Consider the following 57,671-nt stretch of genomic DNA (forward strand, 5'->3'; position numbering starts at 1 on the left):
TGTCGTTCCCGTCGAATAGGACAGATAATAGAGGCCGTTGTGCTTATGAACCCACGGGCCTTCGAAGTATCTTCTGTCCTCGTCGCCGGCTTGCAGCGGATGGCCCTCATCGTCGAGGATGGCGACTTCCCGAGCAGCTTCTTTGAACGTCAGCAGATCCTCGCTCAGCTCGGCAACCCGCGGTCCGAGAGCGGGTTCCGAACCGGATGGCCCTGCAGCGTCGGGCTGGAACGCGCCGGTCTGCCACTTCTCCAGCTGTCCTCCCCATAACCCTCCGAAGAAGACGTACGCCCGGTCGTCCTCGTCGACGAACACGGCAGGGTCGATGCTGAAGCTGCCCGGAATAGGCTGTTGCTCCGCCTTGAACGGCCCGTACGGCGTCTTCGAGGTCGCTGCTCCGATTCTAAAAATATCGTTCTGGTCCCTCGCCGGGAAAAACAAATAATACATTCCGTTCCGGTAAGCGGCGTCCGGAGCCCAGAGCTGCTTCTGCGCCCACGGGATATCCCGCAGATGAAGCGCTTCCCCATGGTCGGTGCAGGAAGACAGCTCCTCGTCCAGCGACAGGACGCGGTAATCCTCCATATCGTATTGGTCCCCGTTGTCGTTCGATTCGTTCGCGTGATCGAGATCGTGGGACGGATAAACGTAAATTTTGCCTTCAAAAACGTGAGCGGAAGGATCGGCGGTGTACATGTGCGTGACCAGCGGCTCGTGGGGCTTTGTCATCTCTCGTTCTCCTCCTGTGCGGATTTCCCTAATGGGCGTTATGCTCCCCATTTTATCAGATGGCGCTTCCGCCGAAACTTAAGAAAGCTTAGAGCTTTGCCGAGAAAATAAAGAGGTTTCGACGCGAAGGTTCGGCGCATTAAAGCTTGTCAGATGGCGTGCATTCGTGGTATGATCTTAATCGTGTCTAAGACACGATTGTCAATAGTGTGGAGCCGTGGTGTAGAGGCCTAACATGCCTGCCTGTCACGCAGGAGACCGCGGGTTCGAATCCCGTCGGCTCCGCCATGATTTTTCTACATAAGCAACGTGCATCGAGCAGAGCGTACTCTGCTCTTTTTTGTATCTATCGAGGAGGTGCGGCTATGATCCGTCGCGGAAGATTTGCGCCTACGCCCTCTGGACTGCTGCATATCGGCAACGCGTTCGCCGCTTTGGCCGCATGGCTGCAGATGAGGCAGTGCGGCGGGACGATCGCGCTGAGGATGGAGGATATCGACAAAGCTCGTTCCCGGGCCTCATTCGCCGAGCAGATTCTGGACGACCTGCGGTGGCTCGGCCTCGACTGGGACGAAGGTCCGCGGGAAGGCGGATCGTACGCCCCGTACGTGCAGAGCGCTCGCGAGCCGATATACGAAGAGGCGTTGGAGAAGCTTAGGGAAGCAGGGCATCTCTACCCGTGCTACTGCAGCAGAAGCGATCTGGCGACGCTGGCCAGCGCGCCTCACGGCTTGGCGAGCGAGGGTGCCGCTTATCCGGGTTTTTGCCGAGCGTTGACCGATGAAGAGCGGATAGCTAAAGGCGCGCTGAAGTCGCCTTCGCAGCGCTTCGTGATGCCCGCGCGCGCTATCGCTTTTCGCGACGGTTGGAGGGGAACGCAGTCGTTCGAGGGTTCCGCCCTCGGAGATTTCGTCGTCAAACGCGCGGACGGCATGTTCAGCTACCAGCTGGCTGTCGTCGTCGACGATGCCGCCATGGGGATTACGGACGTGCTGCGCGGGGCGGATTTGCTCGACTCGACGCCCAGACAGCTCGCGCTGTACGACGCGCTGGGCTTGCAGGCGCCGGAGTTCTCGCACATTCCCTTGCTGGCCGACGAGACCGGCGCACGCCTGTCCAAGCGCGACAAGTCGCTGACGCTGGCGTCGCTAAGGGAGAACGGCGTTGCGCCCGAGCGTCTGCTCGGTCTTCTGGCCGCTATGGCGGGGTGGATCGACCGCCCGGAACCGGTCGGCGTTCGGGAGCTGATGCCGCTGTTCAAGCCGGTCAGCGAAGAACGGCTCGTCTTCGGGGGCGACTTGCGGACGTGGCTGCTGCAATAATAAAGTTAAGGGATGTCCCATAAATAGAGAAAGTCGACGAAAGATGATCGATTGAGAATTTTGTCATTCATGTATCTCCCGTGCAGGCTAAACTTAATATGCGCTGTTTGGTGGATCAGGTGTTTCCAAGTTATTCAGGTGTATTCAAGGATCTATTTTCTAAAACATCATTGAATTTGTTAGAGTTATATCTTTCATCCGAAGGGATTGCTCAGCAGAGTGATGAGTCGTGGGGAAAAGTGATTCGAGAGTCCACAAAAGCCTCCAGATCAGCGATATGGATGCAGAAGAAAGTCGAACTGTTGAACACAGCTGTATCACTCAATCCCGTAGAGAGAGTCGCTTACGGCATAGAGACTGCGTTACGCAGCATGCTGGCAACGATTCGAGAGCTTCAATCACAAGTATCAGCCCTTGAAAAGCTTATTCTGGAACTCACAGAAACCATTCCAGAAGTAAAGCTCATTGAATCGATTCCAGGCGCTGGAACAAAGCTAGCAGCAGCGATTGTTGCTGAAATTGGAGACGCATCGCAGTTCAATCATCCAAAGCAAGTTGTGGCATTCGCAGGACTAGATCCAAGCGTGTTCAGCTCAGGGAAATTCACGGCGAGTGAAAACCGAATGACCAAACGGGGATCCAAACGTTTGAGGCGCGCCTCGTATTTGGCTGTAACTTGCGGTTTGCGCGGCGATCTTAACTTGCGAATGAGAGAGTATTATGACAAGAAAAAAAGTGAGGGCAAGCCCCATAAAGTAGCCGTGATCGCTTGCGCCAACAAGTTGCTCCATCACGTCTACGCTATGCTTAAAAGAGGGCAGCCCTACACTTTATAGATCCCGCATTACCACAAACCTCCACCTAATGGAGGTTTATTTGTTATGCACAAAACAGTATAGCCATTATTTTTCAACCTGACCAATCCAACTGTTGACAAGCATTAGCTGGTTTTGCGTTAGCGCATAAACCGGGAATGTAGGAATGTGGACAAACTTATCCACATCACATGTGTATAATGTGGGTAAACTCGCAAAAGCGTTGGGGGACAAGAGGTTGCTCGCCGCTGAAAATGGGATTAGTTTTTCACAGTTTTTTGTGGACAATGTGGATAAAGGGGATAAAATTACAGGGGAATGCTCCCAAAGCGCCGACTCCGGACAGAAAGGCTTGCGTCCCAACCGATTGAAAGTTATCAGAATATTAACAACCCTCTGAAAGGTGTCCGCAGCCTGTGTATAACCATGTGCATAACGTGGACGACGACCGATCGCCCGATGCGGTATCCGCTGCACGACCGAAAGAGGCGCGAATCTTCTCGAACGTACCAAGAAAATTCGCGCCCCTTGTTCTAATCTTCCATTAAAGCTTCCCAAACCTGATAAACCTCGTCCAGCTCCGCTCGCTTTTTCTCGGCTTCGGCCTGCGTCTCTCTGAGCAGTACGTAATCGATCGCCATCCCGGGAGAAGCCATCTGCTCCTCAAGCTCGGCGATCTCGCCTTCCAGCCGGGCAATGTCGGCTTCCGCCTGCTCGCGCTTGCGGGCGCGCGCCCGATCTTCCCGCTTGGCCTGCTTCTCGGCCTCGTAGCTCGTAACGGCAGGCTCGGACGGCGCGGCGGCGCTGTCGCGATTTGTCGCCGCCCACTCCTCCATTTGTTGTTTCTTGGCGACCATATCGTCATAATTTCCCAGGAAATGCTCTGCTCCGTCCGCGGACATCTCCACGACCCGGTCGGCGATCCGATTCAGGAAATAACGGTCGTGGGAGACGAAGACGAGCGTGCCGTCGTATTCTTCCAGCGCGGCCTCCAACACTTCTCGACTCATCAGGTCGAGGTGGTTGGTCGGCTCGTCGAGCAGCATGACGTTCGCCTTCAGCAGCATCAGCTTCGACAGCGCCACGCGGGCTTTCTCCCCTCCGCTGAGCGAACTGACCTTCTTGCGCACGTCCTCGCCGCTGAACAGGAAGTTGCCGAGCACGGTGCGAATTTCCGCTTCCGGAAGATGCGGGTAAGCGCTCCACACTTCCTCCAGCACGGTGTTGGCGGGGTTCAAATTGCGCTGCTCCTGATCGTAATAGCCGAGCGAGATGCCGACGCCCCATTCGATCGCTCCATCCCGCAGCGGCAACTGATCCATCAGCGCGCGGAGCAGAGTCGTTTTGCCGACTCCGTTGGGGCCGAGCAGAGCGACGCGCTCGCCCCGCTTTACCTCGAACGAGACGTTGCGGAACAGCGGCGTCATCTCTTGCTTGGGCGCGGCGGAGCAGCGGATGACCCGCAGCACTTCCTTGCCGCTGCGCCGCTCGGTCATGAACGAGAAGCTCGCCTGCCTGAGCGTGCCCGGCTTCTCCAGCCGTTCGATCCGCTCGAGCGCGTTGCGCCGGCTCTGGGCGCGCCTTGTCGTCGAAGCCCTCACGATGTTCCGCTGAATGAAATCCTCCATCCGGGAAATTTCCTTGCGCTGCTGCTCGTACAGCTTCAACTGCTGGGAGAACGCCGCCGCTTTCAAATCCATGAACCGGCTGTAGTTGCCCGTGTATCTCGTCGCCTGGTGCCGCTCGATCTCGACGACGGACGTTACCGTCGCATCTAGAAAATAGCGGTCGTGAGAGACGATGACCATCGCGCCGGCATAGGACCTTAAGTATTGCTCCAGCCAGGTCAGCGTCTGAATGTCGAGATGGTTGGTCGGCTCGTCGAGCAGCAGCAGCTCGGGCTGGACGAGCAGCAGCCGCGCCAGCGCCAGCCGGGTTCGCTGGCCGCCGCTGAGCGAGGCGACTTCGGTATCCGGCGGGAAGTCTCCGAAGCCCATCCCGTGCAAAATGCTGCGAATACGGTTGTTCATCTCGTATCCGCCGTTCTCGCGGAACTTCTCGCTGACGTCCGCATACTGGGCGAGCAGAGCTTCGTAGCGCTGCTCGTTGTCCAGCTCCCGCGGATCGGCGATGCGCGTTTCCAGCTCCTGCAGCGCTTTCTCCTGATCGAGCAAGGGACCGAAGGCGGAGTTCATTTCTTCCTGAATCGTGCGGTGCCCCTGCAAACCGCCGTTTTGCGCCAAGTATCCGATTTTAAGCTCCCGCGGCTTCGATACCGAACCGGTGTCGGGAACGATCTCGCCCGCCAGGACGCGGAGAAAAGTCGATTTGCCCGCGCCGTTCACGCCGACCAGGCCGATGCGGTCGCGCTCGTTGATCTGCAGCGAGATGCCTTCCAATACGGGAGTCGCGCCATAATGTTTCGAAATGCCAGATGCTTGAAGAAGCAAGAGGAATCCCTCCGACAAGTTCTTTTCGGTGCTACTTTCCAAGTGTACCGTAAAGTTGCGGGAAAAGTCCAAGCGTTATCCTTTGGCGAAAATAGACATTCAGTGCTAAAATGAAAATAAAGTTTTCATGGATCATCGAAGGCAGGGTTCCGTTCATGAAAAATAGAGAGGCCGAAGCGCTCAAAGCGCAGTGGCGCAGGCGGATGACGGACGTTCGGGACGGCCTGCCCGCGGACGAGCGGGAACGCTTGTCCCGGAAGCTGTGCGCCTTGCTGGAGCGAGAAGGGCTGTCCCCGCTAAGACGGGAGCTCGGCCGTCCGCTCGGCCTGTGCGCTTACGCTCCGTTTCGCTCGGAAGCATCCGCGCTGCCGCTTGTCTCCGATTGCCTGGATCAAGGCGATCGGATATACGCGCCGCGAATGAGGCCGGACAGGGGCGGGCTGGAGCTGCGCGAGATTCGCGGCCCTTCGGACTGGATTCCCGGCAAGTGGGGAGTGCCGGAGCCCGATCCGGCGCGCGCTTCTTTAATAGAAGCAACCGATCCTCTGGACGTCGTGCTCGTTCCCGGAATGGCGTTTAACGGAGCGGGAGGAAGGCTCGGATACGGCGGAGGCTACTACGACCGCCTGTACGCGGAGAGACGGCGCGAGGCGCGGGGCAGGACGCTATGGATCGGATTCGCGTTCTCCGCGCAAGTCGTCGAGGCCGACCTGCCGTCGGAAGCTCACGATCTCAAGCTGGACGGGCTGGCGACGGACGAAAGCATGACATGGTTCGATAAGGGGGATTCGGAATGGAGCGCGCGGATGAGCCGCTGACGCATTTTAACGATCAGGGCAGAGCCCGAATGGTGGACGTCTCCGGCAAAGCCGACACCGTCCGAGTCGCGGTGGCGGAAGGACATGTGAAGATGGCGCCCGAGACGCTGCGCAGAATTCGCGAGCGTTCGGTCGCCAAGGGAGACGTGCTCGCCGTCGCGCAGATCGCGGGCATCCAGGCGGCCAAGCGGACGTCGGACTGGATTCCGATGTGCCATCCGCTTCCTCTGACGGGAGTGGATATCCGCTTCGCGGATGACGGAGCGGAGACGCTGACGATTACGGCGGAAGTGAAAACAACCGGCAAAACCGGCGTGGAGATGGAAGCTTTGACCGCCGTCTCCGCCGCCGCGTTGACCGTGTACGATATGTGTAAAGCGCTGCAAAAGGATATGGTCATCGGTTCCGTGGCGCTTCGCAGCAAGACGGGCGGCAAAAGCGGCGACTACGTTCGTTCGGCGGAATAAACAGACGAGATTCGTACTCATGGGACGGAGGGATGGAGCCATGCGTTGGAAGGTGGCTTTGCTAACGGCTAGCGACAAAGGCGCGAGAGGGGAACGGGAGGACACGAGCGCCCAAGTCATTCGCGAGTTGATCGAGGAAGAGCTGATCGGAGATATCGTCGACTACCGGATCGTTCCGGACGAGCAGGACGAAATTCGCGCGGCGCTGATCGAGATGGCCGATTATTTTCAGGCGGATTTGATTTTGACGACGGGAGGCACCGGGTTGGCCTACCGCGACGTTACGCCGGAAGCGACGCTACGGGTGGCCGAGCGTCTCGTGCCCGGCATTCCGGAGGCCATGCGCGCTTTCGTATCCCAGCGCTCGCGCCACGGCGTTCTGTTCCGCGGCGTGTGCGCGATTCGCGGCCGCACGCTGATCTTGAACCTCCCGGGCGATCCGAAAGGCGTCCACGAGCATTTGATGGCCGTGATGGATCTGCTGCCGGAGGCGCTTGACCAGGTCAAGGGAATGCGGGGAGGGCAGGAGCAATGACGCCATCGGAAAGCCGCCGAGACGGGACGACGCTTATCGGCTCGTCGAGGCTGAGGGAAGTTAAAATCGAGGACGCCGTCGGAACGGTGCTGGCCCACGACTTGACGCAGATCGTTCCCGGGCAGTTCAAAGGCAGGCTCTTCCGCAAAGGGCACGTCGTGACGCCGGAAGACTTGCCGCGGCTGAAAGATATCGGCAAGGAGCATCTGTATACGATCGAGCTCGCCGATGCGGATTTGCACGAGGACGATGCGGCGCTGCGAATGGCGCAGGCGCTGAGCGGCGACAACGTCGAATTCGGGGAGCCCGCGGAAGGCAAAGTCAGCCTGAAATCGACCGTCGGCGGATTGGTCTCCGTGACGCGCGAAGTCGTGGACGAGATCAACCGGCTGGGCGACATCGCGCTGGCGACCGTCGTCGACCGCCGCGCAGTACGGGCGGGAGAGGCGTTGGCGGCGACGAGGGCGATTCCGCTCATCGTTCCGAAAGCCAAAGTCGAAGAGGTCGAGAGAATCGCCCGGAACTATCGCGCCGAACGCGGAGCGGCTCCGATTAGCGTGCGCCCTTTCCGCCGGATGACGGCGGGACTGCTGACGACGGGCGGCGAGGTGTATTCCGGCCGCATTCAAGACAAGTTCGGCCCCGCGGTCTCGGCCAAGCTTGCGGAATTCGGCTCGGAAGTCGCGGAGCAGAGGTTCGCGCCGGACGACCGTCATACAATTGTCAATGAAATTCACTATTTAAGGAAACAAGGGTATGATATGATACTGGTAACTGGCGGCATGTCGGTGGATCCCGACGACCGCACGCCGGGAGCGATTGCCGAAGCCGGAGCCGACATCGTCAGCTACGGAACGCCGATGCTTCCGGGCTCGATGCTGCTGTTCGGCTATTTGCAAGGCGTGCCGATCTTCGGATTGCCCGGCTGCGTCATGCACGACCCTTACACTTCATTCGACGTTTTATTATCCAGAGTATTGGCTGGAGATACGATAGTAAGAGATGATATCGCCAGCATGGGATACGGCGGTCTTCACCGCTGCTGAGTATTCCGTACGCCGCATATCCAAGAGGAGGTTAAAGACATGTCAGGCATTGGTGCTTCGGGCGTTATTTTGCTCGTTCTGATCGCGCTGCTGCTGTTCGGCCCGAACAAGCTGCCGGAGCTGGGCCGCGCATTCGGCCGCACGCTTCGCGAGTTCAAGAAGGGCGCGAACGATTTGATGGACGATCCCAAGGATCGGGGAACGCAGAGGGTGGACGTTTCCGCCGAAGAGGCGGACAAGCCTAAGGCGGATCGTCGTCTCCCGGAATAATCGGGACGGGCAAGGAACATGGACAGGGCTGTCCCTCGGCGCAGATGAGCGATTTGCGAAGGGGCGGTCCTGTTGCTGTATGGAGGCGATAACAAGCAATGAAAGATACGGCCGCTGCGAAGCGGGACTCGGAATGGATGCCGCTGACGGAACATCTCGGCGAGCTTCGCAAAAGGATTATCTACTGCCTGATCGTATTCGTGATCGGGCTGGTCGGGGGCCTCTTCGGCTCTCAGCCGCTATTCGACTATTTGGTGGCAGCCGCCCCGATAGACCATTTGGATCTCCATGCTTTCTCCCCGTGGGATGCGATAGGCCTCTACATGAAATTCGCGATTCTGATCTCCTTCGTCGCCGCGATTCCTTTTGCGATGTACCAGCTCTGGGCTTTCGTCCGTCCGGCTTTGGGACTCAAGGAGCAGAGGGCGACGCTGCAATTCGTGCCCGGCGCGCTGTTGATGTTCCTGGTCGGTCTCGCTTTTTCTTATTTCGTCGTGTTTCCGATGGCATTCTTGTTCACCGAGAAGGTGACGAGCAATCTCGGATTGGAACAGACTTACGGAGTGACGCAGTATTTCTCGTTTCTGTTCAACATCTTGCTGCCGATCTCGCTGCTGTTCGAATTACCGCTGCTCATTCTGTTCCTGACCCGGATCGGCATCCTGAACCCGGCGATGCTGAGGAAGATGCGCAAGCTGGCCTGGTTTATCCTGATTTTCGTCGGCGTGCTGGTCACTCCGCCGGACGTCGTGTCGGATCTGCTGGTCGCCGTTCCGCTGATTCTGCTGTACGAATTCAGCGTTCTTCTGTCCTCTATGGCTTACGGCAAGCGTCTTAAGGCGCAGCGGCAGAGGGAACTGGAGCTGGAGCTGGAGTCGGACGAATAGGGAGCCAAGGTAGTCCCGCGGTCATTCCCGAATTGCAACGATCTGCCCAAAAAGAAAACAAAAAGTGTCATTTTTCGATATTCCAAATGGTAAAATTATGATACACTTGTTTCGAGTAAGGGCTTTCAGGTTGGGTTAAAATCTCGGGAGGGACTAGAATGCGGGATATGACTTTGGGACGCAAATTAACGATTGGCTATTCTGCAATGGTGTTGCTGCTGGCGGCCGCTTTCGTGCTGCTGCTGTCGGGAACCGATCTGGCGAGCAATTCGGGCACGCTCGTCATGGTTATCGTCATTTTCGCGCTGCTGATCGTCGGGGGCGGCTTCGGCCTCAAGTGGCTGTCCGGCAATCTTACCGCAGCGATCGGCAACGTCACGGCTACGCTTAGGAACATTGCCTCCTCCGGGGGAGATCTAACAAGACGCATACATATTTCATCAACGGACGAGATGGGCGATCTCGCGAACGCGGCGAACCAGATGCTGGACGGCCTTCAGAAAATGATGAAGGAACTGAAGGACAGCACGGCGGAGCTGGCGGCTTCGGCGATTTTGCTGAAGCAGGGCACCGAGGAGAACGCCCGGGTCAGCAGCGAGGTGTCCAGAGCGGTGGAGAAGGTTGCCGCCGGCTCCGAGACGCAGGTGGCGCAATCGCAGGAAATCTCCGCGACGATGCAGGAGACGTTGGACGCCCTGACCCAAGTGGCGGGCACGACGACAGGCGTATCGGACGCCGCGCAGACGACCGTAGGCCGCGCCGCTGCCGGCTCCGAGCTGCTGCAGTCGACTTCCGCCGAGATCGACCAGGTGGGTAAGGCGTTCCGGTCTTTGCAAGAGGTTGTCAGAGGACTCAATCATAAATCCGAACAAGTGCGCGAAGTTATCGGATACATTTCCGAAGTCGCCAACCAGACGAACCTTCTGGCGCTCAACGCCGCGATCGAAGCGGCGCGGGCCGGCGAGCACGGACGGGGCTTCGCCGTCGTCGCGGGAGAGATCCGCAAACTAGCGGACCAGACGCAGCAATCCGCCGTGCAGATCGGCGATACGATCGGAACGATGTCGGGAGACATCGGACAAGTGGCCACGATGTTCGAGCAGAGCGCGGGGCAAGTATTCGCGGCGGTGGAAGGCATGCAGAACGCCGAGGAGACGTTCCGCGACATCGTCGACAAGGTCGGACTTCTCAGCACCAACATCGTGGAAGTGGCCGCTTCCGTCGAGCAGATGACGGCCGGCAGCGCGAGCGTCGTTCAATCGATCCACGACATCTCCCGGATCACGGAAGAGACGGCGTCCTTTACGGAGCAGGTGTCTGCCATGACCGAAGAGCAGCTTTCCTCCACGGAGGAGATGGCGCGCACCGCCGACAACTTAAGCTCGATGGCTTCCCGCTTGAAGGGCCTAGTCGGCAACTTCAAAGCTTGACTTGAATACCCGGCTTGCGCTTCGGGAATAATGGTAATTCCAATAGTTCGATGCGGATTCGCGGCGATTGCGGATCCGTATTTTTTTTGTGCAGGTTTAACGCAAAAGGACTTGAAAACCGTCTTCAAATTCCGTATCATAGAAAATGGTTATTAGCACTTGAGACAATTGAGTGCTAACAAAATGGCTTCAAATCCAAAAAGTAAAATTTAGAAGGAGGCTACTTACATGATTAAACCTCTAGGGGACCGCGTTCTCGTGGAACCGAACGCCAAGGAAGAAAAAACGATTAGCGGCATCGTATTGCCGGATACGGCTAAAGAGAAGCCGCAAGAAGGAACTGTCGTTGCGATAGGCATCGGATCGTTGACCAAGGATGGCGAGCGGGTCGCGCTGGAAGTGAAAGCGGGCGATCGTGTATTGTTCTCTAAATATGCGGGCACGGAAATCAAATACGAAGGCAAAGAGTATTTGATCATGAAAGAAAGCGACATCCACGCGATCGTCGGCTAATACTTAGAATATTCAAGGAGGCTCTTTAAAGATGGCTAAAGAAATCCGTTTCAGTGAAGACGCTCGCCGCGCCATGCTTCGCGGCGTGGATACATTGGCGAACGTAGTTAAAGTCACGCTCGGACCGAAAGGCCGCAACGTCGTTCTGGAGAAGAAATTCGGATCTCCGCTGATCACGAACGACGGCGTTACGATCGCCAAAGAGATCGAGCTGGAAGACGCCTTCGAAAACATGGGCGCTCAGCTCGTTAAAGAAGTCGCTACGAAAACGAACGATATCGCGGGCGACGGTACGACGACGGCTACGGTTCTGGCTCAAGCGATGATTCGCGAAGGCTTGAAAAACGTAACGGCAGGCGCTAACCCGATGGTCATCCGCAAAGGCATCGACAAAGCGGTTAAAGCCGCCGTTGAAAGACTGAAAGAAATCTCCAAGCCGGTCGAAGGCCGCAGCAACATCTCCCAAGTCGCGGCGATCTCCGCGGCGGACGAAGAAGTCGGCGAACTGATCGCGGACGCGATGGAGAAAGTCGGCAAAGACGGCGTTATTACGGTCGAGGAGTCCAAAGGCTTCAACACGGATCTGGAAGTGGTTGAAGGGATGCAATTCGACCGCGGCTACATCACTCCGTACATGATCACCGATACGGACAAAATGGAAGCCGTACTCGAAAACCCGCTGATCCTGATCACCGACAAGAAAATCTCCAACATCCAAGAAGTCTTGCCTGTTCTGGAGAAAGTCGTGCAATCCGGCAAGCAATTGCTGATCATCGCGGAAGATATCGAAGGCGAAGCGTTGTCCACGCTCGTCGTGAACCGTCTGCGCGGCACGTTCACTTGCGTCGGCGTTAAAGCTCCGGGCTTCGGCGATCGCCGCAAAGCGATGCTGCAAGACATCGCGGCTCTTACGGGCGGTCAAGTCATCACGGAAGAACTCGGCCTCGAGCTGAAGTCCACTTCCCTGCAGCAATTGGGTACGGCGCGTCAAGTGCGCGTAAACAAAGAAAATACGATCATCGTCGACGGCGCAGGCGACAAAGCCGACATCGATGCTCGCGTGAACCAAATCAAAGCGCAAATCGAAGAAACGACTTCCGATTTCGATCGCGAGAAGCTGCAAGAGCGTCTGGCTAAACTGGCCGGCGGCGTTGCGGTCATCAAAGTCGGTGCGGCTACCGAGACCGAGCTGAAAGAGCGCAAGCTTCGCATCGAAGACGCTCTGAACGCGACTCGCGCGGCTGTCGAAGAAGGCATCGTATCCGGCGGCGGCACGGCGCTGGTTAACGTATACGAAGCGGTTGCGGGCGTTCAAGCCGACGGCGACGAGAAGACGGGCGTCAACATCATCCTGCGCGCTCTGGAAGAGCCGATCCGCACGATCGCCGCTAACGCCGGCCAAGAAGGCTCCGTTATCGTCGAGCGCCTGAAGAAAGAGTCGGTAGGCACAGGGTACAACGCAGCTAACGGCGAGTGGGTGAACATGTTCGAAGCCGGCATCATCGATCCGGTGAAAGTAACGCGTTCCGCTCTGCAAAACGCCGCTTCCGTAGCATCCGTCTTCCTGACGACCGAAGCGGTTATCGCCGACAAGCCTGAGAAAGACAAAGCTCCTGCCGGCGGCGGCATGCCGGACATGGGCGGCATGGGCGGCATGATGTAAACTGAGGGCTGAGCCCTTGCGCAGCAAGGGATTCTCCTCGGGGCAACGCTGATTGCCCACATTTTGCCCACATTGTGTAATAATGAAGACACCTTAGAGTGATGGAAATCGCTCTAAGGTGTCTTGTTGTATTAGAAAACAAATAATGAGGGAGATGACAGGGAAAGTGATTTCCAAGTTTATATTCTTTCTAGAGAAAATATCGTATTCTTCAAAGACTCCCTATACACTTATGTTTATTGGTGAATGTAGCAATTCAAATGGGAGGGTATTAAAATTAAAGTATACTGGGGCTGACTTATCAAATGAAACTGGAATAAGCATACCTAGTACAGTGTTAGAAAGCCTAAAAGAACAATTAAATGAGAAATTTGGTTATGGCCCCTTTGATTCGAAGAGTGCAAGATCAATTCTAAAACAATGTAATGAGTTTGTTTGCAGATATTAAGGTCAAATAATATCTACAAATCATCCATTAATTTACTGAACTTTTGTGCGGCTTCTTTCTTCATCGTTTTAGTGACGTGGAGATAAACTCGCTTTGTAATCTCATCGTCCTGATGCCCCAATCTTTCCATAATCTCATGAATGCCGACTCCAGCCTCAGCAAGCAGCGATGTATGCGTGTGACGCAATGAATGAGGGGTTAATGTCTCGTTCAAGCCAGAGAGCCGCAGAAGCCTTCTCATACGGTTCTGAATCGTTTTAATGGAACTCAGGATAGCCCATATCCTTCTCTGTTTTGGCAAATACAAAATCTTGATCGTAATAAACATCTCGATGGAGCATCTTAAGCTCATTTTGACGAGCTTTCAGCTTTTCTAGCTCTTTAAATACCAGTGGATCTAACTCGATGGTTCGTTTCGATGTGCTTGTCTTAGGAGTCAGCAAATGATATTCCGTTGCTCGATTAATTGGATTATAATAAGTCTTCGTTACCGACAGCATAAGTTCCTTAAAATCGAAATCCTTCCATTTCTATGCACAGAGCTCTCCGACACGAAGTCCACTATAAGCAAGGGGCAGGAAGATTATATAGTCGTTCGTTAACCCCCTCTCTTTCGCTGTTTGGAGGAGCTTAGTTAGCTCATGCTTTTAAGATACTTCACTTCATTTTCTTCCGCTTCAATTTCCTCAACTGTCTTCTGTGGGCGAGGCAACTTTGCATACTGCGTTGGATCGTTTTTGATGATTTCTAATTCTACTGCTTTTGTAAAAAGCATTCGTCCTGTAGAATGGATGCCAGCAATCGTATTTAACGCAAATCCGCGCTCGTACAAGTCTAGCAGGGCATTTTGATAAGCTTTCCGGGTAATGGCCTTCACCTGATGATTTTGAAAATAATCGAGCAATCGGGATGCTTCATGCTTTCGAACACGTACAGTACTAATTTTCACCGTGGTTTCATAGAGCTTCAGCCATTCTTCAATTAAAGCGGAGAATAGCATCTCCTTTTCCGCTATATAGGTTCCTTCCATAAGTTCCGTCTGCATCGCCGCACATGCGGCCTGAGCCTCTTCTTAGTCTTAAATCCGCTCACTTGTCGTTGGTGTAGCTTCGATTAAATCTTCAGTTCTTGGGAACTCAGAAAATAACTGCTCCATAATATAGCTGCCGGGTTTTTCGCAAAGCGAGTCTGCCAGCAGTCGTCTGAATTCGTATGGTATTTGTTCCGACATTCTCAACCTCCACATTAGGCCGAAGCCAAGATCAGTTCATGAGCTTTATCAATCAGCGGATTACCTTCCATCGTCCGGAGGAACAAGTTTTCCTTGAAGGAAGCTGTATCTCGCAGCGGCTTGGCATGTGTGGCAAAATCCGACACGGCATTGATAAAACGATACCCGTTTTTCCCGACCTCCTTCAGATCAGGAGCATCGAAATATCTGGATTGAAAATCGTCCCGCAACTGCTGGACATTCCTTTCTTGCACTTTTGTTGCGTTTTCCGGCAAATGCAATAGAAGTTCCATGTATTCCCGAACTTTGTTGTCGGAAATTTTGATGCGGTTCAACCGATCGACTTCCGATCCGAGCCTGTCCATGTACAATTCGGCATAAAGTAACGTCTTCCGTGCTTCATCTAGCTTCGCTTGAATATTACCAGTATGAATGGTTGTCCAAATTCGTTTGGCATTTTGAAGAGCCAGATTCAAGGTGTTCTGACAAACAACTCGGATAGGCGTCATCGCCACCTTGATGCTTCCGCTGCCGTCATGACTGTTGGAGAACACCAAGTAAGGGCTGACACGATCTCCAGCAATGATGTAGTTTTCAGGCAATTGGGCAAGAAGCCATACTTTCCTGCCATTTTGCAAACTCCCGGCGGTCTCAAAGCGTACTCCTTCGCCAAGCAATTCATCGGTGAAAGCAAACGCTTCATGGTTCTGAACGATCTTGTACCTGTCCGAAACAACACCGAGCAACCGCTGGTCGGTTGCTCGGATGTTTGCCTTGTATCCGGGGATTTCGGCGTAATCCTCGGTTTGGATCGATTTCTGGATAACTTCCCAATCCAGTTCGGCAGCTTGCAGAGCTTCTTCCGAACTGAGTGCGTGTTCGACTCGATTTCCAAGCCCGTGCCACGGGGCTTGTCTTACGTAGAACATAGTTTCGATGTTGGCTGGCATTTGAATCATCTCCTAATAATGTTTGTTACAGCCGGAAAATCTGAAGAGAGCAACAACTCAGGCTTGACGAATTTTCTCAATTATTCGGCTGTTTCAAGGTAATAATATAGAATTGACTTATGGAGTTATACGGTTTAGGCGAGTGTTAACTCTGATGTTGCTTGAAGCTGAGAAAATGGTATCATTTTAGTAAGCTGGTGTATCTATTGCTTTAAGTTTTGTGACAAAATTTTATAGCTTAGGAGTTATTGAGCCCTTGATGTAAAAGGGATTAAAGACTTTCGATCTTGCCCTTATCTCTTGAATTAAAATTAATAAGAGCAGTGTGACAATGCGTAGATTTGGAGGTATTGTATGAACCAGTACAGCAGTTGGATAAAGCAGTATTTTTATAAACGGCAAAAGATCATGCTGGGACAACAATTAAATATTCGGCTTCAAGAGGAATTTGACGTAACTCCGGTTTATGCTAGAAAAATTATTCAACGAGCCATTGATGACCATGTAATAAAGTCCAGTGCTCCGGTGACATTTGGAAAAGGACAATATATTTACTACTATCACAATAGTACTTTGCATAAAAGCGACATATTAGCAATTGCTGAGAAGGAACGCCCTCCCATATACCGCTTATTAACCGCAATTGATAAATGCAATGGTGTGATATCTTATTACGAAGCTTTGAAAATAACTGCTAGTCCTTTGGACGGTTCTAAAACAAAAATGGATACTCTTTCAAGAATTTTAGCCGATCTTTACAAACTAAGGCTTGTCAAAGAAATAATGTATGAAGGAATCAAATTCATCGTTGAAGATTATTTTTCAGAAGAGCACGCTATTCAGGCTATTAAATTGCACAAGTCGAATATGGTATTGGATTGTGCATTTCTGCCGGATATGTTGAGGTGGCTTGCATTACATAATCTTGTAGATAATCAGGGCCATATATATCGTAACAAGATTTTTCCATCAAAGGGGGCAGAACAAAATAACTTCGTATGGGACGCTTTTGCATACACCAAGACAACGGGGTACAACACGGTTGTCGCTAGTAATCGAACTACCACCGACAAGCAAATGTTGGTTGTGTTAGACATGGTTATTCATCGTGAATATGATTCTGTGGATGTTCAAGGACTATACAACAGAATTCAAGGAGTGTTGCAAAGCTCCAAAAACACGAGGAAGGTTCTCCCAATAGTGGTGACCAAAGATCTTACAATAGCAGCCGCCAAACAACTTCGTAGTTTGGGATTTCTTCATTTTAGCGTGTCAACTATATATGGTGAAAGAGTATTCGAGATTATCTCTAATTTGAAGAAGATTCAGCAGGTCCAACTATTACAATATTCAGAATCGGATGATCAATTGACAGGGTATGTTGAGAATGTACTTCATACAATGCAAGAAGGTGGGCAAGAAGAGAATTTGCAAAATATTAAAGGGGATTTGTTTGAAGTACTTTTACATCCCTTAATAAAGGTTCTATATCCCAATGGATCATTTGAAGCCAATAAAATATACAGAGATACGACGCAAGAAGGTAATAAATTTCCACATGAATTTGATGTAATTGTAATTGATCGCAATTTGAAAGAAGCTGTTGTATTCGAACTGAAGGGATATAAATCGAGTACATTTATTAATGCAGGTCCGTATACTAAACGGGATACAGTTAAGTGGTTTTTTAATAATACCTTTCTCTGGGCAAAAAAGCATTTAGAGAGTGAAAGTCCAGATTATAAGGTTTCAGCGTGTTATATTACAAGTGCTCAATTTACGAATGAATCATTAGAGTTATTGCGCGGTTACAATAAGGGGAATTTAAAACCCCAGCTAGCTGAAGTATATTACGATGGATATGGTCTCTTGCAATTAGCCCAATCTCGGGGATTTAATCATATAAATAAAATTATAAAAAAGTACTATATTGAAATGTCAGATTTTCAATTAATTCAATAATTCAAAGTGTATAGATGGATGAATAAATTTGTTTTGCAATAAAGTATTTATATGAATAATATTGCAGCTTTACTGGGGGGATTGAGACTTTGGATGAAGAAAAAGATTTATTATATCTTATTGATAAGATAGTAACTTCCGATTTATTTCGAGAAGCAAATTATTATTTTAGATGCATGAAAAAGCAGCCACATGGTGGAGTGGCACATATTTTTTATCCAAATGTATATTTAAAACATTATGCTGCTGACACTTATCGACTATTTATTCAAGATCCTGAAAAAATTCCATATTTCTTAACAGCCTTAGTTGAAGAATCCTATCAGGAATATCTTAGAAGTGGCATTGATGTTGAAGAAATATGTAGTTTGTGCTTTGATGATAATAATTTTTGGTATGCTGGATTTCGATTGTTGAAACCCAAAAGTGAATATAAAGCTGCAAATAAAGAGGTGCCAATTCTTTGGTCTGTAATTGATTCAAAGTTAAAATTTCAAGACTACTTCGACATAGAGCCTAAAATGCTAGTATATGCACTCGTCTGTTACTTAATCAAAGATAATATGGTTGAAATACAAGGTATAGCGGAAATACGTGCTTACGAGCAGCTAAAAATGCCACATAATAAATACGGGTTATGTTTGGTGAATGAGTCCAAATTTATGAGACAAGGGTTTATCATTGAGGATCGTTATTATCTTTACAGTATCTTTTTTGATACAACCATAGGTGCCGCTACAGATGAAGTACCATATACGATCAAGATCATTAATGAAGAAATATCTGAAAAAAATTTATTCTTCAGATGTGATGAGAAAATCGCTGTACCAGTTGATGAGATGATTAGTACTGCAACAATGGATTCTCAAAAGTATCGTGGAATAACAGTTAACTTTGTAGACATAGAAAAACTGGTGCATAAGAAGGAAGTCATTGTACATTATAGTCCTGAGCATCAAAATAAAGTTATAATGAAAATTAAGCCGGATACTGATCAGAAGGGCGATAAATTTTATCACATTGAAGTAGAAGAGCTGTGGAATCCAGAAAGAATTAAAGATTCGTTCGTAATTACAAATTACATTCATGCACAATATTATCCTGGTAAAAGGAATTTCAATCATATTGATTTTTCTGTGAATCAATACTCTATTTCTGTTTTTATTGAAAAGTTCAGGGATGCTGTAACGGATACCGAAGTTCCTATAGATAAATATGGAGATGAGCACTATAAAATCTGGTGTGTTGAAAGCGAAGCGATTGAAATCAGTACCTGGAGTAAACTTGTGTGTGCCACACTTGATGAGCCATTTAGAGACTTATTTATAGAGATGTTTTCTGGTTGATAAATTATATTACTGAGTCATTACTTGGAGATAATGAAAGTATCTCACCTGGTGTTAGAACTCAAGCGCGATGGCTGCTTGAGTTCTTTATTTTTCGCTTGTCTTTTGATGTAGCAGTAGTAGGTTCACGTTACTGCTTCTAAAGAAGGATATGTGTCATATTTTGGCGAATATTTACATGTAGAAAATGATGTATATCACTGAGCTAGCCTTCTTGATAAAATGAGCACTTGTCTGGAGGCCGGAGCCCACCCTCAGAGTAAGCAAGTCAAGAACACGTAGTCGTTCATTTTAGCTTTGATCTGAGCCGCTCCAAATCCCGTGAAGGGGGCAGGGGAGATAGCTCCCTCCGCTTCCTTTTTGGGGACGGAAGCGGAAGGGTTCATTCCGCCGAAGACCTTGCTCTCAATCACAGGAAATACTAAGGGAGGAAACTTTAGGTGAAAATCAAAAAAGTGAAAATTCAAAACTTTAAATGCTACTGTGGCGAGTTTGTCTTAGAACTTAGTGATGGAATTAACATCTTGGTAGGTAACAACGAAGCAGGGAAAAGCACTATACTGGAAGCAATTCATTTGACTTTGACTGGGTTATTGAATGGTAGACAACTTAGGAATGAGTTAACTCAATACTTGTTTAATAATACTGTCGTAGCCGAATACTTGGCTAACTTAGAGCAAGGAAGAAATCCAGAACTGCCATATATATTAATTGAAATCTATTTAAGTGGTAGTAATATAGCAATATTTGAAGGCAATGGTAATAGCGAACGTATCCAGGAATGCGGTATATCATTAAAAATTGCATTTGATGAGAGATTTCAAGAGGAATACGAGCAACTTGTAAGAAAGGGAGACGTCAAGACTCTACCAATTGAATATTATGATCTTGTGTGGTCTAGTTTTGCTAGAGAAACTATAACGCCAAGAAGTATCCCACTCAAGTCAGCCATGATTGATTCATCAAGTAATCGATATCAGAATGGGTCTGATATATACATATCTCGTATAGTACGAGAAAATTTAGAGCCGGAAGATATAGTGGACATTTCTCAAGAGCATAGAAAAATGCGGGACAATTTCATGAGTTCTGAGTCAATAAAATCCATTAATAAAAAAATCCAAAAAAGTGCAGTATTGACAGGTAAGAAAGTTGAGCTCTCTGTTGAACTACTTTCGAAAAACGCTTGGGAAAACAGTCTTGTAACCTATCTTGATGCAGTACCATTTCATTTTGTAGGAAAAGGAGAGCAATGTATTATAAAAACTGAACTGGCGTTAAGCCATAAGAAGACGAAGGAAGCAGCGGTAATTCTCTTAGAGGAACCTGAAAACCACTTGTCGCATACCAAACTAAGTCAGTTCATTAGTAACATTTCTGAGAAGCAACAAGATAAACAGATTATAATTTCTACACATAGTAGCTTTGTAGCAAATAAGCTGGGGTTGAGCAACCTGATATTGCTAAATGATAAGAAGGCAGTAAGGCTTAATAATCTTAAAGATGATACAAAAAGCTTTTTCCAAAAGATAGCGGGGTACGACACTTTACGACTAATTTTATGTAAGAAAGCAATATTAGTCGAAGGAGATTCTGATGAGCTAGTAGTTCAGAAAGCATATATGTGTGCAAATGAAGGCAAACTTCCAATACAAAACGAAATTGATGTTATTTCAATTGGAACTTCTTTTTTAAGATTTCTTGAAATTGCTAAATTACTTAATAAGCCTGTCACTGTAGTAACTGATAATGATGGAGATATAGACGCGCTTAAAAAGAAGTATAAAAACTATTTGGGAGATAACGCTAAAGAGAATATAAAAATTTGCTTTGATGACGAAGTGGATGAGGGGAATTTAGTAATTGGCAAAAATCCATTTAACTACAATACACTTGAACCCAAATTGCTTAAAGTTAATAACCTTGATAAGTTAAACACGATCTTTGAAACCGATTATACCCACCATGATGATATGCATAAGTACATGAAGTCAAAAAAAACAGAATGTGCACTTAAGGTTTTTGAAACGGAAGAACTCATTGTCTTCCCAGAATATATTTTAGAGGCGATTAGGTGAGGAATATGAAGACCAACAAGCTAATTATTGCCGCGGCAGGGTCCGGGAAGACAACATTTCTTGTGAAAGAGGCGTTAAGACAACGTGAAGGAAAAGTTCTTATTACAACCTACACACAAGCTAATGAAGCGGAAATTCGCAAGAAGTTTATTGAACTAAATAATTGCATTCCTTCGCACGTCACAATACAAACGTGGTTCTCCACCTTACTCCAGCATGGGATTAGACCTTATCAGGGAGGATTATACGATGAGACAATTCGAGGAATGCTTTTGGTTAATGCACCCTCAGCTTTAAGGTATACTATTAAAAAGACCGGATTCAAAGTCTATTATAGTGAAGCGGATCACTTTTCAAAACACTACTTCACAGAAGATTGTAAAGTATACTCCGATAAAATTTCAAAGCTTGTTATCAGATGTAACGAGAGAAGTGATGGTGCAGTTATAGAACGATTGAGTAGAATCTTCTCTCACATTTTTATTGATGAAATCCAAGACCTTGCGGGATATGACTTAGAGATATTAAAGCTTCTTTTGAAAAGCCGGTCAAATATACTTTTTGTTGGCGATCCGCGCCAAGTAACTTATCTTACCCATATCGAGAGAAAGTATGATCGATATAAGGAAGGGCGTATAAAAGAGTTTATTCAGACAGAGTGTCGGAGAGTTGATTGTGAAATTGATGAAGATACGTTGAATGTATCACATAGAAACAACCCGATGATCTGTGACTATTCTTCAAAATTATATTTACAGTATACTCCATGCCGATCCAATCAAAATGAAGTGACAGGTCACGATGGTATCTATTTAGTGAGAAAACAAGATGTGGATTTGTATTTGCAAAGATATAACCCCGTTCAATTAAGAGATAGCATCAGAGAAACGGTTAATAAAAAATATAAGACTGTTAACTTTGGTGAGTCAAAAGGGATTACTTTTGAAAGAGTATTAATCTATCCCACACAGCCATTCATTCAATGGATTAAAAATAACAATTTTGAATTACTACCCACAAGTCGTTCAAAATTTTACGTTGCTTTGACCAGAGCACAGCATAGTGTAGGTATCGTATATGATTATGACGAGAGGACCGACCTAGAAGGGCTTCAAAAATTTTATGTATAACTAATGAGAAGCAAAACCTGGATGAAGTTAATGCGTTTTTGTACTTACTTTGGAGAACGCATTAACTTCAGTGTATCCTTTGTCTGTTTTCAGCACAGTATCCTATATTTTCAACAAAGTCATCCCATACTCATTCGTAACAAAGTTCATGTCTAAATCCCGGGAAACCAGTACCAAATTAGCTGTAAAGGCAGTTGCAATAATGAGCGCATCAGGAGTTTTTATTCTCCGCCCCTTGCTTCTTTGCTCGCTTTGCATGGAAGCGGCTTTTCTTGCGACAGCGGAATCGACATGTATCATATGCCTTGGGGAGAAAAGCCTTTCCGCGATTAAGAACTGATTGTGTTTGACACCGCTCAGTACTTCACATTCCGTAATCGTCGAAAAGAATATTCTCCGTTTTTCTTCTTGGGCTTGTCGTACTAAGTTAATGGCGGCATGATCGTTGTCTAGAATGGCGATGACGATGTTCGAATCGAATAAATATCCGGAGTGGTTTTGGGTCACTTTCCCCAGCTCTCCCGTGACTCCTGAATGTGATCTAATAATTGTTGCGCTTCCCCGGGCTTCAGAATTCCAGCCACACTTAAAATGTCATCTACTGAGTAATCGTCAAAGTCCTCGATGGTTTCTGCTTCAAGATCTATGACAAGCTTCTTGGTGGAAATATTGTTTTCAGATAAAAACTTCCTTAAGTCTTTTGCTATATGAGGATGGAGTTTGCGTACCATTGACATGGAGAACCACTCCTTTATCAAAAAATGTTGCTAAATCGTTTTGCTTTCCGTGATTTCTTCGATCTTTTACTTATAAGCAATTATACCCGATAATGGAATGAATGGATACGGCCGCGGCGCACAGAACGAGCCATTATCGTGTGCCTTTCTTGTACGATTGAGATTGATGGCAGTGACGCTTTAGTCTCATGGGCGGCATGATGTAATAAGATGCCAGCTAACCTCCGCCGCCAAGCCCCTTCCGATACTCCCGGGGCGTCATCCCCGTAAGCTTGCTGAAAATTTTACTGAAATAGCGGCCGTCCTGATAACCGACCATTTCGGCCACCGCCGAGATGGCGTATTGCTCGTTCTGGAGCAGCACTTTGGCGTTCTCGATGCGCACCCGTTCGATGTATTCGGACAAATTTTCGTTGTGTACCTGCTTAAATCTGCGGGACAGGTACTCCCGGCTGAGGAAGAAGCGGCTCGCAATCTCCTGCAGGGACAGCGTTTGGCGATAATTCGTATCGACGAACCCTTTGACGGCATGGATCGCGTTATACTCATGCTGCCGATTAAGCTTCAGCGCTTCGGCGATTCGCACCAGAGCATCCGTCCATTCCCGTCCCCATTCCGACAACGAAATGCTGCCGTCTTTTTCTAACAGAAATAGACGGCGAGGCAGCGGAGGAGGCGGATTGTCGCCGGAGTAGTCCATCTTTTCCAGCAGCCGGTTGTACATCAGCTCGAACTCGTAACGCCAATATTTGAGGTGATCCCAGGTGACGGCCTGAAGCTGTCCGATCGCCTGCATCCAGTTGGACACGGCGGCTTCGATCCGCTGCCGATCTCCGCTGTAGACGGCGACGATCATGCTCTCGCTGTACTCGGCCAGCACGACGCGCTTCTCGGAGGGCGCAGCCGTCTCGATATAAGGGCGAATCCAGCGACCGTCGCCGCTAAAAGATACGGAGCGGGCTGTCTGCAGCGCTTGCGAGAAGCCCGAGGCGATTCGATCGGGGAAACGCTGGACCGCGCTGCAGGCCAAATAAAACCGGACATCAAGCACGCGAAATAGCGCTTCGTTTATCGCTTTGAGCTTGTCTGGCAGAGAGGGAAGCTCGCCCGTGCACAGCAGCACAATTCCGCAGTTCGGGTCGGTATGTTTAAACGCATAGCCATTCTTGGTTGAGCCGAGAATTTCGTTGCAGATGTTGGTCATCAGGAAGTAGAGCAGGTCCGGGTTATGGCCGAACTTCTCCATAATGGCTCGCGGCAGCGGATCGGTCAGCAGCATAACGAGCTGGAATTCGCGGGCGTCCGCCCAGCCGAAGGCCGATTGCAGCTCCTCGGCAACGGTCCGATAATAGCCTTCCTGCGAGACCGCCTTGGTCAGCACCTTATCCCAATAGACGGGTTTGGTCTGATTGATCTCCACGTTTTTCTGAATCGTCAAGCGACGGTTCTCCTCCGCCTGCTGCCAGGAGCTGACGGCATTCCGCAGCGCCTCCAGCAGTTCGCCCCGCTGAATCGGCTTCAGCAAGTAGTCGAGCCCGCCATGCTTCATCGTCTTGCGAATATACATCGAATCATCATAGCCGCTGACCGCGATGCGTTTGGACTCGGGAGCTTCGGTCTCGATCCACTGCAGCAGCCCGATTCCGTCCACGTTCGGCATTTTCATATCGGTAAAAATAATTTCCGGTTTCTCGCTGCGAATCAGCTCCATCGCCGCCGCACCATCGGAAGCCTCCAAAATGCGCGTGATTCCGAATTCGGCCCAGTTGACGAGCAGTCGGATCGAATCTCTTACATCCTGTTCATCGTCGACGATCAGCACCTTCATGCGGATGCGCCCTCCTTTCTGACGGGGATAATCAAGGTGACGGAGAAGCCGGCGGGCTCCAAATTACGGACAAGCAATTGCGACTCCTCTCCGTTGTACAGCCGCAGCCGGGAGACGACATTGATCAGGCCGATGCTTCCGTCCGAATCGCTGCCGGTTTCTCCTAGTCCAATGGTCTCGACAAGCTGTCGCAGGCGTTCCGGCGGAACGCCCAAGCCGTTATCTTCGATGACGATCCGCAGCGCTTCGTCGTCGCTTCGGCAGACTAGCGTAATTTCAAGCGGGCCGCTATTGTTTTCGAAGCCGTGCTTAAAGCAGTTTTCCACCAGCGGCTGCAAAATCATTTTTGGTATTTTGAACGCCAGATTCGCCTCGTCCGTCATCACTTGGAAGCCGAGCCGGTCTTTGAAGCGCTGCTTTTGCAGCTCCAAATAGGCTTCGACGTGCGAAATTTCTTTATACAGCGGGACAACGGATTCTTCGGTGTTCATGTTATAGCGCATCATCGCTCCGAGCGAGGAGGTCAGCTCGTAAATTTTGGGCAGCTGATGATGCAGCGCCACGGAGCCGATCGATTGCAGCGTGTTGTAAATAAAATGCGGATTGATCTGCGCTTGCAGCGCCTTAAGCTGATTGTTTTTGTTGGCCAGCTCCAGCCGCAGCTCGCGCATGATCAGATTGTCGATGGTGTCCACCATATTTTTGATGGTATGGCCGAGCACGCCAACCTCGTCGCTGCGATCCGAACGGATGTCAAGCTTAAGCTTGCCCAGCTTGATCTTCTTTATCGATTCGGTCAGTCGTTTGATCGGAGCGGTCAGCTTGACGGAGACGAACAGAGTAGCCGCGATAGCCACGATCAGAAACGACACCAGTAGAATCATATTGATCCGCAGCACGCGCGAGGCGTTGGAGTACAAGTAATCGTTCGGGATTTGCTTGGCAATCGTCCACACCCGGCCGATCAGCTCGAATTTTTCGTAGATCACAATCCCGTGAAAACGATCATCCTTCCACTCAAAATAGCCCGATTGGAACAAGTTGTAGCGAGCGTGCTGCAGCCAGCCGTGAGGCGGTTTCTGTCCGATCCACTCGGTCTCGGAGGAGTAGACGGTCGTTCCGGTGTCGTCCAGCAAATACAGATGCTCGTTGCCCTTGTCATACAGCATATCGCTCAGATTGCGCAGCCTGTCCAGCTTGAAGTCGATCGAGAGCACCCCGATGCGCTCCTTCAGCGGAGCGCGGTATACCGGACGATGAAGGGTCAGCACCGTGTTGACCGGACTGTAGGGAAACTCCTCCATCCCGTAGTTATGGGAGACATGCGGCGGCTCGAAATAAGGATCGTCTTTATTCAAGGGTTGAACATAGTGGCCCTCGAGGCCCGCCTGGCCGACATCGCGCTTCAGAAAACCGTTAATGAGCAAATAAGATTGATCGGCCAGATCGGAATACAAGTACACTTGCTGAACTTCCTTTGCAGATTGCTCGATGGCGTGCAGGCCAGAGTAAAGGTTCCGTTCGACCATGAAATCGCTGCGTCCCCGATTCAGAATGTTGTACAGACTGCTCGCCTCATGGACGTTCGTATAGACGGACAGGGACAGATTGTTCATCTGATTCAGTTGGCTGATCAGACTAGTCGCGCCCTGGTGTACGATATTGGAATTTTCGCGGATCGCGTCTTCCTTCAGGGAAAGCTTCGTGTAGAAAAAGGAAAGGAAGATGGAGGCGGCGATCGGAACGATGATGGATATCAACAGAAAAACGCTCAGCTTGTACCGGATGCTGCTGCGGATTTTCATAGCGCTTCTCCTGTCTGCGGAATTTGGCTTTCAGTCTAACACCGCCTCTTTTAAAGTTCAAGGCATCTCACAATCTTACACATTTTTGATCAATATCAGTTGTATTTTCGGATTTGAGGCTCTCCTATACTGGAGTTGTACGAAGCGCTTCGGACCCTGAGGTTCGCCGCGAAGTTCAAAATGAAAAGGGAGAGAAAATCACGTGAAAAAGACAGCATCCTTGGTTTTGGCAACGTTGACGGCGGCTGCCGTCCTATTATCGGCTTGTTCGAGCACCAACTCCGACAAGAATGCGGCTGGCAGCGGAGCCGCTTCGTCGAGCCCCGCAGCCGGCTCCGAGAGCCCAGCGGGCGGCAAGGATGAAATTACGCTGTACACGATTCAGTCGACCAAGCCTGGCTTCCAGGAGTGGCTGAAGGAAGCGGAGGAGCAAAGCGGCGTCAAGATCAACTGGGTAGCCGCCCCGACCGATTCGGATACGCGTCAGCAGAAAGTATCGACCATCCTGTCGTCGGGCGACAGCTCGGTAGATATTTTGGAGATCAACGACGAGATGGCGACTTCCTTCAAAAATGCCAATTGGCTGGAACCGCTGCAAAATACGGTGTTGACCGAGGACGTCTACAGCCAGCTTCCGAAAGGCTACATGGAGGATATGCTGACCTCGTCCAAGGGCGATGTGATCGGCGTACCGAGCTATTCCGGATACCTCGGCCTGTGGGTAGACCAGAAGAAGCTGGATGAAGCGGGGATGACCTCGATCGAGAACGAAGAGGACTTCGTCAAGTTTCTGAAAGCCGCTACGAAGGACGGACAATTCGGCTACGGCGGTTCTTGGGAAAAAACGTACGTGTTTAACGAAATCGCGACTTTCGTGAACCTGTTCGGCGGAGACTACTTCGACTGGACGAACGAAGGCAGCCGCAAAGCCGTTCAGTTCATGTACGATATGGCCAACACGTGGAAAGTAACGCCGGTCGATCAGATCGCCGACAAGTACGAGCAGATGAACCAGAAGTTCATCGACGGCAAATACGGGATGGTATTCATGTGGGGCACCGGCACGGACTATCAGCAAGCGGGCCGCTACGGCAAAGACCAGATCCATATGATCAATATGCCGCAATTCGCCAAGCGCAGCATTTTCACCGATTCGTGGAGCTTTGTGCTGAACTCGTCCTCCAAAAACAAGGAAGCGGCGACCAAGTTCCTGAAATACGCAGCGAGCGTAGACGGCGAATTGAACGGCTGGAAATACTTCGGCAAATATCCGGCAAGAGCCGATGCCGCAGCCAACGAAGCGGTGTCCGGCGATATCAAGGAAGTGTACACGCAGATTCAACAGACAAGCGAAGTTCGCGGCCGTCCGATGCTTCCGCAGACGATGGAGTTCATCTCCGAGATGGGCACGCTGTTCCAGAACTACGTTCAGGACAAAATTACGCTGGATGAATTCTGCGCGAAGGCTCAGGAAGCCGTCGAAAGATACCAATAAGGCAGGCTCGAAAGGCGCGGTTCAGCAAGTAAGCCGGACGAAGGATGATCGCTGCCAAACGGCTGGATCATCCTCGGCCGGTTGGCGGGCCGGCGCTCGCTTCGATACTCCATTAAGGAAAGGCGCTTTGCCATGTACTTGAGCAGAAAATATTTGACCCTGGCTTGGGTCCTTGTCCTTCCGGCGCTGCTGATCCGATTGTTCACCACCATCTATCCGATTATCGAGACGTTCCGGGTCAGCTTTTACGACATTAAGCTGCTTCGGGGGCTGCACGAATTCGTCGGCTTCCGCAATTATATCGATATGTTTCGCGATTCCAAGATGCTGACTTCGATTGAATTTACGGTTATTTTCGTCGTCGGGTCGATGATCGGGCATCTTGTATTGGGCATTGCGTTAGCGCTTATTTTGAACATGAAGATCAAAGCCCAGAAGGCGCTGCGCACAATCGTGCTGCTGCCTTGGGCAATGCCGATGGTCGTCATTGCCATGGCTTCGAAATGGGCGTTCAACAACGAATACGGCTTGATCAACGATTTCGTACGCTGGTTTAACCCGTCGTTCAGCATGGACTGGCTCATTCATACGAATACGGCTCGCTATGCCGTCATTGCCGTCGACCTGTGGAAGGACTTGCCGTTCTTCGCCATTCTCATTCTCGCCGGCTTGCAATTTATTTCTTCGGACATGTACGAAGCGGCCAAAATCGATGGAGCAGGGCCGATCCGGTCCTTCTTCCGCATCACTTTACCGCTGCTTTCAAAAAATATATGGGTACTCAGCATCTTCTTCACGATGTGGAGAATCACTTCCTTCGACGTCGTTTATGCGATGACGAGCGGCGGACCCGGAGAGAGTACCGCGCTCATTGCTTATCGGATTACGACGGAGGCGTTCACGAACCTGAATACGGGCTATGCGGCTTCGATCGCCGTCGTTCTCTTTATCGTGATGGCTCTGCTCAGCGGTCTCAGCATGAAGGCAGCCAAACGCGTCGATTATTAAGGAGCGAACGAATATGGTTTCCAAGTTTTCACGTCCATTGATTCTCCGTGGATTCCAGTGGTTGCTGGCAGCCGTTGTGGCGTTTCTCATTCTGTTTCCGTTATGGTGGATTTTTATTTCCTCCATTACGCCGGCGGGGGAGCTGTTCTCCAAGCCGATCCGTTACTGGCCGCTTCATCCGACGCTGGACAGCTACAAGTATTTGATCGACAACGTAGGTCTGATGAAGAAAATCGGCAGTACGGCGATCATTGTCGGCGTTTCGATACTCGTCGGGATGATAATCTCCGTCATGGCGGCTTTCAGCTTTGCTCGCTTTAAGAGCAGGTGGTTAACGCTTGCGGCGGCGTTCCTGCTGGCCTCTATGCTTATTCCCGACATCGTCACCGCGCGTCCGCTGTACGACTTCCTGCGTTACGTGCATCTGTACGACACGTATACCGGGCTTATTGTTTTGTATATTAGCGGCATTTTGCCGTTTACGATTCTGATTCTGCAAAACTACCTCAGAGATATTCCGGTTTCCATCGAGGAAGCGGCTTCGATCGACGGCTGCAGCTTTTTCCAGTCGCTGATCTACGTAACGCTGCCGCTGCTGCGTCCGGCGCTTGCGACCGTATGTATCGTGAACTTCATTACATGTCTGAACAACTTCTTTACTCCGCTGTTCTATTCCAACGGCATCTCGGTGCTGTCGACGGCGATTACGCAATTGCCGTTGCGGGACAATATGTACGCCGTACCGTGGGATCTCGTCAGCGCGATGGGCTGGATTATCATTTTGCCGATTATTATCTTTGTCGCCGTATTCCAGAAGCAAATTATGGAGGGCATCATGGCGGGCGGCGTTAAAGGCTAAATAAAAGGAGACTACCCTACTATGATCAACAATCCATTCATGGGCGGCCTGACTGCGCTGCCCCTCTTGAAAAGCGGCAGAAGCCGGGCCATCAATGCCGAAAATCCATATGGGGAAAAGGGCAAGGGCGGCACAGCCGCCAGTCCTCTCGGACCTTCCCGCAAAGGCTCGCCTTGTCTGCGCGATGTAGCGCCGGGCGCAACCGTCACTTTGGCGGAGATGGAGGGCCCGGGGATCATCGAGCATATCTGGATCACGGTCACCGATCGGACGGAGCAGGACACTTACGTTCTCCGCGATTTGGTGCTGCGGATGTATTGGGACGACGAGACGGAGCCTTCCGTGGAAAGCCCGCTCGGGGACTTCTTCTGCAACGGCTTCGCCAGAGGCTGTACGGTCAACTCGATTCCGATCGTCGTGAATCCGACGCGCGGCTTCAACTGCTACTTCCCGATGCCGTTCCGCAAAAAAGCGAAAATTACGATCGAGAATCAGCACGAGTCCGCGATTCCGGCGTTTTTTTACCAGGTGGATTACTGCCTGCATGACGAGCTCCCGGAAAATACGGCGTATTTCCACGCCCAATGGAAGCGTCAGCGGCTCACCAACAAGCAGGAGGACTATGTCATCCTCGACAATGTGAAGGGCAGAGGCCAGTATGTCGGAACTTATATGGCGCTGACGACGCTGGAGCGGCACTGGTGGGGCGAAGGGGAAGTCAAAATGTTCATCGACGGCGATGACGAGTACCCGACGATTTGCGGCACCGGCACCGAGGATTACTTCGGCGGCGCATGGAGCTTCGCTACGCAGCAGGACGGCAAAACGGTAGAAAACACCTACTGCACGCCGTACATGGGTTACCCGTACTACTCGAACCACGACGATGTCGTGCATAATCTGTATCACAACGACGACGTTCCGCCGATGCGCGGCTTCTATCGTTGGCATATTCTCGATCCGATCCGTTTTGACGAGGATATTAAGGTTACGGTTCAGCAGATCGGCGTGTACAAGAAGGGACTGTTTGAAAGACAGGACGACGTCGCAACGGTCGCTTACTGGTATCAGAGCGAGCCGCATCAAGCGTTCGCGCCTTTGATGTGCAAGGAAGAGCGTTGGCCGCGATAATAGGCGCTGGGAGGAAAGGCAATAAAACGGTAACGCAATAAATAGGAAGCAAGGGGCAGACCGCTGTTGCAGCGGTTTGCTCCTTATTGCCGGTGTGTGGGACTTGGCGCTGAGCGGAGCAGAATGATTTACGGGATGCAACGTGTATAATGTAGGTACGAAAAAAATGAAGGCACGGAAAACGGGAAAGAGGGGGCGGCAGACACAGATGCGGATGCGCGGCTTGGGAATTTGGACGGTTGTTCTGCTGTTGCTCGCTTTGTCTGCGTGCGGCTTCGGCAGAAGCGAGGGGCATACTCATTTCGGAGACGGCGCCGGAGCCGACCAGGAAAATCGGACGGGGACCGTAATCAAGCTCTACAATTTCAAGGTGGAAATGTCCGAGCAGCTTGATGCGCTCGTTAAGCAGTACGCGCTGGAAACCGGCGTAAATATAGAAGTCGAGACGTGCGGAGGCGGCTGCGATTACGGGGCCGGGCTGAAGACGAAGTTCAACTCCGGCGACCGACCGGATATTTTCTTCGTGGCGGGCCATTCCGATCTCAATCTTTTTCAGGAGCATTTGGAAGACCTGACGGACCAGCCGTGGGTGGACAATATGCTGGAGCTGACGAAGCCGGCGATTACGAAGAACGGCGCGATCTACGGGATGCCGCTCGTAATCGAGGGGTGGGGATTCGTCTACAATAAAGACTTGTTTAAGCGGGCCGGTATTACGAAGCTTCCGGTGACGCTGACAGAGCTTCGCGAGACGGCGGTAAGGCTTAGGGCTGCGGGCATTCAACCGTTCGAGAACGGATATGCGGAGCGGTGGGTCGTCGGCAATCATTTGGTGAACGTTGCGTTTGCGCTGCAGCCGGATCCGATTGCCTACGTGGAGGAGGTGAGATCGGGGCGGGAGAAGCTGACCGCTAACCCCGTGCTGCGCAAATGGACCGACTTGATCGACCTGACCGTGGAATACGGCCAGCCCAACCCGCTGCAGACGGACTATACGTCGCAGGTCGCCAACTTTGCGCACGGCAAGGCGGCGATGATGCAGCAGGGCGTATGGGTGCAGGGAATGATGGACAAGCTCAATCCCGGCATGGACATCGGCTTGCTGCCGATGCCGATTAACGACGACCGCGAGGCGATGGACAAGCTTCAGGTCGGCGTGCCGAACTATTGGGTCGTCAGCCGCAGCTCCAAGGTGAAGCGTGAGGCGAAAGCTTTTCTGAACTGGCTGGTCGTTTCCGCCGAAGGCCGGAAGTTTTTCGCCGATGTCAAATTCATCCCCCCGTTCAAGAGCATCCCCTTCAACAAGGAGCAGATCGGACCGCTAGCCGCGGATGTCGAAAGCTATATCGAGCAGGGCAAAACGCTGCCCTGGATGTGGCAGCGTTATCCCGGCTACGAGGCCAACACCTACCAGATGGCGGTCCACGTTCAGTCTTACATCGGCAAGCGGATCGGGCAGGAACAGCTTTTCCAGGACCTGCAGAGCACTTGGGACGACTTCTCGTCGGAGTGAGATTCTTCAAGCCGGATAGGCGCATGTCGAGCGACTCCTATCGATAGGAAGCAATCGGCAAGATTGAAGATGGGAAGTCGATGAAGTAAAGCTGGATCAATCCAGCTCCTTCGTTCATTTAGTAGGTTTTGCGAGCCTTCTCTTGTAAAACGTAGAGCGCAAATACGACGTAGCATAGCCCCCAGGCGACCGATCCCAGATCGGAGACGGACGGAATGAAATAGATGCCCGGGTATACGATGAACAGGATCAGACTCCAGATCGGATAGACGCGCGCGCGTATAGCGGTCGCGGCGAATACGATTTGACCGACAAGCGTCAGGGCGGAGTTGACGGGCAGCAGGGTCGAAATGTAGTCGTGGTCCTCCGGCAACAAGCCGAGCATGTTGTTCCAGACGAGCGCCGCCGTCAACGCGCTGGAAACGGAAAGGATTAGAACCGAGATCAACCCGAGAATGCTGCTTCTCGGCGCCTGATAAAGGTAGACTCCGATGATGCCGATGCCCATCAGCACGCAAGCGGCGAAGCCGCTGATCAGCTCCGGCATGCTGTCGGAGCCCCAAATATAGGCGGACGGCATCATGCAGATTCGCGCGATTCCTCCGAGCAACGCGATGATGGCCAATCCTTTAATCGCCTGTTTTACATCCATGAAACATAGCCTCCTCAATGAGATGCGATAGTGTCGTCGCTCTGTCCCCCCAACAGCGGAAATTCTTCACCTATCGTAGGTCTTATTTCCCTGGTCGACCAGTTACGAGTTGTCACATTCTTCGTCATGACTGTCACGATTGTACTCGCCCCCCTATACGATTCGAACGGGGTTTGCTACACTCTAATCAAGTTTGAAGAGGATGGTAAAGGGCAGAGGGTGGGGTAATTTGATTTCCATCATCATCGTGGATGATCAGAGGCTGCTTCGGGAAGGTCTGCATACGATTCTTCAATCCGAAGAGGGATTGGAGATCGCGGCGATGTGCGCCAGCGGGAAGGAGGCTTTGCAAGCGGTACAAGAGCACAGACCGAACGTCGTGCTCATGGACATCAAGATGTCCGGAATGGACGGCATCGACGCCATGAAACGGATCAAGCGGGAGTACCCCGAGACGATCGTGCTGATGCTGACGACGTTCGCGGAGGATCGTTTTATCGTTGACGCCATGGCGGGCGGCGCCGACGGATTTCTGCTCAAGGATATGTCTTCGAGAATCATCGTGCAGACGATACGCGACGCGATGAACGGGGAAGTGATTTTGCCGGCCCCGATCGCTTCGAAGCTTGCCGCGAAGCTGTCCGCGTTGTCCGATACAAGGGTCGATGCCTTCGACGAGAACAAGCTGAGGGAAAGCGGCTACAGCTTCACGGCGCGCGAGCGGAAAATCATGGAGCTCATGATCGAAGGCTATACGAATCGGCAAATCTCGTCTTCTCTGTTCATGGGGGAAGGGACGGTTCGGAACTATATTAGCGTCATTTACAATAAAATCGGCACGAACGACAGGCAAGCCTCGATTTCCATTCTGAAAGAGTTTCTTCTGGAAGACGCTTATTAGACCCGAATTCGGGAACAAATGCTCTTCAGCCGCTTTCGATGCAAAGCGGCTTTTTTGCGTGTTCGCAAGTCTTCCGGGCTTCCGGCGCATGACAATATCAGTGACAGTCTGTAACTATCGGGAGAACAACCTGTCTCTTAGAATGAGATTGTCGCAAATTGGAAAGGAGAAATGCGCATGGGTACGAGTATAAAAGCAAAGGGTCCTTCGAAAATGGCGCTGCTGCTGACGACGTCGCTGCTGTTCGTTCAGCTTGCTGTTCCTGGCGAGCGAACTTTCGGTTCGGAAGTCTCCAGGCTGAACGTGTTCGACGATCGGCTGGAGGAATCGTTTCACAACAACAGTTGGGCAGGCGTCAGCCTGGAAGAGACGGGGACGGTCTATGAAGGAAACCGTTCGATCCGGTTCGAAGCGAACGAAGGACAAGCCGTATATCTGTACAAGGACCGCATCATGAACGCGGGCGAGTACGACAGCTTCAGCTTCTGGCTGCGCGGCAGCGGACAAGGAGGCCAGTCATTCAAGCTGGTGTTCACGCTGGGAGGACAGGCGCTTGCGGAGCTGGATTCCGCCGATCTGCTGCCTGACGGCATTCCGGCGAACGAATGGGTCCAAGTCACCGTCCCGCTTGGCGATGCCGGGGTACAAGGGTGGATGGATGGCATCCTGATTTGGGGAGCGGGACAGCAAGGACCGCTGTTCTTGGACAATATCTCGTTTACCGGACAAGGCGGAGGCCGGGAGCCTGGCGGAAATCCGGGCGAGGAGCCCGGTGGAGAGCCTGGCGGTGAAAATCCGGGAGAAGAACCGGGCGATCCGATCGAGCCGGTTGAAGGATTTTATCTGTACGACGACATGCTGGCGGATTCGGTAAAGAACTACAGCTGGGGACAGGTCAACCTGACGGACAGCTCGGTAAAGCGGACGGGCTCCCGCTCGATTCGCTTTACGCCGAACGGAGACGGAGCGTTGTACCTGTACAGCACTCAACTGTTGACGGTGAATGAGTACGATAAGCTGAGACTGTGGGTGAACGGAGGTTCCGAAGGCGGGCAGAAAGTACAACTCGCGCTGACCGCGGGAGGCGCAACGGCGTTCGAGCGTCCGCTGGAGCACTGGCTGCCGGAAGGCGTTCCCGCAGGGGAATGGGCGCTGATGGAGCTGAACCTTGCCGAATTGGGGCTGGAGCACCGTCTGTTCGACGGCATTCGCTTGACCGGCCTGGAGCCGGGTAAGCAAGCGCCGCTCTATCTGGACGACATCGCGATCACCTCCCGGCAAGCGGCGCAAGCCGCCGTGCTTGAGCTGAGAATCGATCAGCCGCGTCTGGTGATGCTGCCGGGAGAACGTCGTCAGATTCAGGCGGAGACGCTCCTGCAATCCGGTGACACGGCCATCGTGACAGGCGACACGCAATGGACGATTGACCGGCCGGAGCTTCTGTCCGTCGAAGGCGGCGAACTCGTTGCGCTGCAGCCGGGCATAGCGAAGGTTACGGCAACCCACAAAAATTTTACGACCGACGGGTTCGTGCAAATTACGGAAGTTCAGGCAGAGTCGGTGTATGAAGAATCGCTGGCTTCAGGCTTCCACAACTACAGCTGGCATGAAAAGGACTTCGCCAATACGGAGCAGGCCAGAAGCGGCAGCCGCTCGATCAAGTTCGAGCCGGACGGCTGGGACGGCGTATGGGTTTCCGGCGAGTCCAAGAAGTCCGTGGAGGATTATTACGGTATCCGGTTCTGGCTCCACGGGGGCAGCACCGGCGGTCAGGAGCTGTTGTTCCATTTTTACAACGGCAATCAGTCGCTTGGCTCGATCGATCTGAACGAGCTGTTCCCGAATGGATCTCTGCCTGCCGGTCAATGGACGGAAGTAACGGTCGGCATGGCCGATCTTGGCCTGGATCTCGGATTTTTCGACGGTTTTATCGTACAGGCTGCAACGGAGGACAATCAGGAAGCGATCTATATCGACGATATCGCGTTCCTGTCGAATCCGAATGCAGGGCAGCTGCCTGAGCCGGAGCTCCCGCTCGTCACTGTAACCGTCGATCAGTCCTCGGAACGGAAGCCGATTAGCAATGATATTTACGGCATTAACTATGACGAAGGCCATCCGACGACTTCCACTCTGCCTTTTACAGTAGAACGTTGGGGAGGCAATCAGACGACTCGCTACAATTGGCAGTTGAATGCGGCGAATCGCGCCAGCGACTGGTTCTTCATCAACTACCCTTACGATGATCAGGATTGGGAGCCTTCGCAGGGCTCGCTGTCGGATCGGTTTATCGATCGCGTGCTCGGGAGGGGTAACCAGCCGCTGATGACGATCCCGACGATCGGCTGGACGCCGAAGGATCGCACGGTCAGCTACGGCTTCTCGCAGCAGAAATACGGAAACCAACAAGAAGGCGCATGGGAGCTGCCGGATGCCGGGAACGGAGTGTTCAGGGACGGAACGTTAGTGACGAACAACGATCCTTCCGATACCTCGGTTCGCGTCGGAACGGAGTTTGCTGCCGACTGGGTTCGCGATATGGCGGCAAAATCGAACGACAAAGTCCGACTGTACGCGCTGGACAATGAGCCGGACCTGTGGCATGTGACGCATCGCGACGTCCATCCCGAGGCTCCAACCTATGACGAGCTGTGGAATAAAACGGTGGAGTACGGAACGGCGATTAAGCAAGCCGACCCCGATGCTCAGCTGTTGGGCCCTGTTTCGTGGGGATGGTGCGGTTACTTCTATTCCCCGGCCGATTGGTGCGCCGACGGTCCGGATCGCCAAGCGCACGGCGGAACGCCTTTCCTGGAATGGTACTTGCAGCAGGCGAACCGTCATGAGCAAGAGACCGGCGTGAAGCTGATCGATTATTTGACGATTCACTATTACTCTCAGGAGGGCGGGGTTCCGTCCGAAAATGAAAGTCCGCAAGTCTCGAAACGCCGCTTCCAGGCGCTCAAGGCGCTGTACGACGATCAGTTCGTCGATCAATCCTGGATTCAGGAGCCGATCCGGCTCATTCCGCGCATGAAGGAAATCATCGAGCGCAATCGGCCCGGACTGAAGCTGGCGATTACGGAGTACAACTTCGGCAACGGCTTCGGCGTTACGGCAGGTCTGGCGCAAGCGGAAGCGCTCGCGATCTTCGGCAAGGAGGGCGTCGATCTGGCGACTCGCTTCGGTAACTTCCAGGCGGACACGCCGATCGAGGATGCGTTTAAGCTGTATCTGGATTACGACGGTCAAAGCTCCAAAATCGAAGGAAGCAGCGTTAGTACCGTTTCGTCCCGCTTTGATGCGATCGGCGCTTATACGATCGAAGGGAATGACGGCAAGACCTACGTGCTGCTGTTCAACAAGGACACGTTAAGCCGGGATGTTCAGTTGGAACTGGGCGAAGGCTTTGACGCTGCGGAGGTTTATACCTTCGATGCGATTCGTCGCCTGGCCAAAACCGGAGACCTCGCGGGAAGCGAGACCGGCTCCGTGTCGCTGAAGCTGCCGAAACGTTCGGCGACGCTTCTTGTCGTGGATCCTTCGAACTAAATCTCGGCAAGGTTAAGGAGGAAAAGTATAAATGGAGTTGAAGCAACGGCATAAGAGCAGCCTGTTTCGCTTGATCGCTCTTGCGATGGCTGTCTGCCTGCTAGGCTCCGCGTTTCTGGAGAGAGCCGCCTCGGCGGCTTTTTCTCCTGCGGACATTCGCGGAGCTTGGCCGGAGCGGAATTTGCCGGAATGGATGAACAAGGGCTGGTTAACCGGATATCCGGACGGAACGATGCAGCCCGATCGTAAAATTACTCGCGAAGAAGTATCGATTGTGGTGGCGAAAGCGTTCGGCCTGAAGCTAAGCCCGGAACAAACGGCCGTCTTCAAAGATGCGGCATCGATCTCGAACGTCGGCGGCGCTCCGTTTCCATCTCCGGAAACCAGAGGTGGAGGAGGCGGAGGGAACCAGGATACGACGCCTCCAGCCGCTCCTGTGGTGGAGGGCGTTCAGGATCAAGGGATCTATGCGTGGCCGGTGACTCCGAATTGGAGCGATGCTTCCGGCACGACCAGTACGGCCACCTTGATCAAGGAAGGTTCCGATAAAGTCAGCTATACGAAAAATACCGAGATCGCCGAAGAAGGCAGCTATATCCTGAGCGTTACGGCGAGGAAAAATTCAAACGGCATGAGGGCTGCGACGACGATTCGTTTTACGATCGATTCCGCCGCCGCGGTTCCGGCGGTGATAGAGGGCGTGGAGGAGGGGAGAGCGTATTCTTCCACAATCGTCGCCTGGACGGATGCACCCGGCATGAGCAGCACCGCCACGCTGGCCAAAGACGGAGGAGAAGACGCTCCGTTCGATAGCGGAACCGTGATCGACGAGGATGGCCAATACGTTCTGACAGTCACGACGAGGAAGGTTGCGAACGGTCTGACTGTACAGCAGCAGATCCTGTTCACGATCGACTCTGCGTCTCCTCATCTGATGGGCTTCTCAGATAACGCGATCCTGTTTGGCCCGGCTGAGATTGCCTGGGCGCCTAGAGCGGGAACGCAGATCCAGTCGATCACTCTGAATCGCAGGAACACTAATACGACTATACTGAACGTTTCCAGCCCAAAGACCATTGATGTAGCAGGGGAATATGTGATCAAATTTACAGTGAATGATGATGGCCAAGAAAGGAGATACGCCTATCAATTCATCGTTGCCGAGATCCTCGGTGTAGAAGAAGGAGGCGTATACTCAGGAGGCTTATACTCAAGGGTGTCAGCCAGTTGGTTTGAGCCCAAAATTTTTGGCGAGGTCGAAGCGCTGCTGACGAAAGACGGCGGTTCTCCAAGACCGTACGTAAAGGGAGAAACGATTAACGAACTGGGCGAATACGTCCTGACCGCAACCTGGCGGATCGGCACTGCCAGTTCGGAATCGAAGTCGATTCGATTCACCGTTGTTTCCCCACCTCCTGCTCCGGATCTGTCAGGCGTATCCGATAACGCTATCCTATTTGACACAGCTGAGATTGCCTGGACGCCCGGCGAGGGAACACGGATCCACTCGGCTACTCTGGATCACAGGAACACTAATACGACTATACTGAACCTGTCCAGCCCAAGGACCATTCATGCAGTAGGGGAATATGTGCTCAAATTTAGAGTGATCCAAGACGGGTTGACTGGCGAGCACCGGTATCCATTCATGCTTGTCGCGATCCGCGGCGTAGAGGAAGGGGGCGTATACGCAACCGCGACGCCTGAGTGGTATGAGCCGAAATATTTTGGCGAAGTCGAAGCAGCACTGGCGAAAGATGGCGGTTCTCCAAGACCGTACTCTAAGGGAGAAACGATTAACGAACCTGGAGAGTACGTCCTGACCGTAACCTGGCGCACCGACTCAGGCAATTCAGAATCGAAGTCGATCCGTTTCATGATCGAAGGGGAAGGCCCCGTGGCTCCGACGGTCGAATTACCCGGTGAACCGAATGTCAGTTACTACTTCAGCGTCACGCCTGCTTGGACCGATGCTGAGGGTACGACAAGTACAGCAACGATAAGCAAGGATGGAGCTTCTCCCGTCGAGTATAATAAAGGAACGCTGATCGATGAGGATGGCGAATACGTCCTGGTTGTGACCACGACGAAAACATCGAACGGCTTAACGGCAGAGGCGACGATTACCTTTACGATCGATAACCGCCCTGTATAAGCAAAGCTCATAGAACGGCTGTCCGCCCGTCGATCAAGACGGAGGGCAGCCGTTTCTTTCGTCCGCTAACTCTGCGGTTGCCTAATCCGTCCATGTGCTAGCGGTCAGCGGGACCGTTAGACGTGCCGATTCGGAGGAGGGGCGGGATTTAGCGGTCTGGGGGACCGTTAGACGTGCCGATTCGGAGGATGGTCGGGATTTAACGGTCTGGGGGACCGTTAGACGTGCCGATTCGGAGGATGGTCGGGATTTAACGGTCTGCGAGGCCGTTAGACGTGCCGATTCGGAGGAGGGGCGGGATTTAACGGTCTGCGAGGCCGTTAGACGTGCCGATTCGGAGGATGGTCGGGATTTAACGGTCTGCGAGGCCGTTAGGCGTGCCGATTCTGCGAGGCGAGGCCGACCATCCAAGCTATGAAAAAAGGGATCGTCCCAGAGGGCGGCGTAATCGCTGCCTCTGAGACGATCCCTTTCGTTTTACTTGGCGGCTGCTCCGCTAGGAGGTCCGTTCTTGACGACCGGCTTCTGGATGGCCTTCTCCGCTTGTTCGAAGTAGTAAGCGGCGCCGATCTGGAAGCCGAGCCCGAAGCCTACGACGTCGCCGGCTCCTTCTACCGCTTTGCCCGATTTCAAAATGTGGAACTGTTTGGCCAGCTTATCCTCATCGAAATCCGTTATCTTCAGCTTAAGCGAGCCGATGCTGTATTCGAGCTTGGGGAGATCCTTGTTGCTCATAAAACCGCTCAGCACTTCACCCAAGCCGTACGTGTACGCTTTGGCGGCTTTGATGATTTGTTCGTAATCGTCGAGCATTAACGAGAAGGAGCTGACGTTCCACACCGACGAGCTGACGCCGATAAACGCGCCGGCCATGAAAGCCATATAATCGTCGCCCGTCGGAGAAACGGGCTCTAACGCCATCAGATACTCCGCAAAGCTGCCGTGCTCGCCCGTATCGGTGACGGAGATCGTCTCATAGGTGTCCGGGTCGACCTCCAGCCAGGCCCAGCGGCTTTCGCCCTGAATGATCGCAGGCCGATTAGGAATCAGCATGGCCGCGGAGGAGGCTTTGGCCCGTTCGATGAGCGCATCCGGAAAACCGTGTTCCTCCATATACTTCAAATCCTCTTTCCGGTTGTTCCCGAGGCTCAGGAACAGCGACGTATTTTCCGGGCTGTTCTGCCAGACGTCCATGAAATCCGTTTTGTCGCCCGGCAGCGCCGCGCCTTCAAGCCGGGAAGCGAATAAGCCGCTCATGATTTGAAAGCCATGGACGGCTTCCTCCGAGCCCCGGTGGGTCCGGTTGGCGATCTGCTGCAGGTCGACACTGGTTCTGAGCTTCGATTGCGCCCGGTCGTTGCGGACGGTGACGAAAATCACCCGTTCCTTGTCGACGCGTCCCGCGGTAACGTCCAGAACTTCCGCAAGCTCGTTTTCGTAGGCGGTTTGATTGGCAACGATCCGGTACAGAATGTTCCGGGTGTACCAGACAAGCGCGGAGTGGTCATCCGGCTTCGCCGTCGTCTTGTGGACTCGGCCCGCTGCCTGCTGAAGCGCTTCGGCCGCCTCGGCGGACAGATCGGGGAGATTAACGGCAACCGTATGGAAAATGTCTGCGATCTCTTCTCCGTCCTTGAGCTGTGTTTCGTGTATGAGCTTCTTCTTCGGCAGTTGAACCTCGATGCGCACGCCGACGATTTTCTGTTCATTCGTGTCGATCAGACGATTGCCGACGATCTGCAGCGTCTGGTTTTCCAGCACGGCCGTGTACTTGCCGCCGGAACCGCCCGCGCGGATATCGATCGGCTCACGGCTCAACTGCTCGAGGTCCAGCGCGGCATCCAGAACGCGAACTTCCTCGATGAACGGCCCTTCGTCGCTGCCCCCACCGCCGAGCGCGCCTCCGATGTCTCCGGCGATGCCGCCCACTCCCCGGTCTTCTTTCGCTTCGGCCTTGAAATAGACGCTGATCGTGCTTTGCGCGGACGTCATGCGTTTGCTTTCCTGACCGCCGGGGAAGAAGGCCAGACCGCCCAGCTCCGATAAGTCCTTCATGAACGGCACGACGAAGATTTTGGTCTCTCCCTGTTCGTCAGAGTAGGACCATGCGGGTAGATGCTTCAGATTTACCGCATCTACGGAGCCCATCTCCGCAAGCGCCTGCCTTCCCCGATCGGTGACCTGCACCACTCTAAGCGCCGGACTGTAGCCGAGCTTGGCGAGCAGACCGCCGGTCAGGTTGGCCAAGTCGCCTTCCGTTCCCCAGCCTTGAGCCAGCACGGCTTCCGGAGCGTTGCGGTAGATCGAATACAAGTCCGTGGAAGGCAGCCATCTGAGTCCCTCCACCAATACCTGGAAGTCGGCCCGCGTCTTGACCGCTTCCAGCTGCAGCATGCCGTGGACGATGGGCAGAGGAGCCGGAACGCCTTCCTTGCGGCCTTGACCGGCGTCAAAGTCGACTGTCTGCACGGCATTGGCCGACGCTTTGGCGGCTTCAAGCGAACGGTGGCGGCTGATCGCTTCCGCCAGCGCAGCAGAGAGCTGAACGTCGAACTTGTCGTCCAGAGGCGGCTCCACCCGTTTGACGAGCAGATCTTTTTCCGAATAGACTTCGTTCCCGACGGGAAGGTTCAGACCGACGAAAAGGTCGGATTGCAGCGTCCAGTTCAGATCCGTCTGATGGCTAGGGATCGAGAACACGAGCAGCCCGCGCCGCGAGGAGCCGTCGAATACGGCCCAATCCTTGCCGACGCCAAGCAGCAGCCCGTCGGTGATCGGGTCCGCTTGCAGGTTCGCAACCTCGCGATCTGCCGGGGCGTGAACCGGCGCAAGCTTAAACGTCTCGCAGAAGCCGGAAGACCCGAAGCCGTCGGACTCGTCGGTCACCGTCACGTCGGCGATGACGAAGTTGCCGCTGCCGGACTCCATGTCGCGAATGCGAGACAGAGAGTTGACGGTTAGCGATACCCCTTTGCCCGGGATCGCCGCAGCGCCGCCTTCGCTCGATGTCCCCGCCGAGCCGTTTTCACCCCAATTGCCTGTGGAACCGCCGCTTACCGGAAGCACCGTCGCGCCCCCGAAGAGATCGACGTACAGCTCCATCGGCATTGTTCCCAGCGCATTCGGAGTCTGGAAGGCCAGGCGGGCTTTGTTGGAGGACCCGGGGCCGAACATGACGGGCCGCAGCAAGCCGTGAGGCAGCAGAGCGGTGGCCGTATGAACGGGAATCAGGAAAGGCCCCTTGGCGGTCTTGACGTTCAGATAAAACCGCTCCTGCGGGTTCAGCTTCAGATCGGCCTGAACGAGAGATTTCAATTGGGCTTCCACGATTTTGAACATGCTCGTTTTGCGGGTCAGTGCCACCTTCTCGATATGGTCCGTTTCACCGACTGCCGTTAGGATCAGCTCGAACGTATCCGAAAGCTTGCCCGCGGCGCTTGTCGGCATGCCGGCTAGCACGTCGGGGTCCTCCTTCGGAAGGGGGCCTGCCAAGGCAAGCGACATATGGCCGTGTTCGATATCGTAGTAGTGGACGGAAGCCTGTTCCATCTTCTCGTCGGGGACGATGAACACCAGCATTCCCCTAACCGTCTCGCCCTTCCTGACCGTGACGTCTCCTTGTCCGGGAGGCGCCAGCGGCTGCTCAGTCAGCCAGGTCGCCGTCGAAGCCGGATAGGTGCCCGCCCCGTTGACGTTCATGAAGAAATGCGAGGCGAAGTCCGGAATCAAGTAGGCGGCTCCGTCCGGATGAACGTTTGTCAGCTCCATCTCGATAGCCGCAAAGCTGCGATTGGTCGGCGCGTCTACGCCTTTCAGCTTTTTGAGGAAGAGAAGCTCTCGGGCCGTCCATTCGACTGCCTTGTTTTTCCCTTGGCTGTTGAGCGGAAGACGCTTGTAGATTTTGACCTCCTCGCTTGGCAGATCGCGTCCGTAGACGAGCGCAGCCGTCGCTTGCTCGTATTGCGCGACCTTCTTGCCCGTCTCGAAGCCGATGGTCTGGAATTCGACCTTGTCGCCTGCGTCGAGCAGCACAGGGAAATCGACCAATTGATCGTCTGAATAAATGCGGGCGAGACCGTCATCGGATTCGTTGCGGACGGCGAGCGTCAGCGGAATCTGCTCGGAAGGACGCTTCTGGACTTCGGCAAGCGCATCTTGGAACGCTTGGGCCAATACAGCCGGATCTTCCGAGATCACGTACTTGCCTCCCGATTTCTCCGCCGCCCATTTGAACGCTTCCTCGCTGTCGCTCGTTCCGAGACCTACCCACAGCACTTGGATGCCTTCCTCTTTGATCCCGTTAAGCATTTCTCCGAAAAAGGCCTTTTTATCCTCTTCGACATCAAGCGCTGCATCGGTGACATAGACGATGACGCGCTTTTCGGAAGGGATTTGCTTTAACGAGTAGTACGTCATGTAGACGGAATTCAAAATGTCGGTTCCCCCGACCGCCTTCAGATTGCCCAGCGCCTGCAGCAGCTCGGATTTGCGAGAGGTGAACACCTGATCGAACTTCAGCTCCGTGGAGAAGCTGAGCAGCTGCATCAGGCTATTGTCCGGAAGCTGGCCGATGAAGTCATGGAACAGATGCTTGACCTTGTCGATGCGATAATCGCCGTTGCCCGAAGCGGGATCGACGTCCATCGAGCCGCTTACGTCCAGCGTCATGGCGATGACCGGAACGTCGGACGGAGATTGCTCCTTCGGCCGCTCGTAGGTGAGCTCGAACCGGTTGCCCAATCTGTCGTTAATGGCGGCGAACACATGGTTTAATGCGGCTGCGTCCTGTGCGGAATAATACGTGCCTTCCGACATTGCGGCCAGCTCCAGCAGCGTCGAGTTTTCGTGATCCGGACCGAAGCCGATCGAGTAGATCGGAATGCCGGAGCTTCTCGCGGCTTGCTCGACTTCGCTTTTGCTCACCTTGCTGCCCGTGCCCGCTTTCTCGGCGTTGCTGTCCACGCCGTCGGTGAACACGACCAGCGTCGGCCGCTGCTTCCCCTTCAGCAAGGTCAACCCCTCGATGACCGAATCGTACAGCTTCGTATTTCCTTTCGCCTTGATTTGATCGAGATTCGCCAGCACTTCCTTCTTGCTGACGCCCTCCAGCACCCGTATCTCGGAGTCGAAGTCGATCACCTGGATATGGGCGTTGTCCGGGAGCCGTTGAATAAAGTCGCGGGCGGATTCCAGCACTTGCCCCATCGACTTCGACATGGAGCCGGAGGAGTCCAGCGCCAATACGACGCTTGGCGGCGTCGCGATCCGGTCGAGCTTGACCGGCTTGCCCGATCTGCCTCCCTCTACAATATCGATATTTTTCATATCGGGTGTAAATTTGGGGTTTTGGGAATCGAGCAGCATGAAGGTCAAGCGAGCCTGATCGCCCATCTCGACGGCTTCCTCGATTTTCAGCTTGCTCTCTTCGCCGCTGGCATCGCCTATTCCGTCGTTCCGGTAGGCGCTCTGCAGCAGCGGCTTGATCTCCAGCTCCGTCATCTCTCCCGCGCTGACGGGAACAAGCCTCGTATTGAGAGGGATTCTGTTTTCCGTCTCAACCACGATGTTCCAGAAACCGGAGGGAAGCCAGAACAGCGTGTCTCCTTCCGGCGTTTTGTCGCCTTTCAGATGAAGCTCCGGATGGGTCAATGTAACTCCCGGAGGCGCTTCGACCGTGATCTGGCCCAGCGCGTCCCCGCGCACCTTGAGCGCTCCCAGCCGTTCCCCGTCCTTGACCGAACGGATGTCCTCGCCTTCGTCGAGCGTGAAGACGATTTCCTTCGGATCGGAGTCCGGGCTCCAGGTCAGCTTCCACAGCAAGGGGGAGGACGTATCTTGCGGCATATCGTCCAGCGTATAATGGTTTGTTTTGTAGGCGTACAGCTCCTGATTGTAAGCCAAGTCTCTGCGGTATTGGCCTTGCGAATAGAAGCCTTTGCCCGACAACCGGACTTGGCCTTCCGCCAGATCGACTCTAAGGCTCTGGTATTTATGCTGTTCGTTGGACGTCATAAAGTAGACTTCCTGATTCGGGTAAGCGGACGTCTGGAAGGTGACGGGCTCCCCATGCTTCAGACGAAGCTCCCTGTATACCTTCAACAGATATCCCTCGCCGTACTTCGAAGCGACTCCCCACCAGACGGTTCCTTCCGGATCGTCCGCGCGAAGCAGCCAGCTGTCCTCGGAGGCGCCCATATAGAACTTGCCGCCTAGCTCGGTAACGTACAGCCTCAGATCCTCCCAAGGGTCGGCTTGCGGATCCTTCCACTGCACCTGCAACTGCCATAGATCCCCTCCGGTGATCCGGGAAGTCTCCATATTTTCTTCATTGACGTATTTGAATTCCTGGGTCTGGTTGGGGGTGTAGTCGACGGATTGATAGTTGCCCTGGGATCCGAACGGATTCAAATAGGGGATCGCAATGTCCCACTTGCCGATCGGATACGTCTTTCTGCGGGGCAAATCTTTGACAGCATCGGCGCTTTCGGGCTTTCCCGAAGCGACGGACTCGGCGGCCGTGCCGCCGGAGCCTCCATTGTCTCTAACCAATAGGGCAATAGCGCCGAACGCCAAGAGCGCGCCGACGAGAAGAAGAAGGGCGATCTTGGCGTTCTTATTCGCAAGCAAGCTTTTCATGGACTGTCGTTCCTCCGTTCCCGTTTAATCCGTCGCCGCAAAAGTATGCCCGCAGGACGGACAGAACCGGGCGTCCAGAGGGGATGCTTTGCCGCAAACGCAGTCTTTTTCGTTCGCGAGCGTTTTGATCTGTTTGTGGTTTTCCTCGATTTCGCGTTCCAGCCGCACGATGTCCGCCACGTTCGATTGATAGTCCGACTCCGCAACGTCAGGCAGCCGGCCGACCGCGTTCAGGAAAAACAGGCGGCCGATGTTCTGGTACAGCTTCTCGATCTCCTTCTGCTTGTTGCCGTTCTGAAGCTTGAGCTTGTTGACCTCCACGACGATTTTCGCTTTGCTGCCCGCCTCGGAGAACCCCGATTTCACTTTGTCCATGAAGCTCATGTCCATTCCTCCCAGAGATAAAGGTTGATTATGCTCATTGTAAAAGAATGCCGAGGTCCCCCCTAGTTACATGTTGTCATTGTTTTTGTCACCTTTGTATGAATGGCATGGAAGGGGAGGACGGCGGGTCGGGGACGGCTTTGTACGATATGACTCCCTATGACAACGAAAATGACATCGTGTAACTGGCGCATGACTTTCAAAAGGTTTACGATTTTAACGAATTTCGTGCAATCGAGCTCAAGTGACCATACGGAAAAAAGAGAGGGTGTGAGAGGGTGAGAAAATTATCGACGAAGACGCTGCTGTGGCTATCGAGCCTGATGCTGATTCTTGCGGGCACTGCTTCGTTCGCAATGGCGAAGGATGACAAGGTGAAGGTCTATATCGAAGGCAAGCTGCTCGAATACGAAGGCCAGCAGCCGGTCATTCGCGACGGTACGACGCTTGTGCCTTTCCGAGCGACCTTCGAAGCGCTGGGGTACAAAGTCGAATGGAACGGCGCCGATCGGAAAGCGACGGGGAAGAAGCCAGGGGTGGAGATCGAGCTGATGCTGGGCAGCCTGACGGCCACAGTCAACGGCAAAGCCGTCAAACTGTCCGTTCCGGCGCAGACGATCCGAGGCAGCACGATGATTCCGCTGCGGTTCGTGTCGGAGAACAGCGGGTATACGGTGACGCCTTCGAAGGTGTCCGGAACGACGATCATTCAGATCGGCAAGGGCGCTCCTGCCGGACAGCCGCAAGGCGGAGGCGGAGGCGCCGAGCGACCGGAGCCGTACGTCGTGAAAGGCAGAGTCGTCAACCCGCAGGGCGAGCCCATCCAGGGCGCTCTGATCACGATCGACAACCAGTTGCTGTACAACAGCAATTCGCAGACGAAGACGGACGCGAACGGGCGGTATCGGATCGAGCTGACGAAATTGGCGGCGACGTATATGGCGTATGCGGAATTTTCGGTCATGTACGAGGGCGTGAAGCACAGCGTTGATTTGATTCCCGAAGACGACAGCCCGTTCGCCGGCAATGAGGGCGCCGTCCGCAACTTTACCGTCAAGCTCGACAGCGCGACCGGAACGGGCGGAAGCGGAGAGGTGCTGTTCTACATGATGGATCTCATTCACCCGCTGAATCCGGTTCTTGAGCCGCCCAACCGGGACGATGTCACCCTGACGCTCGAACCGGTGGACAAAATGCTGGACGGAACTTCCGGCAAGAAAATCGTCAGCAAGGGCAGTCGGTCGAACAACGGCTACGGCGTGCATAACGTGCCGATCGGCAAATACAAAGTAAGCGCGGTCTATGCGCCTGCCGGCGCCGAACCTCAGCAAATGCGGATCAGGGTTGTAAACCCGGGTCAGGATGATCCTTTTCATCAATCGGTTGTTGCGGGTTTTCAAAGAGTCACGGATAAGATCCACAAAATGGAGCTTGAGCTGAAGCTCGATGTCGTTAAGCCGCCGGCCGAAGATCCGAATGAATGGGACTGGGACGCTGTCTACGATATCCATGGAAATCGGATAGATCAGAACGAGGAATGGACCTGGTAACGGACCAATACAAACGAGGGAGAGCGCAAAATGAAAAACAAACAAAGATGGAGTATGGCTCTGTTCGCCGTCATGCTGATCGCCATGATTGTGGCGACAGGCTGCTCGAAGGTTGAAAAGGCGATAAAAGAGGCGGAACAGGGAACGACGACAATCACCAAGGAAGACGGCGAGGAGATTAAGCTGTCCGGCAAAGCGGACATCCCGGAGCTGTTCCCGTCCGATATCCCGATTCCGGATGAAATTCAAGTCACGTCGTCGATCAGCGGCAGCGATTCCGTCACGCTGACGATCGAAACGGAGATGCCCTTCGAAGACATAGTCGAAATGTATTCCGACTACGCTCAACAAGCCGGCTATTCGGAGGTTCATAAGCTGGAGGCCGATAAGACGATCAACCATTCGTTCCAGAGAGGCATGGAGAGGTTCGTGTATTCGCTGCAGCTTGATCTGGAGGACAACAAGACGGTAACAGGGGCTCTTGTTTATACGAACAGACCTGATTCTCAGCAATAAACAAAGCAAGCTCAAATTCGACGCTCGAAAGGAAGATAACGATGAACGGGGAACCTACGAATGTTCAGCAAGCCGAACCAACGGATATCGCGGACAACAAGGCGATGGCCGTATTGGCCTACATCCTCTTTTTTGTCCCGCTGCTCGCAGCCAAGCAATCGAAATTCGCCATGTATCATGCCAACCAGGGGTTGACGCTGTTTCTGGCGCTGGTCGCCGTTAATATCGTCAGCTCGATCATCCCGATCATTGGCTGGCTGATCATCGGCCCGCTCGCGAATCTGGGCTTGTTCATTCTCGCGATCGTCGGAATCTTGAACGCGGTCGGAGGAAGATGCAAGCCGCTTCCGCTGATCGGCGGGTTCCGGCTCATCCAGCACTAGACGAAAACCCGGCGATCGGGGCTGTCCCGTCAGCGGTCAGAGAGCGGCAATCCGCGCCTTCGGACCTAGGGACAGTCCTTTTTGCGCACGATTCATTCCCGCTCGGCTCCCGGCAATTTCCCGGCTCTGCCGGGAACGGGACTCTTGTGACCGGGAACGAAACGCCGGTATGATGGATGGTGTCGAGGTGATGAAAATGGCCTTTTATGAGAATAGCGATCTCCAGCCGCCTGACCGCCGGCGCTTGCTGGCCTGTCTTGCGGTTGCCTGCATGGCGTATCCGCTGGCCCAAACCTTCCTGATGCCAGCTGTGCTGCTCGTCATCCTGGGCGGACTTGGCGCCGTTTGGGCTTATATTCGCCAGATCCGCCTGGAGGCGGAACGCAGTGCGAAGGAACTGCAAAATAAGTGCAGGGAATTGGAGCAGGTGCGCCGCAACACGGCAAGACTTGTCGAGATGTCCGTGCAGGAGGAACGCAGCCGCATCGCGCACGAAATCCATGATGTCATCGGGCATACGCTGACCGCCGCGATTATTCAGCTCGAAGGGGCGAAGAGAATGGCGGAACAATACGGCTGCGTTCCGCCCGAAAAGCTGGAATTGCTGAGCGGGCTCGCGCGGAAGGGATTAAACGATATTCGCGGCGCGGTTAAGGCGATTAGGTCGGAAGAGGTGCGGGCAATGCCGCTGGAGGCGGCGCTGCGCGAGCTGATTCAATGTACGGCAGAGACGATGGAGATCGCCATTGAGGCTGATATTTCGCTTCCGGCGACGCCGGATTGGGGCAGGCTGACGGAGCAGGCGCTGTATCACGCGCTGCAGGAAGGATTGACGAACGGCATCCGGCACGGCAGATGCTCGCAGGCCCGGTTCTCGCTGCGAGCGTCCGAAGGCAGGCTCCGATTCAGGCTGGTCAACGACGGGGAGCCCTACGGCTCAGCGGTTCCCGGCTTCGGACTGTCGTCGATGATCGAACGGGTGAAGCTGCTGGGCGGGGATTTGAGCGTTCGTTCCTCTGTTGACGCCGACGGCAATCCGGGCGGCTGCGAGCTGTCCATCGATTTGCCGCTGGCCGGTTAAACCGGCCAGCCGTTTAGGAATCGAGGCCCATTCCCGCCTCCCTGGCCATCAGGACCGCCTGCGTCCTGTCGGCGGCTTGCAGCTTGCTCAAAATATTGGATACGTGGTTGCGCACGGTTTTGAGCGACAATCCCAATCTCCGGGCAATGTTCACGTTGCTCATGTCCCGGGCGATCCACTGCAGCACTTCGCGTTCCCTCGCGGTAAGCTGGGGGAACTGGACATTCTCGGCTTTGTTCACGATCGCGTCGAAGTAGAACATCATTTTGCGCGCGATCGTCGCGCTGAAGATCGCTTCGCCTCCGCCGACCGCATGAATCGCCCTGAGAATCTCCTCTTTCTGCGCGCCTTTGAGCAGATAGCCCCGAGCCCCGGATCGCATGGCGGAGAAGACGGACGCATCGTCGTCGAACATCGTCAAGATCAGGATTCCGATATGCGGGGACGTTCGAATGATTTCGCGGGTCGCCTCGATTCCGTTTTGGCCCGGCATGTTCACATCCATTAAAATCACGTCGGGCTGCAGCAGCTCGGCCAGACGCACGACCTCGTTTCCGTCGGCGGCTTGTCCCGCGACCTCGATCCCCTCTTCGTTTTGCAGATTCGCAGCCAATCCCTCCAGAAACATCGGATGATCATCCGCCAGCAAGAGGCGCAGCCGTTCCGTCTCCATTCCGTTCAATGTCCGTTCTTCTTTCCTCGTTGGGCAAGATGACATGGATTTTCGTTCCTTTTCCCGGCACGGATTCAAGCTCGAACACTCCGCCGAGCTCTTCCGCGCGCTCCCGGATGGAGCGCATGCCTATGCCGGGCTTGACATGCGCGGGCAGGCCTCTTCCGTTGTCCGAGATCCGGATATGGAGCCTATCGTTCTCCTCGTTCAGCCGGATATGGCATTTGCTCGCATGGGCATGACGCGTTACATTCGTGAGCGCCTCCTGCACGATCCGGTATACGGCCACTTCCGACGCCGCGGACAGCGCAAGCTTCCGGTCGGCTCCCTCCAGGGAAACCTGCAGCGAGGAAGCTTGAAGCTGCATGGACAACTCCTGCAAAGCGAAGGCGAGTCCGAATTCGTCCAGTGCGGGCGGTCTAAGGGAATAGACGAGCCGCCTGATGTCGTCGATCGATTCGCGCATCTGCTTCTGCACGAGATCGAGCGCGTGCCTGGACCGCTCGGGATCGTTCCGCTGATGGCGGACGGCTTCGTTGATATGCAGCGTCATGCTGGCCAGAGAGGAGCCGAGTCCGTCGTGCAAATCCCGGCGAAGCCGCCTGCGCTCCTCTTCGCGCGCGTTCACGAGCCGTTCGCGCGAACGGCGCAGATCTTCGGTAAGACTGTGCGTTTGTACGGCGATGCTTACCTGACGGGCGAGATCTTCGATCATGTGGCGGGTTCCGGGAGGCAAGGCTTCTTCCAGTCGATGAACGCCGAGGATGAGCCGTCCGACGGACATGCCCTTGACCTCCAGCTCGATCGAGACGGAATGCTGGGCCGGGGCGCCGTACACCGCCAATTGTTCGATACCGGTCTGCGAATACGTTTCGATGGCAACGTAAGGAATTTGCAGCGCGCCCGCTACCTTCTCTGCGACGGAGGAGAGCAGCGAGGCGTGCGTCAACGAAGATTCCAATTGCTCCGTCAGCTTGGAGAGGATGCGGTAAGGATCGTCGCGTTTGCCGTAAACCAGTTGATTAACCGCTCTCTGGACTTCCGCTCTGAGGGGCTGGAACATGACCGCGAGCAGTCCGGTCGCCAGCATCGTGACGACGGCATGCGCTTTGCCCTGGATCATGTAGCCGATCGTGCCGACCAGAAGCGCATAGGCGCTCACGATGATTACGCTGAGCACGATATAGACCATCGTCCGGTTGAAGGCGTTCGGCAGATGCTTCGAACGGCGTTCCAGCACGATTACGCCGATGGAGAAGGGGACGAACATCAGGCTGGAATAGACCGCGATCTGCACGAGCATTCTGGCGAACCCGTGCCCGTCTTCTCCGAACAGCGAAGCGACGTTGCCGAGGATGCCGGCAGCCACGTAGACGCATAGACTGGTCAATAGCCAGCGCAGCTGACGCTGCGTTCCGGCCGAGGTCTCCCGGGAATAGCGATAGACGAGCACGACGAAGGTCAGAACGTGCACGACGGCGATGAACCCGTAGATCCATGCGGAAGGAATCGGCAGCAGCTGCACGCCGAACAAATAGGGCGGAACGAGATTGAGGAGCAGATGAGCGACCCAGAGCCAGGCGAGAACGGCTGTCCAACGCGGGCTGAATCGCCCTTCGGGAAACAGCAGCAGGAAGAAGAGGTAGGAGGCTCCCAGAATATTGAGCCCTTCGAACGCCTTGACGAGAAACGGGTAGTTCCCGAACAGCTCGTCGTTCGCGCTGAAGATCGTGCCGGTCACGATGAGCGCGATGGAGGCCGTTACGCAATAAAGATCCTTCCAGCCGTACCGGTACAGCAGCAGCCCGACGACCCAGAAGCTCAAGTTTTGGAGCGCGAGCAAAATAAAGATCAGGCTGCCGTATAGATCGGGGCTGATTCCGACCTCCTCCAACTGATGGAGTTGGGCGGGTTTTAATTGAAGATACGTGCAGGGCGCGTCCCCGCAGGAGGTGGTATAGATGCCGACTCCAAGTCCATGGCTGGAGACGGAGACGACGAAGGAGACCGCAAGCAGCGCCCACCAGAGCGCATGCAGCCCCGCACGACGATAGAGCTTGCTTGCCCGAGAAGGATGAATTCCCATGTCCGAATTCCTCGCAAAAATCCATTTGATGATAAGGCGTGTATGCAAACCCGCTCAGGGGCATCTTTCACCGCCTTTTCGGCAACGTCTGCTATCCTCGGAGTATGCATACACGCCCTAGTGTATCATAGGGATTTCGTACGGTCGCGGGAAAAGCGGCAATTCCCGGCCGACCCGGGAAACTTTCTGCGGCTAGAAACCGGCCGAGCCGTCTCTGACGGAACGAGACGTTCCCGTATTCAAGGGCTCGGCAGGTCGGACTGCTTCACGAGTTGAACCGCGCTGGCGCGGTCGGGCGTCTGCAGCTTGTTCAGAATGGCCGATACATAGTTGGATACGGTTTTCGAGCTAAGGCTCAGTTTGCGGGAGATGTCCGCATTGGAGCAGCCTTCGGTCATCAGTTGCAGCACTTCCTTCTCGCGGTCGGTCAACTCCGGGAATCGATCCAGACGAGAGGCGGGACGCACGGCGTAGGCGATCAGCCGGCTGGCCACGTCCCCTCCGAAGATCGCTTCTCCGGCCGCGACGGTCCGAATCGCGCGAACGATGTCCTCCTTGTCCGCGTCCTTGAGAATGTAGCCGCTGGCTCCGGCCTTCATCCCGGAGATGACGGAGTCGTCGTCCTTGAACATCGTCAGCATGAGCACGCGAATGCTGTCGTTGCCGGAGCGAATTCGGGCCGTCGCTTCGATGCCGTTCAGGACGGGCATCCGGATATCCATCAGAACGACGTCAGGGCGCAATTCGAGCGCCAGCTTCACTGCATCTTCCCCCGTTGCCGCTTCCCCGACGACCGTCATGCCTTCCGTGCTTTCTACGACGTTCCTGACGCCATCCCGGAACAGCGGGTGGTCATCCGCCACCAAGATTCGAAGCTGCGTTTCCATCGTGATCCCCTTTCCCTGTTTCGACTTTGACCGGCAGCGCCGCCGAGACGACCGTTCCGCCTTCCGCCGGCGATTCGAACCGGCAGACGCCCCCCAATTCAGCCGTCCGTTCCCGGATCGAAGTCAGTCCCACTCCGTCATGGGGCCCGTGGCGAGAGGCGCGATGATACAGACCGATGCCGTTGTCGGAGACGGAGAGCCGCAGCTCGCTCGTCTCGTCGGACAATTCGATCCGCACCCGGCAGCGTTCGGCGCGGGAGTGCTTGACAACGTTGACCAGCGCTTCGGTGACGATGCGATATGTCCCGACTTCAATCGCGGCGGGCAAGGCCGGCAGGGGCGCGGGCGATTCGATCTCGATCCGCATCGGTTCCGCGCCCGCGGCGATCTGGACGTCCAGCAGCTGTTCGGCCCGCTGGCGAAGCGCTCCGACAAGCCCCAGCTCATCCAGGGCGGGCGGCCTCAGGTCGTACACGATTCCCCGGATGTCTTCCACCGTCTTGCCGATTTCCTCCCTGAAGCGGCTCATGAACAGAATTGCTTTGGGCGGATCGTTGCGGATCCAATCCTCCACCAGGGACGCCGTGAGCTTCATGGAAGCGAGTCTCGGCGCGATCTCATCGTGCAGATTATTGCGCATCGACCTGCGTTCCTCTTCGCGCGCCATAATCAGTTGTTCTCGCGACTGCTGCAGTTCGCCGATCAGCAATCCGATGTCCATCTTCTGCCTGGCGCTGTGGAGCACGGTGCCCGCATGCCGGGAGAGAATGCCCAGCATGCGATGGTCTGCTTCGTTAAATGCCTCGCCGGGCGAGCGCGTTGCGACGATCAGGCTGCCGATTTCCTCGCCTTCGCTGATCAATGGGATGCCGTGGGTATCCGCCGGCGGATCTCCTACGGAAGCGACAAGGAGCGGCTGGCCGTTCCGGAAAAGCTTGATGCCCGCGTAAGGGAGCCGAAGCGCTTCCTTGACGGTTTTCGAGACGGTCTCCAAAGCGGCTTCGGGCGCAAGCGGCTCCTTCAGCCGATTGCCCAGTTCGAGCAGAACGGTGTAGGGATCGTGCTGCTCTCCGTACATCATCCGATTGACCGCCCGTTGCAATCTCTCCTTCAGCGGAGCGAACAGAAACGCGGTCACCCCGGTCGCGATCAGAGAGAAGGCCATGTTCTGACCGACTTTGAACAGGAACGACAAGTACCATACGATCAGGGAGTAGACGGCGACGATGAGCGCGCTTAGTCCGACGTAGACGAGCGTACGGTTCACGATGGGATCGATATCCCACAACCGCTTGCGCAGCATCGTCATCGTGAGCGTCACCGGGATAGGCATCATTAGTACGATAACCATGATGTCCAGCACGAGAAGCCAGACGGGGTTAGGCCGGGAATAAAAATCCGGCTGGAACAGAAGCGGAGCGACGCTCACGATCAGAATGCCCGTCAGGGAGAGCAGCAGTCCGTAGACGAACCATTTCGTCTGCTGGCGTTCGACGACGCTCGCTTCGTACCGGTACCGAACGTATTGGCCGTAGAGCAGAGTGCCGTACAGCAGCGCCATCCAGATCAGATTGAGCGCGATCGGCCAATGCCGCACCCCCCACGGCTCGTTTCCGAAAATGCTCGCGATCAACCGGACGGCCGCCAGCCCGATTCCGGTCCAGAACACCCGGCTCCGCGCCATTTTACCGTTGGGAAACAGCAGCAGAAACAGGATAAACAGACAGATGGACGTATTCGCGATAGCTGGCGTCAACCATCCGAGCTCCTGCCACATGTACGGAATATAGCGGGAAGCGGGAAACGCGATAAAAGCCGCGCCCGCGATGTACGAGATCGGATCGTTCGGACGTCTGACGAAAATAATGAGAGCCCCGACGAAAAAGACGGCGAATTCGATCAGCGCAATGCTCGTATACAGCGCTGCGAGATCGTCGTAAGTCCAGCCGATATTCGTCAATACGTCCGGGGGCAGCGGCGTCAGCGCGGAGTATTCGCACGCCGTGGAGGGACAAGCGTCGCGGATATACAGAAAGTACCGGGGGATTTTGTACAGAAACTGCAGCGTAATTATCCCGCTCAGGGCAACGGCCGCGCTCCGTACGGCGAACAAGCCCCGGCCGGGCCGAAGGCTGCTCGTTTGTTCGGTTCGGGTTCCCTTCGCCGTGTCGGCGTTCGTCATGACGATCTCCTCGCAATCAGCTTATCGTCTCTTCCCGTACGGCGGCAACGGCGGATTTCGAAGAGCGCATGAGGCGCAGCGAGAATGCCGCATAGACGCATCCGAATGCGATCGCGGCCGCTCCTCCCAGGATGCCCCAGCTTGCTTCGTGATCGGGCAGCGCCAATGCGGCGGCTCCCATGTAGATAAACGTCAGTCCGATCAGCATGCCGAGAGCCCCGGAGCCTTTCCGCGCGGTAGAAGCCGTGAAGCTGCCGTAAATCATCGTCATCGCGAGCGCGGTTCCCTCGCCCCAGCGGAACTGCTCCTCGGTTTCCTGGAACTGCTGGATGGCGCCGTTCACGATGAAATGCAGCAGGCCGAAAGCCGCGACGAACGAGAGGATGAGCAGCGGCCGATCGAACCGCGCGGGCTCCGTCGAGCGGATGATTTCGCGGCGGCTCTTGCCGTACGTGAAGTAAAGGACCGCCATAATAATCCCGAAGATGACAAAAACGAAAAACCGGGTCAGCGCGAACGCCGGCCCCGTGGCCGCGAGCGTCCCGAGAAAAATCAAATGACCGACGAAATAAAAGCGCAGGAGCAACGGCTTCGTTAAGGGCCGCCACAGCAGAATAAACAGACTGCCGCTGAACAGCAAGCCGAGCAGCGCGCCGTGCACGGCCCCGTGAAATCGCAGCTCCTCGGGATGCGGATCGAAGGCGAAGGCCGATCGAATCCACGGCTCCAGTCCTTCGGTAAGCCCCTCCAGCATGATCAGGCCTACGAGGGCGAATACGAAGGCGAATATTCGGAACAAAACCGATTTTTCGGACTTGTTCGCGGTTGACGTTTTTTCCATTCTACAATTCCCCCTTGGATTGAACAAGATTGCATTTTCAGCATACGGAACCGAGCTTCCCGTCCGCCAGAGGACGATTCCCGGAACGCCGGGAAGTTGATCTGGGAGATCTGTTCGCAAGCGACGTCAAGCCGTGTAATCGACACCGCGCCTTTACAGGAATCGACGGCGTTCGACCGCGATGTCGCGCGATAAATTAGGTATTTACTTTTCCGCAAAAACTTCTATACTGAGTGTTGAAAATAATAAAGTTTCTGAAATTACATTATTTATTGAAACTTTATTTTTAAAATGGGCTGAGGGAGGGACACGCCGGAGCGCAAAAGAAAGCCGCTGCATGGTGCAATTTCAATCCAAGGGGAAGGAAGTGCACGTATGACACGTTCTTTGTTCTCGCTTAACAAGTCTCTAAGTATATTGCTGGTCATAAGCCTAATTGCAAGCGTATTCACCGTTGTTGCGGCGCAGCCTGCGTACGGAGCCGAACAACAACTGGATTCCGAGACGGTGTCTGCGGAGGCCGATCACTCGTATGGGGAGACCCCGCCAGGTGAGGACGGAGGGGAGGGGGAGCAGCCCCTTCCGGGTTCGGACGAGGAGTCGCAGGGGAACGATTCGGAAGACCGGACAGAGCTGGAGCCGGCTCAACCGCCCGACGAAAGCGATCCGTTCGACGAGTTAACGCCGCCTATGCCGTTGGCCGAACCGTTCGCCGCTCCCGGCGCA

45 protein-coding genes and 1 tRNA gene (1 of these 46 running past the window's edge) are annotated in these 57,671 nt (G+C 53.7%); 29 read left to right on the plus strand and 17 right to left on the minus strand.

The window, feature by feature from the left end:
• Positions 1 to 729, minus strand: a 729-nt coding sequence (locus ACESLM_RS12885) for a family 43 glycosylhydrolase (protein ID WP_372631960.1), incomplete at its 3' end; no start/stop codon positions are given.
• Positions 730 to 940: 211 nt separating this feature from the next.
• Here ACESLM_RS12885 and ACESLM_RS12890 point away from each other — a divergent pair.
• The 3 genes from ACESLM_RS12890 to ACESLM_RS12900 all read left to right on the plus strand — a co-directional run bounded on the left by ACESLM_RS12890 (position 941) and on the right by ACESLM_RS12900 (position 2,887).
• Positions 941 to 1,017: transfer RNA gene (locus tag ACESLM_RS12890), tRNA-Asp, on the plus strand.
• 80 nt (positions 1,018 to 1,097) lie between these two features.
• Complete coding sequence (gluQRS, locus tag ACESLM_RS12895; RefSeq protein WP_372632011.1) at positions 1,098 to 2,051, plus strand: tRNA glutamyl-Q(34) synthetase GluQRS; 954 nt, start codon at positions 1,098 to 1,100, stop codon at positions 2,049 to 2,051.
• Positions 2,052 to 2,170: 119 nt separating this feature from the next.
• Positions 2,171 to 2,887 (plus strand): IS110 family RNA-guided transposase, encoded by a 717-nt coding sequence (locus ACESLM_RS12900; RefSeq protein ID WP_372631961.1) that lies wholly within the window; start codon positions 2,171 to 2,173, stop codon positions 2,885 to 2,887.
• A gap of 512 nt (positions 2,888 to 3,399) precedes the next feature.
• Here the strand turns inward: ACESLM_RS12900 and ACESLM_RS12905 are convergent.
• Positions 3,400 to 5,316 (minus strand): ABC-F family ATP-binding cassette domain-containing protein, encoded by a 1,917-nt coding sequence (locus tag ACESLM_RS12905; protein ID WP_372631963.1) that lies wholly within the window; start codon positions 5,314 to 5,316, stop codon positions 3,400 to 3,402.
• A gap of 155 nt (positions 5,317 to 5,471) precedes the next feature.
• On the opposite strand from ACESLM_RS12905, the gene ACESLM_RS12910 reads away from it, so the two are divergent.
• The 9 genes from ACESLM_RS12910 to groL all read left to right on the plus strand — a co-directional run bounded on the left by ACESLM_RS12910 (position 5,472) and on the right by groL (position 12,945).
• Entirely contained in the window at positions 5,472 to 6,134 is a 663-nt protein-coding gene (locus ACESLM_RS12910) for a 5-formyltetrahydrofolate cyclo-ligase (protein ID WP_372631964.1), read from the plus strand.
• Positions 6,110 to 6,601, plus strand: coding sequence for a cyclic pyranopterin monophosphate synthase MoaC (moaC, locus tag ACESLM_RS12915; RefSeq protein ID WP_372631965.1), 492 nt, complete (start codon positions 6,110 to 6,112; stop codon positions 6,599 to 6,601). Before ACESLM_RS12910 ends, moaC begins: the two co-directional genes overlap by 25 nt.
• A gap of 40 nt (positions 6,602 to 6,641) precedes the next feature.
• Positions 6,642 to 7,136, plus strand: coding sequence for a MogA/MoaB family molybdenum cofactor biosynthesis protein (locus tag ACESLM_RS12920; RefSeq protein WP_372631966.1), 495 nt, complete (start codon positions 6,642 to 6,644; stop codon positions 7,134 to 7,136).
• Complete coding sequence (locus ACESLM_RS12925; protein WP_372631967.1) at positions 7,133 to 8,182, plus strand: molybdopterin-binding protein; 1,050 nt, start codon at positions 7,133 to 7,135, stop codon at positions 8,180 to 8,182. Before ACESLM_RS12920 ends, ACESLM_RS12925 begins: the two co-directional genes overlap by 4 nt.
• A gap of 39 nt (positions 8,183 to 8,221) precedes the next feature.
• A complete protein-coding gene (gene tatA, locus ACESLM_RS12930; protein WP_372631968.1) occupies positions 8,222 to 8,452 on the plus strand; it encodes a twin-arginine translocase TatA/TatE family subunit in 231 nt (76 codons plus the stop codon).
• A gap of 98 nt (positions 8,453 to 8,550) precedes the next feature.
• Positions 8,551 to 9,339 carry a twin-arginine translocase subunit TatC gene (gene tatC / locus ACESLM_RS12935; protein WP_372631969.1) on the plus strand — a complete coding sequence of 263 codons (789 nt, stop codon included), beginning with the start codon at positions 8,551 to 8,553 and terminating at the stop codon, positions 9,337 to 9,339.
• 158 nt (positions 9,340 to 9,497) lie between these two features.
• Positions 9,498 to 10,769 carry a methyl-accepting chemotaxis protein gene (locus tag ACESLM_RS12940; protein ID WP_372631970.1) on the plus strand — a complete coding sequence of 424 codons (1,272 nt, stop codon included), beginning with the start codon at positions 9,498 to 9,500 and terminating at the stop codon, positions 10,767 to 10,769.
• Between the two features lie 228 nt (positions 10,770 to 10,997).
• Positions 10,998 to 11,282 carry a co-chaperone GroES gene (gene groES, locus ACESLM_RS12945; RefSeq protein WP_372631971.1) on the plus strand — a complete coding sequence of 95 codons (285 nt, stop codon included), beginning with the start codon at positions 10,998 to 11,000 and terminating at the stop codon, positions 11,280 to 11,282.
• Between the two features lie 31 nt (positions 11,283 to 11,313).
• The gene (gene groL / locus ACESLM_RS12950; protein ID WP_372631972.1) at positions 11,314 to 12,945 is read left to right on the plus strand and encodes a chaperonin GroEL; all 1,632 of its coding nucleotides are present in this window, start codon (positions 11,314 to 11,316) and stop codon (positions 12,943 to 12,945) included.
• A gap of 461 nt (positions 12,946 to 13,406) precedes the next feature.
• On the opposite strand, the gene ACESLM_RS12955 is transcribed toward groL, so the two are convergent.
• From ACESLM_RS12955 to ACESLM_RS12965, 3 genes are all read right to left on the minus strand, one after another.
• Positions 13,407 to 13,721 (minus strand): tyrosine-type recombinase/integrase, encoded by a 315-nt coding sequence (locus tag ACESLM_RS12955; RefSeq protein WP_372631973.1) that lies wholly within the window; start codon positions 13,719 to 13,721, stop codon positions 13,407 to 13,409.
• A 306-nt stretch (positions 13,722 to 14,027) separates the two neighbouring features.
• Positions 14,028 to 14,438, minus strand: a complete 411-nt coding sequence (locus ACESLM_RS12960; RefSeq protein ID WP_372631974.1) for a tyrosine-type recombinase/integrase — start codon at positions 14,436 to 14,438, stop codon at positions 14,028 to 14,030.
• Positions 14,439 to 14,638: 200 nt separating this feature from the next.
• A complete protein-coding gene (locus ACESLM_RS12965) occupies positions 14,639 to 15,574 on the minus strand; it encodes a DUF932 domain-containing protein (RefSeq protein WP_372631975.1) in 936 nt (311 codons plus the stop codon).
• Positions 15,575 to 15,928: 354 nt separating this feature from the next.
• On the opposite strand from ACESLM_RS12965, the gene ACESLM_RS12970 reads away from it, so the two are divergent.
• The 4 genes from ACESLM_RS12970 to ACESLM_RS12985 all read left to right on the plus strand — a co-directional run bounded on the left by ACESLM_RS12970 (position 15,929) and on the right by ACESLM_RS12985 (position 22,090).
• The gene (locus ACESLM_RS12970; protein ID WP_372631976.1) at positions 15,929 to 17,536 is read left to right on the plus strand and encodes a hypothetical protein; all 1,608 of its coding nucleotides are present in this window, start codon (positions 15,929 to 15,931) and stop codon (positions 17,534 to 17,536) included.
• Positions 17,537 to 17,625: 89 nt separating this feature from the next.
• On the plus strand, positions 17,626 to 18,882 hold the full coding sequence (locus ACESLM_RS12975; protein WP_372631977.1) for a hypothetical protein: 1,257 nt from the start codon (positions 17,626 to 17,628) through the stop codon (positions 18,880 to 18,882).
• A 440-nt stretch (positions 18,883 to 19,322) separates the two neighbouring features.
• Entirely contained in the window at positions 19,323 to 20,960 is a 1,638-nt protein-coding gene (locus ACESLM_RS12980) for an ATP-dependent nuclease (protein ID WP_372631978.1), read from the plus strand.
• Between the two features lie 5 nt (positions 20,961 to 20,965).
• Positions 20,966 to 22,090 carry a UvrD-helicase domain-containing protein gene (locus tag ACESLM_RS12985; protein ID WP_372631979.1) on the plus strand — a complete coding sequence of 375 codons (1,125 nt, stop codon included), beginning with the start codon at positions 20,966 to 20,968 and terminating at the stop codon, positions 22,088 to 22,090.
• Between the two features lie 102 nt (positions 22,091 to 22,192).
• Here ACESLM_RS12985 and ACESLM_RS12990 read toward each other — a convergent pair whose 3' ends face one another.
• The 4 genes from ACESLM_RS12990 to ACESLM_RS13005 form a co-directional block, all read right to left on the minus strand.
• Entirely contained in the window at positions 22,193 to 22,597 is a 405-nt protein-coding gene (locus ACESLM_RS12990; RefSeq protein ID WP_372631980.1) for a type II toxin-antitoxin system VapC family toxin, read from the minus strand.
• On the minus strand, positions 22,594 to 22,827 hold the full coding sequence (locus ACESLM_RS12995; protein ID WP_372631981.1) for a hypothetical protein: 234 nt from the start codon (positions 22,825 to 22,827) through the stop codon (positions 22,594 to 22,596). Before ACESLM_RS12995 ends, ACESLM_RS12990 begins: the two co-directional genes overlap by 4 nt.
• 217 nt (positions 22,828 to 23,044) lie before the next feature.
• Entirely contained in the window at positions 23,045 to 24,655 is a 1,611-nt protein-coding gene (locus tag ACESLM_RS13000; protein ID WP_372631982.1) for a response regulator transcription factor, read from the minus strand.
• Positions 24,652 to 26,460, minus strand: a complete 1,809-nt coding sequence (locus ACESLM_RS13005; protein ID WP_372631983.1) for a cache domain-containing sensor histidine kinase — start codon at positions 26,458 to 26,460, stop codon at positions 24,652 to 24,654. Before ACESLM_RS13005 ends, ACESLM_RS13000 begins: the two co-directional genes overlap by 4 nt.
• A gap of 202 nt (positions 26,461 to 26,662) precedes the next feature.
• On the opposite strand from ACESLM_RS13005, the gene ACESLM_RS13010 reads away from it, so the two are divergent.
• From ACESLM_RS13010 to ACESLM_RS13030, 5 genes are all read left to right on the plus strand, one after another.
• Positions 26,663 to 27,955, plus strand: a complete 1,293-nt coding sequence (locus ACESLM_RS13010; protein WP_372631984.1) for an ABC transporter substrate-binding protein — start codon at positions 26,663 to 26,665, stop codon at positions 27,953 to 27,955.
• Between the two features lie 132 nt (positions 27,956 to 28,087).
• Positions 28,088 to 28,963 (plus strand): carbohydrate ABC transporter permease, encoded by an 876-nt coding sequence (locus ACESLM_RS13015; protein WP_372631985.1) that lies wholly within the window; start codon positions 28,088 to 28,090, stop codon positions 28,961 to 28,963.
• 61 nt (positions 28,964 to 29,024) lie between these two features.
• The gene (locus ACESLM_RS13020) at positions 29,025 to 29,822 is read left to right on the plus strand and encodes a carbohydrate ABC transporter permease (RefSeq protein ID WP_372631986.1); all 798 of its coding nucleotides are present in this window, start codon (positions 29,025 to 29,027) and stop codon (positions 29,820 to 29,822) included.
• A gap of 21 nt (positions 29,823 to 29,843) precedes the next feature.
• On the plus strand, positions 29,844 to 30,953 hold the full coding sequence (locus ACESLM_RS13025; protein WP_372631987.1) for a glycoside hydrolase family 172 protein: 1,110 nt from the start codon (positions 29,844 to 29,846) through the stop codon (positions 30,951 to 30,953).
• Between the two features lie 208 nt (positions 30,954 to 31,161).
• Positions 31,162 to 32,466, plus strand: coding sequence for an ABC transporter substrate-binding protein (locus ACESLM_RS13030; RefSeq protein WP_372631988.1), 1,305 nt, complete (start codon positions 31,162 to 31,164; stop codon positions 32,464 to 32,466).
• A 118-nt stretch (positions 32,467 to 32,584) separates the two neighbouring features.
• Here the strand turns inward: ACESLM_RS13030 and ACESLM_RS13035 are convergent, their stop codons facing one another.
• Entirely contained in the window at positions 32,585 to 33,118 is a 534-nt protein-coding gene (locus tag ACESLM_RS13035) for a hypothetical protein (protein ID WP_372631989.1), read from the minus strand.
• A gap of 229 nt (positions 33,119 to 33,347) precedes the next feature.
• Here ACESLM_RS13035 and ACESLM_RS13040 point away from each other — a divergent pair, with 229 nt between their 5' ends.
• The 3 genes from ACESLM_RS13040 (at position 33,348) to ACESLM_RS13050 (ending at position 39,726) form a co-directional block, all read left to right on the plus strand.
• Complete coding sequence (locus ACESLM_RS13040) at positions 33,348 to 34,019, plus strand: response regulator (protein ID WP_372631990.1); 672 nt, start codon at positions 33,348 to 33,350, stop codon at positions 34,017 to 34,019.
• Positions 34,020 to 34,196: 177 nt separating this feature from the next.
• Positions 34,197 to 37,571, plus strand: coding sequence for a glycoside hydrolase family 44 protein (locus tag ACESLM_RS13045; RefSeq protein ID WP_372631991.1), 3,375 nt, complete (start codon positions 34,197 to 34,199; stop codon positions 37,569 to 37,571).
• A gap of 31 nt (positions 37,572 to 37,602) precedes the next feature.
• A complete protein-coding gene (locus tag ACESLM_RS13050) occupies positions 37,603 to 39,726 on the plus strand; it encodes an S-layer homology domain-containing protein (RefSeq protein WP_372631992.1) in 2,124 nt (707 codons plus the stop codon).
• A gap of 477 nt (positions 39,727 to 40,203) precedes the next feature.
• Here ACESLM_RS13050 and ACESLM_RS13055 read toward each other — a convergent pair whose 3' ends face one another.
• Together ACESLM_RS13055 and ACESLM_RS13060 are read right to left on the minus strand one after the other, a co-directional pair.
• A complete protein-coding gene (locus ACESLM_RS13055; protein ID WP_372631993.1) occupies positions 40,204 to 46,362 on the minus strand; it encodes a vWA domain-containing protein in 6,159 nt (2,052 codons plus the stop codon).
• Positions 46,363 to 46,386: 24 nt separating this feature from the next.
• Entirely contained in the window at positions 46,387 to 46,746 is a 360-nt protein-coding gene (locus ACESLM_RS13060) for a zinc ribbon domain-containing protein (protein ID WP_372631995.1), read from the minus strand.
• A gap of 278 nt (positions 46,747 to 47,024) precedes the next feature.
• Between ACESLM_RS13060 and ACESLM_RS13065 the strand changes: the two genes are divergently transcribed.
• From ACESLM_RS13065 to ACESLM_RS13080, 4 genes are all read left to right on the plus strand, one after another.
• The gene (locus ACESLM_RS13065; protein ID WP_372631996.1) at positions 47,025 to 48,296 is read left to right on the plus strand and encodes a stalk domain-containing protein; all 1,272 of its coding nucleotides are present in this window, start codon (positions 47,025 to 47,027) and stop codon (positions 48,294 to 48,296) included.
• Positions 48,297 to 48,326: 30 nt separating this feature from the next.
• A complete protein-coding gene (locus ACESLM_RS13070) occupies positions 48,327 to 48,812 on the plus strand; it encodes a hypothetical protein (protein WP_372631998.1) in 486 nt (161 codons plus the stop codon).
• A 41-nt stretch (positions 48,813 to 48,853) separates the two neighbouring features.
• Positions 48,854 to 49,195, plus strand: coding sequence for a hypothetical protein (locus tag ACESLM_RS13075; RefSeq protein WP_372631999.1), 342 nt, complete (start codon positions 48,854 to 48,856; stop codon positions 49,193 to 49,195).
• Positions 49,196 to 49,385: 190 nt separating this feature from the next.
• Positions 49,386 to 50,276: a sensor histidine kinase gene (locus ACESLM_RS13080; protein WP_372632012.1), complete on the plus strand. Its 891-nt coding sequence runs from the start codon at positions 49,386 to 49,388 to the stop codon at positions 50,274 to 50,276.
• A gap of 13 nt (positions 50,277 to 50,289) precedes the next feature.
• Here ACESLM_RS13080 and ACESLM_RS13085 read toward each other — a convergent pair whose 3' ends face one another.
• From ACESLM_RS13085 to ACESLM_RS13105, 5 genes are all read right to left on the minus strand, one after another.
• Positions 50,290 to 50,949 carry a response regulator transcription factor gene (locus tag ACESLM_RS13085; protein ID WP_372632014.1) on the minus strand — a complete coding sequence of 220 codons (660 nt, stop codon included), beginning with the start codon at positions 50,947 to 50,949 and terminating at the stop codon, positions 50,290 to 50,292.
• Positions 50,912 to 53,035 (minus strand): ATP-binding protein, encoded by a 2,124-nt coding sequence (locus ACESLM_RS13090; protein ID WP_372632001.1) that lies wholly within the window; start codon positions 53,033 to 53,035, stop codon positions 50,912 to 50,914. The genes ACESLM_RS13085 and ACESLM_RS13090 overlap by 38 nt, the downstream gene beginning before the upstream one ends.
• A gap of 239 nt (positions 53,036 to 53,274) precedes the next feature.
• Complete coding sequence (locus tag ACESLM_RS13095) at positions 53,275 to 53,922, minus strand: response regulator (RefSeq protein ID WP_372632003.1); 648 nt, start codon at positions 53,920 to 53,922, stop codon at positions 53,275 to 53,277.
• Positions 53,888 to 56,104, minus strand: a complete 2,217-nt coding sequence (locus ACESLM_RS13100) for a GAF domain-containing sensor histidine kinase (RefSeq protein WP_372632004.1) — start codon at positions 56,102 to 56,104, stop codon at positions 53,888 to 53,890. Before ACESLM_RS13100 ends, ACESLM_RS13095 begins: the two co-directional genes overlap by 35 nt.
• Positions 56,105 to 56,120: 16 nt before the next feature.
• On the minus strand, positions 56,121 to 56,945 hold the full coding sequence (locus ACESLM_RS13105; RefSeq protein WP_372632005.1) for a hypothetical protein: 825 nt from the start codon (positions 56,943 to 56,945) through the stop codon (positions 56,121 to 56,123).
• Between the two features lie 375 nt (positions 56,946 to 57,320).
• On the opposite strand from ACESLM_RS13105, the gene ACESLM_RS13110 reads away from it, so the two are divergent.
• Positions 57,321 to 57,671, plus strand: partial view of a family 10 glycosylhydrolase gene (locus tag ACESLM_RS13110; RefSeq protein WP_372632006.1) — the start only. It continues 3,021 nt past the right edge of the window; 351 of the gene's 3,372 nt are visible here — the first part of the coding sequence; it begins with the start codon at positions 57,321 to 57,323; its stop codon lies off the right edge, out of view.

The organism is Cohnella sp., assembly GCF_041641335.1.
Lineage (GTDB): Bacteria > Bacillota > Bacilli > Paenibacillales > Paenibacillaceae > Cohnella.

What these genes read in the sequence shown, in the direction of transcription:
- ACESLM_RS12970 (WP_372631976.1), top strand. Translation starts at nt 15,929, where the DNA reads ATGAACCAGTACAGCAGTTGGATAAAGCAGTATTTTTATAAACGGCAA.
- ACESLM_RS13030 (WP_372631988.1), top strand. Translation starts at nt 31,162, where the DNA reads ATGCGGATGCGCGGCTTGGGAATTTGGACGGTTGTTCTGCTGTTGCTC.
- ACESLM_RS13060 (WP_372631995.1), bottom strand. Translation starts at nt 46,746, where the DNA reads ATGAGCTTCATGGACAAAGTGAAATCGGGGTTCTCCGAGGCGGGCAGC.
- tatC (WP_372631969.1), top strand. Translation starts at nt 8,551, where the DNA reads ATGAAAGATACGGCCGCTGCGAAGCGGGACTCGGAATGGATGCCGCTG.
- ACESLM_RS13035 (WP_372631989.1), bottom strand. Translation starts at nt 33,118, where the DNA reads ATGGATGTAAAACAGGCGATTAAAGGATTGGCCATCATCGCGTTGCTC.
- ACESLM_RS12940 (WP_372631970.1), top strand. Translation starts at nt 9,498, where the DNA reads ATGCGGGATATGACTTTGGGACGCAAATTAACGATTGGCTATTCTGCA.
- groL (WP_372631972.1), top strand. Translation starts at nt 11,314, where the DNA reads ATGGCTAAAGAAATCCGTTTCAGTGAAGACGCTCGCCGCGCCATGCTT.
- ACESLM_RS13080 (WP_372632012.1), top strand. Translation starts at nt 49,386, where the DNA reads ATGAAAATGGCCTTTTATGAGAATAGCGATCTCCAGCCGCCTGACCGC.
- moaC (WP_372631965.1), top strand. Translation starts at nt 6,110, where the DNA reads ATGGAGCGCGCGGATGAGCCGCTGACGCATTTTAACGATCAGGGCAGA.
- ACESLM_RS13005 (WP_372631983.1), bottom strand. Translation starts at nt 26,460, where the DNA reads ATGAAAATCCGCAGCAGCATCCGGTACAAGCTGAGCGTTTTTCTGTTG.
- ACESLM_RS12995 (WP_372631981.1), bottom strand. Translation starts at nt 22,827, where the DNA reads ATGTCAATGGTACGCAAACTCCATCCTCATATAGCAAAAGACTTAAGG.
- ACESLM_RS13095 (WP_372632003.1), bottom strand. Translation starts at nt 53,922, where the DNA reads ATGGAAACGCAGCTTCGAATCTTGGTGGCGGATGACCACCCGCTGTTC.
- ACESLM_RS13105 (WP_372632005.1), bottom strand. Translation starts at nt 56,945, where the DNA reads ATGGAAAAAACGTCAACCGCGAACAAGTCCGAAAAATCGGTTTTGTTC.
- ACESLM_RS13100 (WP_372632004.1), bottom strand. Translation starts at nt 56,104, where the DNA reads ATGACGAACGCCGACACGGCGAAGGGAACCCGAACCGAACAAACGAGC.
- ACESLM_RS13085 (WP_372632014.1), bottom strand. Translation starts at nt 50,949, where the DNA reads ATGGAGACGGAACGGCTGCGCCTCTTGCTGGCGGATGATCATCCGATG.
- ACESLM_RS12985 (WP_372631979.1), top strand. Translation starts at nt 20,966, where the DNA reads ATGAAGACCAACAAGCTAATTATTGCCGCGGCAGGGTCCGGGAAGACA.
- ACESLM_RS13015 (WP_372631985.1), top strand. Translation starts at nt 28,088, where the DNA reads ATGTACTTGAGCAGAAAATATTTGACCCTGGCTTGGGTCCTTGTCCTT.
- ACESLM_RS12960 (WP_372631974.1), bottom strand. Translation starts at nt 14,438, where the DNA reads ATGCAGACGGAACTTATGGAAGGAACCTATATAGCGGAAAAGGAGATG.
- ACESLM_RS13075 (WP_372631999.1), top strand. Translation starts at nt 48,854, where the DNA reads ATGAACGGGGAACCTACGAATGTTCAGCAAGCCGAACCAACGGATATC.
- ACESLM_RS13000 (WP_372631982.1), bottom strand. Translation starts at nt 24,655, where the DNA reads ATGAAGGTGCTGATCGTCGACGATGAACAGGATGTAAGAGATTCGATC.
- ACESLM_RS12955 (WP_372631973.1), bottom strand. Translation starts at nt 13,721, where the DNA reads ATGTTTATTACGATCAAGATTTTGTATTTGCCAAAACAGAGAAGGATA.
- ACESLM_RS13050 (WP_372631992.1), top strand. Translation starts at nt 37,603, where the DNA reads ATGGAGTTGAAGCAACGGCATAAGAGCAGCCTGTTTCGCTTGATCGCT.
- ACESLM_RS12965 (WP_372631975.1), bottom strand. Translation starts at nt 15,574, where the DNA reads ATGCCAGCCAACATCGAAACTATGTTCTACGTAAGACAAGCCCCGTGG.
- ACESLM_RS13090 (WP_372632001.1), bottom strand. Translation starts at nt 53,035, where the DNA reads ATGGGAATTCATCCTTCTCGGGCAAGCAAGCTCTATCGTCGTGCGGGG.
- ACESLM_RS12925 (WP_372631967.1), top strand. Translation starts at nt 7,133, where the DNA reads ATGACGCCATCGGAAAGCCGCCGAGACGGGACGACGCTTATCGGCTCG.
- ACESLM_RS13055 (WP_372631993.1), bottom strand. Translation starts at nt 46,362, where the DNA reads ATGAAAAGCTTGCTTGCGAATAAGAACGCCAAGATCGCCCTTCTTCTT.
- ACESLM_RS13070 (WP_372631998.1), top strand. Translation starts at nt 48,327, where the DNA reads ATGAAAAACAAACAAAGATGGAGTATGGCTCTGTTCGCCGTCATGCTG.
- ACESLM_RS13045 (WP_372631991.1), top strand. Translation starts at nt 34,197, where the DNA reads ATGGGTACGAGTATAAAAGCAAAGGGTCCTTCGAAAATGGCGCTGCTG.
- tatA (WP_372631968.1), top strand. Translation starts at nt 8,222, where the DNA reads ATGTCAGGCATTGGTGCTTCGGGCGTTATTTTGCTCGTTCTGATCGCG.
- ACESLM_RS13025 (WP_372631987.1), top strand. Translation starts at nt 29,844, where the DNA reads ATGATCAACAATCCATTCATGGGCGGCCTGACTGCGCTGCCCCTCTTG.
- ACESLM_RS12910 (WP_372631964.1), top strand. Translation starts at nt 5,472, where the DNA reads ATGAAAAATAGAGAGGCCGAAGCGCTCAAAGCGCAGTGGCGCAGGCGG.
- ACESLM_RS12920 (WP_372631966.1), top strand. Translation starts at nt 6,642, where the DNA reads ATGCGTTGGAAGGTGGCTTTGCTAACGGCTAGCGACAAAGGCGCGAGA.
- groES (WP_372631971.1), top strand. Translation starts at nt 10,998, where the DNA reads ATGATTAAACCTCTAGGGGACCGCGTTCTCGTGGAACCGAACGCCAAG.